The organism is Herpetosiphon llansteffanensis (assembly GCF_003205875.1).
GTDB lineage: Bacteria > Chloroflexota > Chloroflexia > Chloroflexales > Herpetosiphonaceae > Herpetosiphon > Herpetosiphon llansteffanensis.
Map to the genome: position 1 here is coordinate 114,115 of NZ_PUBZ01000136.1, position 56,488 is coordinate 170,602.

Below are 56,488 nucleotides of genomic sequence, written 5' to 3' on the forward strand. Positions count from 1 at the left end.
CTTGGCTACCGCCAACATTGCTAACGCTCAAGGTGTTCATCGTTCCCGTTGGGCCTGCGGTGGTATAGCCATTGACTCCACTTGAACGAGCTGGTGGATAGCCAGTGCCGCTATTGGCTGGTTGGTTTGAGGCTGCTACCGTATGATTGTGGGCTGGCAACTCGGCAATTGAAAGTGTATGGGCTTGCTCACCACCACGTTGGCCTAAAGTGAAATTGCCACCCACATGCATTGGCACCCGTCCGCGTAGGTCGGGTAAGGCAAATGTTGTTTGGCCATTGCCACCGTAGGTCGTGCCTAATAACGAAAAGAGTGCTTGATTTTGATTAATTGGCAAAAGTTGGCCATTGCACAAGGCCCAGCCTTTGGGGGCAAATTGAAACGAAAATAGGCGAATCTCAGATAAAAATGGTTCTGCCATAACAATGTCATCCTTATAGCTAGATACTGCAACCGACCAAAGTTATGGGTGTGCTGGGAAAACCCCTTGCAAGGCAATAATAAAATTCAGCGTCAAATAGGGTTGTAGATTATTGTGCGGTTGGTTGCTGCCAGTGATCGACAGTTCTTGCGGCGCTAAGGTAGTATCGTTGGTCTTGCGGAAGGCATCGGTCGATTCGGGAGCGCCTAAAACGTTGCCAACAGGATTGGCATTGTTGCCATTGATACCGACATAATTGAGCATGTGGCTATGGCTTGGAATTTCACTTTGCAAAAGGGTTACGGTTTCGGAGCCACCAATTTCGCCGAGGTCGTGCATGCTTAAGCCAGGCCCTTGACCTGGATGCATGGGCGACAAACCTTGTAAATTGGGTAGGGCAAAGTTACTTTTGCCATTGCCACCATAGGTTGTGCCTAATAACGAAAATAAGGCAGTATTTTGCGAAAGCGGCAACAGTTGACCATCGCAAAAAGCCCAGCCACGCGGAGCAAAGTTAAACGGCACGATGCGAATTTCAGCGACAAATGGATCGGCCATACAAGCACCTCAACAACTACAACTACTTAACGATTCAAGGCCCACTTTTTTCGCCTAGGTTGGCGAGGGGAAGATGCCAAACAGAGAGATAATAAAATTGATACACAAGTAGGGCGACAGATTGCTATGCGGTTGTGAGCCACCAATTGGGCTAATGGTATTGGCGGCAAATGGTGTGAGATCGCCTTGAGTTGCGCCTGCTACATAGAGCTTGGTTGCGCCAGCTTTGGCCCAAATGCCACTTTGAGGAATGTTGGTTGTGCCGTTGTTGGCGCTGGCCATTGGCAGGTGGGTATGGGCTGGAAGTTGCGAAACAGTCAGGGTGATTGCTTCAGCACCCCCTGTTTCGGCCAAAATAAAGCCATTGCCCTGATGAATTGGCAAGCGTCCACGTAAATCGGGCAAGCCAAAGGTCGATTGGCCATCGCCGCCATAGGTTGTGCCAATTAATTGAAACAAGGTCTCGTTTTCTGAGATTGGCAAGATTGCGCCATCGCAAAATGCCCAGCCTACTGGGGCAAACGTGCTAGCAAACATGCGAATCTCACCGACGTAGGGTTGCGACATGTGCGATCCTCCAAAAACTAAGGCCGCCATTCCATTTCGGTGTACATACTCAAGCCACCGACAGCTTGAAATCCTAGGCGTTTGTACCAAGCACTAACGCGCAGGTTTTCGTTATAGACATACAAGCGAACTGGGCGTTGGCTGGCTTTGGATTGGGCCAAAAACAATTCAAGCAATTTGCTACCGATGCCACGCCCACGAAACGCTGGTAGAAGCGTTATATCTAAAACGCGCATCAGGCTTGAACTCTGAAATGTGTACCAGTCGCCAATTGCTTGGTGTTTATGTTGAATTATTTGAAAGCTAGCATTGGGGTAGTGTTGTCGATAGTGGGTGTGCTGAGCATGATATTGCATGCTGATAAACTCAGCCTTGCGCAGATCATCCCAATCGACGCGAGCCATTTCGGCGGCTCGCGTCGAGGCATACAAATTAAGCAGCAGTGGCTCATCTTTCGGAGTTACTGCACGCAGACTCAGCGGGGCTGCTAATCCAATCATCGGTGATCTCCTTCAGCACACCAGACCTTTGCGTATTAAGCGAACCGCAGCTTTAGCCGTGATTAAACATAGGGTTGGGTTATGCCGCTGCGGATGGCAGCAAGCTGTTGTTGAACTTTGGCTTGATCGAGCGCCGCAAAACTGATTGGCGCTGCTTGGCGTTTTTGGCTGACTAAGAAGTGCAGATAGGTTGGCGCATTGGTCGTTTGGAAACGATCGATGCTGGTTGGGCCACGCAAGCCAGCGTAGCTCGCAGTTTTCGTGCTTGTCGTGGTGCTGGCAATTAACAACGCCGTATCGTAGCCTAAGGCGTGATGCTGGGTTGGCTCCGTGCCATAGGCCTTGCTAAATGCTTCGCGAAATGCTTGCTGGGTAGCTGGATTCCAGCCGCCTGCATAGGCCAATTCGAGGCCTTGTTGGCGCAAGCGTTGAGCGAGGTTTGGCTCAAGCGTTGGGTTGGGGGTAATCCATAGCGCTGTGCTGCGCTGATTAAAGCTATTCCACCATTGCTGCGATTCGGCGACGTTTAATGCCAAATACACCAGATCGGGGTTGAGGCTGGCAACTTTCGCAGCTAGCTCAGCAAGGTTGGCTTGGGAATTGAAACTGAAATCGGCGATTAATTGCCTGCCACCAGCCAACAAGCCTTGTTCAAAAGCCCACGTACAATCGTAACCGCTTAAGGCTGGCGAACGCAGAATGATGGCGCGTTTGGCGCGTTGTTGGCTGTCCCAAACGGCGCTTTGCCAGGCAGCATCGGCCATGCCAAAACTATTGATTAGCAGATTAGGGCTGGGGTTGGCAACGGCAAAATGTTCGCCCAGCGAGGCAGCAATAATCGTTTGTTGGGGCAAACTTTCGCTGAGCATTTGTAAGCCCAAGGGTGTGCCAAGGCTCAGCCAACGGGTTGCTGTTGGTTTGGTGCTAAGAATTTGATCGATCGTTTGCGGGGCTTGAAGCTTAAACGTGAAGGGCACCACTGCTTGTGCGCTGGCGAACTGCAAACCGAGCAATAATTCCTGAACTGCATGCTGGCTATGCAGTTGGCTGGGCAGACACAGGCCAACCTGCATTACCTCTGGCTCTCGTTGCCGAATAAGGCTTCTCTCGTTGGCAGCAGCTAATTCGGGCATGCTGGCAAGCAACCCTGACATAGCGCCCAACTTGAGAAACTGCCGCCGATTGATGGCTTGATTGTGATCTTGATCGGGCATGGTGGCATCCTCAATTGTATTAAGTTTTTAGTGTGGATCGGGCAATGCGCCAAAAGCATACCATAGCCGTTTAAAACCCTTATAGTTCAAAGGTCATGGTAGGGTATAGTACCTAGGCTGATAGATAAAAAATTAAAAACCACCGCATGGGGTGCGGTGGTGAAATGAGCCTTGGATAAAGCAAACCTTACACTTGGCTCAGGGCAAATTTGAGGCTTGAATAGGCAGTTTGGCCAAAACGATTGGGCCTAGCAGCACTAGGCCCAATCGTAACGATGCCAACACCACAAGTCCTAGACTTCCATGACCTCGGCTTCTTTGGTAGCGCCGATAGTTTCGACCTCTTTTTGGAAGCGGTCGGTCAATTTTTGCAAATCTTCTTGGCCACGGCGCTCGTCATCTTCCGAGATGGCCTTATCTTGCTGCAATTTGCGGATGGCATCTTGGGCTTCGCGGCGCACGTTGCGAATTGCGACCTTGCCATCTTCGATTTTGGCTTTGACCTGTTTGACCAACTCCTTGCGGCGTTCTTGGGTCAACTGTGGAATTGCCAAGCGAATCACGCGGCCATCATTGCTGGGGTTGATGCCCAGCTCTGAGTTTTGAATCGCCTTTTCGATTGCCTTGATCGCGCCTTGGTCGTAGGGTTGAATCGTCAGCATGCGTGATTCTGGGGTGGCGATATTGGCCAATTGGTTGAGTGGCATTTCAGCGCCATAATATTCAACCTTCAAATCTTCGACCAACGCGGGAGAAGCGCGGCCAGTGCGCACAGCGCCAAGGGTATGGCGCAACGAATCGATGCTCTTTTTCATTTTGGCTTCGGCATCGCGTAAGACATCTTTAACTGTCATACAAAAAACTCCTTGTAGTTGGCTAGCGCTACGCAGAGGTAGCGGGGGCTTCCGTACTGGCATTGCTAATCAAGGTTCCAACCTGCTCACCTAGCACAATTCGTTCCAAATTGCCTGGGGTATCGAGGCTAAACACAATGATAGGCAAGTTATTATCCATGCAAAAGGTCAGCGCCGTACTGTCCATAATCGTTAAGCCACGGGTCAGGGCATCAAAATAGGTGATATGGTCAAATTTGGTTGCGGTGGGGTTGGTGCGTGGGTCAGCGCTATATACCCCATCAACCCGATTTTTGGCCATCAGAATCACATCGGCATCGAGTTCGGCGGCGCGTAAAGCAGCGCCCGAATCGGTGGTGAAATAGGGATTACCAGTGCCAGCGGCCAAAATGACCACGCGACCTTTTTCCATATGTCGCACCGCTCGGCGGCGAATGTACGATTCTGCGACTTCATCCATTTTAATCGCTGTCATGGCCCGCGTTTGCATGCCGTTGCGCTCGAGCGCATCTTGCAAGGCCAAGGCATTGATAATGGTTGCAAGCATGCCCATATAGTGGGCTTGGGGTGGTTCCATGCCAGCTTTGATTGCTGGGCCACCACGCCAGATATTGCCGCCGCCAAGCACAATTGCCACTTGCACCCCCTGCGCCAACAATGACTTAATCTCGGCTGACATATAGTTTAACACGTCAGGCGAAATATTGGTTTTGCCATCGCCAGCTAAAGCTTCGCCGCTGAGCTTGAGCAAAACCCGTTTATAGCGTGGTTGCATACCAGAACCCTCCAAGTGAAAGTCAAAAGGTCAAAAGCAAAGAAGAAATAGACACCTGCGTGATTTCAGAAAAAAACCGCCGCCTGCGGATTGAGTACAATCCACAAACGACGGTTTCAAAGCACATAGATTGGGTTGCGCCAATCGTCGCACTGTTTAGTTGCTGCCAACTTCAAAGCGGGTGAAGCGGCGCACAATGATGTTTTCGCCCAATTTGGCAATCGCTTCTTGCACCAAATCTTTGATCTTGACGCTTGGATCTTTGACGAATCCTTGTTCGAGCAAGACGATTTCGCCATAGAATTTCTCGATGCGACCTTCAACAATTTTTTCAACAATGTTGGCAGGCTTGCCGCTGTCGACATTTTGTTGGCGCAAGATTTCACGTTCGCGTTCGACTTCTGCTTCAGGCACTTCTTCGCGATTGACATACAATGGGTTGGTTCCCGCAATGTGCAGGGCCAAATCGTAGGCCAATTTTTTGAAATCGTCGGTTTTGGCCACGAAGTCGGTTTCGCAGTTTACTTCCACGATGGCAACAACTTTATTGCCTGGATGCACGTAAACTTCAATCCGGCCATCGCTGGCATCCCGTGATGATTTCTTGGCGGCGGCGGCCAAGCCTTTTTCGCGCAAGACTTTGATTGCAGCGTCAACGTCGCCACTGGTATCCGTCAATGCTTTTTTGCAGTCGAGGATGCCAGCACCGGTACGTTCGCGAAGTTCCTTGACTTGATCCATCGAGATGCTCACAGGGTATTCTCCTTGTTGTAAAAACGGACGAGCATTGTTGCTCGTCCGGGGTTCGGGTGTCTATCGATACTAGGACGGCATTCGCGAGCGCAGGCCGGAATGACCTCGGCCTAGAATGCGTCTTCTTCGTACTTGGTTTGTTCGGCCAAAGCACGTTCTTCGACATGTTGTGATTGACGGCGGTTTTGGCCTTCCAACGCTGCGTCGGCAATTTTGCCAGCCATCAGGCGGATAGCACGAATCGCATCGTCGTTTGATGGGATTGGGTAATCGATTGGATCGGGATCGCAGTTGGTATCAACCATTGCCACTACCGGAATTCCCAGCTTCTTAGCTTCGCTAATGGCCAAGGTTTCCTTGTGTGGGTCGATCACGAACATGGCTGCTGGCAAGCGTTCCATCGTTTTGATCCCGCCGAATACGCGGTTCAATTTAACGATTTCGTCTTCCAACTTCAATGCTTCAGCCTTGGTAACCAAGTTGAATTCACCACGGTCGCGGCGCGCTTCCAAATCATGTAAGAATTTCAAGCGGCTTTTGATCGTTGAGAAGTTGGTCAACAAACCACCCATCCAGCGTTGGGTTACATACAATTGATTTGAGCGGGTGGCTTCGTCACGCACAGCTTCTTGAGCTTGCTTCTTGGTGCCTACGAAAAGCACCTTGCCGCCGCCAGCAACTGCATCGGCTACAAAGCGATAGGCGCTTTGCAACGTGGTAACAGTTTGTTGCAAATCAATAATGTGAATCCCGTTGCGATCCGTGAAAATAAACGGACGCATTTTGGGGTTCCAGCGCTTGGTTTGGTGGCCGAAGTGAACACCTGCTTCAAGCAGGGCCTTCAGCGACACTACACGGTTGGTAGTTGTGTCGGTCAAGGGATGACTCCTTACAAAATAATGTTTTCCTCCGCCGCCGCAGTTATTCCAGCACTGAACCAATCACCCATAGGATCGGCAGGAGCGGTGCCATGCAGACGACGTGCGTCACTAGCGACCAGCCCAAGGCTGGCACACCGTCGATTAGTATAGCATGAGTAGTAGTAAAAATCAAAAGGCAAAAGGCAGAGGCTAGAACAAAGAACATAGAGCATAGAACATAAAATCAGAAGGCTAAAGTCAGAAGGATGAATTATGAGAGATGCAAAGATGTGGCTATGGACTATGGGCTTTTGGCTATCGGAACAATTGTTGGATTTCAAACCACTTTCCGATAGCCCATAGCCTTCAGCCTATAGCCTGTCTCTGGCCTTACAACAGGCGAATTTTTTCGCGGTGAGTTTTGACCGCGCTGGTTGCATTGCGGGTATCAACCACAACCTTGCTTTGGGCAACGATGTTGGCATAATCAAAGGCGCTGTGGTCGGTGATAATCACGCTACAATGGGCTTGTTGCAGCAGTTCATCGGTCAAGGGCACGGTTTGGTATTCATGATTATGGTGATCATAAAATACGGTGACATGCGGATCGCAGCAATAGACATTTGCGCCATCAGCTGCCAGCAAATCCATCACTTTGAAGATTGGCGATTCGCGGTAGTCGTCGATGTCTTTTTTGTAGGCCACGCCCAGTAGTACAATCGTCGAGCCTTTGATGCTGCGCTCTTGATCGTTCAAGGCATGGCTAATGCGGTCGCGGACAAAGCGTGGCATGGTCAGGTTGATTTCGCCTGCTAGCTCAATAAAGCGCGCCGAAATATCGTAGTGCCGTGCCTTCCATGCCAAGTAGAAGGGATCAAGCGGAATACAATGGCCGCCCAAGCCCGGGCCTGGCGTGAAGCGCATAAAACCAAAGGGCTTGGTCGCCGCTGCATCAATAATTTCCCAAACGTTCAAACCCATACGGTCACAAATCAAGGTCAATTCGTTGACCAAGGCAATATTGACGTTGCGGAAAATATTCTCGAACAGCTTGGTCATTTCGGCGGCTGCTGGCGACGAAACTTCGGTCACCGCCGAAACGATATGCCCATAGAACAGCGAGGTCAGTTCGTTGCACTTGGGCGTAACGCCACCAACGACCTTGGGAATGTTGTGCACCTTGAAATTGACCGAGCCGGGATCGATCCGTTCTGGCGAGAAGGCCAAGAAGTACTCTTCGCCAACGGTTAAATTGCAAGCATCGAAGGCTGGCTTCAGCACTTCAACTGTCGTGCCCGGGTAGGTTGTGCTTTCGAGAATAATTAATTGGCCGGGGCGCAGGCGTTCGGCAATCTCGTTGGTGGCCGCCTCGATATAGCTCATATCGGGGTCGCGGGCTTCGTTGAGCGGGGTGGGCATACAAATAATAATAATGTCGCAATCGCGCAAGCGCTCAAACTGGGCGGTTGCCTCGATCAAATTATTATTGCGCAGCGCGGCCAAATCGCTACTTGGCACATCGCCGATGTAGCTCACGCCATTGTTGATACTGGCGATGCGTTCGACGCTAATATCGAAGCCAAGCACATTAAACCCAACATTGCCAGCGCGGGCCAACATTGGCAAGCCAACATAGCCCATGCCGATAACCCCAACTTGAGCACGCCGTGTTTCGATCGCGCTGCGTAAATCTGCAAAGGTACTCACGCTAAATCCTTTATTGTTTCATAGATTTGCATCTATGCGAAACTGAAAACCATGCGCCAAGCAGGCTCAGCGCTACAATGATGTTAAGCCGTTGGTTTGAGCGCTGCTGCATAGAGCCGTTCAAGCCGCTCTGCATAGCGATTCCATGTTAGTTCATGTTCAACCCGCAAGCGCGCCGCTGCGCCGAGCATCGCCGCCCGTTGTGGTTGATTGAGTAAATCGATGATTGCTGCACTGAGTGCTTGCGGCTGGGCTGGTGGCACAAGCACGCCATGTTCGCCCGATGTGATGACCGCTGGCACACCGGCAATTTTGCTAGCAACAATTGGCCTCCCAGCGCCCATGGCTTCAAGCAAGGTGTTAGGCAAGCCATCAACGTTGCCGCTACGATCGCGCACCGACGGCAGCACGAAGATTGTTGCTGCATTCAAAGCATTGTTGATTGCATCGTGGCCAATTGCACCCGGAAACAGCACATTCGCGCCCAGCCCTAATTCGCCAACTTGGGCCTGCAATTGCTCCAAGCCTGGGCCATAACCACCAATCATCAATTTGGCAGTTGGATGCTGGGCCAAGACGCTGGCAAAGGCCTGCACTAAATAGTTAAAGCCTTTTTTCTCGACCATGCGCCCAACCGTAAATAACAGTGGCGTGGCGGAATCCAGCCCATGCTGTTGGCGAAAGGCCGCGCCAGCAACAGCATCGGGCTGAAAATCGTGGGCATCGACACAATACGGCAGCACATGCAATTTGCTTGGTTCAGCGCCCAACGCCGCCGCACGGGTGGTCAAATCACTCGATGGCGCGGTGACTGCCGAGGCATAGCGCATAATCGCCGTGTTGATCCAGCCAGTTGGCGCGCTGCGTTCAGCCACCGAAACATCAGAGCCATGGGTGCTGATAATCAACGGCAATTTGCGCTGCCGAGCCAATAGCCAGGCAGGAAAGCCATTTGGAATCGCCCAGTGGCCATGAATCAGATCAAATGGTTGGTGTTTGGTGAGTTGCGCCATGCTACGCCACGCTGAAGCAACCGCCAAGGGAGCAACTAAAAATGCTGCATTGCGCATCTGCACATCATTATGCAAGGCCCCAGCATAGCCCCAAACACTCAAGCTCGGATGCGGCGCATAGCGATAGCGATGCAGCTTGATGCCCCGCACCACATCGCCGCGCTTTAATTCGGGATGCTCAGGCAACAGCATGTGCACCTCGTGGCCACGCTCGACCACGGCGGCGGCAATTTCTTCGATAAAGGGCGCAGTCATCTCACCGGGATATTTGGGAAACGACGACGCAATCATGAGTATGCGCATACAATCACTATTCGCTCATAAGCTAGGAGCCAACGCTCTAGCTTCGTATGATGGTGAAATCAAGCTTGGAGTCTTTGGAACCTTGGCGCGCCAGTTTTGGCTCCAGCAAACTGGCGTTATTGAATTTCGTAGATGTAGACGGTGCGATTTTTTGGCCCCGCAAAACTTGCCCGTAGTTTAAAGCCCGCTAGTTCCTCGCCTCGCAGCAAGCGCCCTAAGCCAATTTGGGCTTGATCTTTGTTGTTTTGCACAGCATTAACCACGATAAACGAGGCGTTGTAATACGTTGCAACCTGCTTGATTACATTCAAATCGGCCACATTTGGGTTCATCACCGCCGCCCGTTCGGCATGGAAATTCAGCTGCCATGGCACGCGGGTCATCACCACTGCCTCTGCTGGTGTGTTTTGGCGCAACCATTCAAAGGCCTGCAAATCGGGCTGCCATTCGGCATATTCGCTGCCAACCACGGTCGCGCTTTTATTGGCGGCCTCGACCCAGCCAGGCGTGAGCGCCAAAACCAGCAAATAACCAGCCACCAACAGAGCCAAAGGCCGACCGCGCTGGTTCCAGCAACGAGCGATGGCATCGTGAATCGCCACCAGTGCGCCTGCCGCCAGCAACGCCAAAAACGGCACTAACGGCACAAAATAGCGTTCTTCGTCGGCGTGCCAATAGAACGCCAAGAAAATCACATACGGCACGAAACTGGCTGCAACCAAGGCCATCAGGCTCGCTTGTTGGCGGCGAGCGGCGAGCAAGCCAATTAAGCTTAGCCATGCGCCCAACATCAACCAAACGTAGGGCTTGCCATTCACCCCCTGATCGTTGTTGCCCATCAAATTGCCGCGCCCGCTTAATCCTCCCAAGGCCGGACTGGCTGGCAATAGGTAGTTGCGGGTGGCCTCAAATTGATTGCCAATTTTATCAAAGGTTTTTTGATAGCCCCAACGCAAAATCCAGCTTGGCTCAGGCAGGCCATTGCTGCCCGGCAAGCCTTGCTCGTTGGTGTAGATATTGTAGATCGAATCGAAATTTGTGTAGCCGATAATCCAGGCATCGTAGCTTTCGGTCGAAAAGGCGGGCTTGCCAAACTCGTGCAGATTGCGCGCGATATAGGGCGCAAAGACCAAAACTGCTGGCAAAACCCACCACAACGCTGCTGTGCGATAGGCCTTCCAGCGATCGTCGACCTGCCACAAACGCCAAATCAGCCACAATCCCATGCCAATTGCCACAATCACCGCGCTGGTTTTTTGCCAACACATCAAGCCAATGATCAAGCCTGAGCCAAGCAAGCGCTCCTTGCTGTGGGTCACAAGGCTGCGCCAGAGCAACCAAATTGCTGCAGCGTAAAACAGCACAAACGCCAAATCCGAGGTGCTATAGATCATCAAGCGGAACATATGCCGATTGATCAACACCAGCAGCACCGCGATCAAGCCAACCCGCGCATCCCATAAGGTGCGGGCAATCCGGTAGACCAACATCGAAAGCAGGCTAAAAAAGATCAGGTTGGGGATTTTCGCGGCCCAAGGTTCTGGCCCAAACAAGGCAAAAAATGGCGCAATCCAGATTGGCTGCAACATTGGCCACGTTTCTTGTACTCGCGTGACACTGCCATTGGGATAGAGCTTGAAAAACTGGGTGACATAATCAACAACCCAGCCTCGGCCAGCGACCAAATTGCGGGCAACCACGCCATTATCCGAGTAATCGGCATTGCCAAGGTAGTTGATTTGGCGAATTACGCTCCAACTATAGAGCAGCCAAACGCCAACCAGCACGCCAAGCACAGCCCAACCCAAGCCTTGACGCGTGCGCAAGCGCCGATTGGCTCGATCAAGCATTCGATTGAAATCGCCCCAGTAGAAGGCGGCGATAAACAGGCTTGCCACCGCCAACGACACCACGATAATCGCCCCGGGATCGTACATTCTGGCTTTGGGCAGCCATGTACTCGCTGCCTGTTTCAGTGGTGGCCAGCTGAGTGTCAGCAAGCCGATAATCGCGGCGAAGCCAAGCCCATAATCGAAATGTTGGCTCAGCCGCTCGCGGAAGTGCAACCAGCCATCAATCAGCAGTTGGCGTGTATTCCAGATCGCTTGCAAACCTACGCTGAGCAATACAAGCTCAAATGAGGGTTGCAGCCAGTGACGGGCAAAATAGGCGAGATTGAGCCAAAAAGCCACCAAAACCAAACTGAGCAAAAATAATGGCCAGCGCGATCGAACGCTCTGCCAACCAGCCAAAACCACTAAACCCAAGGCCACAGCCATGCGCCAAATCAGGCTCCAAGCAGGCAAATTTAGGCCAACGGCGTTGCTCGTGGCACTTATGCCATACAAACGCAAGCCATGCGGGCGGCGGTCGCCAGGATAGAGCGTTGTGCCAGTAAAGGTGGCGGTAGTATCTAAGGTTGGGAGTTGTTGAAGGCTATCACTGAGGCGCAATTCAAGCTCTAGGTTGCTTTGGCTGAGCGCTGGAGTGCTTAATTGATAGATTGTGCGTTCGCTGCGGGCCTCAAACACCCCGATAACTTGTTGATTGACCAGCACATGGACGAAGGGTTGGCGCAGGTCGCTGCGCAACACATCGTCGGGCCAGCCAACCACATCAAGCGCCAAGCTATAGCTGCTGTTCGCGCCAAGCGCTGGAATTTGAATTTGGGTGCTGCCCCGCGTCCAGCGAAAACGATTGCCGCTGGCATCGAGTTCATCGGGGAAAACGGTACCAAGATCGGTTGCTGCTTGGCCAAGCGCCTCGCTAGAAACCAAAAAAGGCTGATCGCCCAGACCATCGCTGGCAATCCGCACCTGAGTTGGCAACTGATAGAGTGCCGTTAAAAGCCCAAGCGCTATCAGCAACACACTTGCAATTGTAATGATCCATTGACGCAGCGACCATGCAGCGCGGCGTTGCCACCAGTGTTGTATCAAGCCAGCCTCAATATCGTTTCATCGATCACAACGTGGCATTATACCAGAGCATTGCGACGCTGCTTTTCAGCCATTTTTCATTGTATTTGGGCTTGGTTTTATGCCATGATGGCGCGTATTTGGAGGCAATGATGATCAAAGCAATTGTTTTTGATATTGGCGGCGTGTTGGAAATTACGCCACCCACCAATTGGGTCGAGCGTTGGGAGCAAAGGTTGGGATTGGCTGCTGGCCGCATCAACCAACAACTGCACGATCTTTGGCTGGGCGGCAGCATCGGCACAGTGAGCGAGCAAGCGGTCGAAGCTGGCATCGCCGAACGTTTAGGCTTAGATGAACGTCAATTAGCAGCATTTTTGGCCGATTTGTGGGCTGAATATTTAGGCACGCTTAATCATGAATTGCTTGAATTTTTTGCCAGCCTACGCCCACGTTATACCACCGCGATTTTGAGCAATAGTTTTGTGGGCGCACGCCAGCGCGAGCAAGCCGCCTATGGCTTTGAAGATTGCTGCGATCTGATCATCTATTCGCACGAAGAAGGCCTGAAAAAGCCCGACCCAGCCTTTTATCGTTTGGCCTGCGAGCGGCTTAACGTCCAGCCCCACGAGATGATTTTTCTCGACGATATTGATGTAGTGGTCGCAGCCGCCCGCAATGTTGGCATTAACGCCATTCTGTACCGCTCAAATCAACAGGCGATTGCTGAGATTCAGGCTTTGTTGGCGGCTGATTGATCGGCCTGCGCCAAAATTTCATACAACAGCACGCCCGTAGCCACCGCCAAATTCAGCGAATCTGCCTTGCCGTGCATTGGCAGGCTGACCAAGGCTTGGCATTGGGCTTGTTGCTCTGCATCCAAGCCTTCGCGCTCGCTACCCATCAGCAAGATTAATGGCTGGGGGTAGCGATAGCTGCGATAATGGCTGCTGGCCGAATCTGCCGCCCCAACCAGATTAAAGCCGCTTTGGCCGAGCCATTGGCGAAATTCAGCCCACGATGCTTTGACCAAGCGCTGGCTGAACAAGGTTCCCATGCTGGCGCGTCCAGTTGCTGGATCATAGGGATCGGTGCAATCGCCAAGCAAAATGACTCCCGTTGCGCCGACCGCATCGCCTGTGCGCAAAATCGTGCCCAAATTGCCTGGATCGCTGATGGCGTTGAGCGCGATCCAACATAGGCCTTGGTCGGGTGTAACATCATTGAGGCTAGCCCATTGTTGCCGAATAACTGCCGCCAAGCCTTGCGGGCCATCTTTGCTCGAAAGGCTAGCAAAAACCTCGCTACTCACATCGAGAATCGGCGTGCCTTGTTGGCGTTGCTGCTCAACTAATTCTTGGGCAAATTGGCTGCGCAATAAATCTGGTGCGACGATTAATTGCTCGATTGGCGCTTTGGCTTGGGTGGCCTCGGTGACATTGCGAATGCCTTCGATAAAAAAGAGACCGGTGGCTTCACGCTCACGGCGCTGACGCAAGGCCCGAATCTGTTTAATTGTTGGGTTGTTTCTGCTGGTTAACATGGCTCAAACTTTCTAGTTGCAATTGGTGCTAGCTGCTATTGTAACAACCAATGAGCAAACTTGATCCACGAAGCGCACGAAGAAACGCAACCACGAAGAGCGCGAAGAGCACGAAGATGGGGCTATTGGCTGGTGGCTATGGGCTATCGGCATTTGATGGTGGTCAATAGTTTATTTTTTAACGCAGCGGCGCAGAGAATAGAAGGCTATTCTATTGGCCGTAAGTTTTTGACTTTTGACTTCTGCCTTTTGCGTTCATCCTTCAGCATTTATTTTTAGCCACAGATTGCACAGATTGGTTGGATTATTTTTCGATAGCCCATAGCCTGTAGCCAAAAGCCATCACTTCTCTGCGCCGCTGCGTTAAAGATTGATCCACGAAGAACACGAAGGGCACGAAGCTATTTTCAGCCACGAACAATCTTCCGATAACCCATAGCCTAGAGCCTGATCCCCAGCCCCCAACAACCGACCCCCAATCTTTCAATCAACAATATTTTTGGCGGCTGCGAGAATGATCATCACTGGAATCAAGGCCTTTAGTTCTAAGCTATAGTCGCTGCGCCCGCGTTGAATAATAATGCCAGCGTTGCGTAATTCTTTGAGATGATGATACAACTGACCTGCCGATTGCATATGTAATTGCTCCAACAGGCTTTGGCTACTGGCTGGTTTTTCAAGCAAAGTTTGAACAATCTGCAAACGAATTGGGCTAGCCAAGGCACTGAGAACCGTAATTAATGGCTCGGCAGGGTGGCGCAGCAATTCGCCCAAACCATACTCACCCTGCCAAACATAATTGCCAAGCACCGAACTGATTGAGCCAGCAAAGAGAAACGCGCCATGACCAAGCTCATGCTCATAATCGCTGCCAGTGCGTTGTTGGAGTTGGCGTACCAAACCCAACTCTTCGTTGATTGCTGCTGCGCTTGCAGGAGTTTGGGTTTCTAAGGCGCTCACGCGAGCTTCTAAGGCAGCGATCCGATCAAGCAATGATTGAGCTGAATCCATGGCATTGGCTCCTCTGGCTGAAATTGGCTTATTTTAGCTGGCTAGCCACCGATTGAGCAAATGCTGGATCAAGCGCAAGTTGGACGGCAAATTGCTGTTGCATAAACGATTGCATCAAGCCCAGCCATGGTTGCTCAGGCAATTGGTTGAAAAACAACACGACAACTTTGGTGCGATCAGCCCATTCGCCCTGCGCAGGCTGAATAAACATGGCTTCGGTCAGGATGCCGGGCAAACTGCCGCCTTTGGTGCCAAAATGGGTGAACATCGTGTCGTTGCCAGGAATCGTCATTGGCCACTCTAAAAATTCGCGCATGGTTTGCGAAACTGCTGGGCTAATTAATTGATTATTGCCAACCAACGCCATCACGTTGGCATAATCGCTGGCGCTGCCTTTGGGCATAATGTGGGCAAAAACTTGGCTTTGTTGCACCAGATCAAGCTGCAATTGGGTTTGATTTTGGGCTGCTTTGCGCCATTCTGGCTCTGCTTGATAGCGCTCGGCCAGCGCCACTGCTTGTTGCTCGATGCTCACTTGATCAAGCTCCAATAGCGTTTGCATGCTGGCTGCATCAATTGCAGCATCTGGGTTCATCACCAACAGAAAGAGGCCAACGATTGGCACAATTTTGGTTTGCTGTTGCATGCCAAGCTCAACGATCGTTTGATCAAGCGCTGGAATGCCTAAACGATCAATTAAATAATCGGTGGCTGCATTATCGCTCTCGAAAATCATGGCTTGGGCCAAGCTTTTCAGCGGCACAGTTTGAGCAGGATCATTGGCAAAGCCACGTTGATCGGCGGGGATGCCAAGCCGTTTCAAGGCAGCCGGATGTGCGCCACCATCGGTATTTGGCCAATACCAAGCATCCCAATCGGCCAAGCTAATTGGCTGCTCCGGGTCAAGCGTGCCAGCCTCAACTGCTTGGGCATAGCTGGCCAAAATGACAATTTTCATTGTTGAGGCCAAGGGCAGCGCTTGCTGCGCATTGAATTCAATCAGCGGATCGGCGTTGTTAATGCTGCCATCGCTGTTGGTGCTATAGCTCACCAAGCTAACATTGCTCGGATTTTGGCGAATAAACGCCAGCACCTCTTCAGTCGATTGGGGATTGCTGATCGTTGCCGTCGTTGGAGTTGTCGCCTCCAGCGTTGGCGTGAGCGCAGCGCTCGTTGGCTGGTTGGGAACCGTCGTCGGATCAACAATGGTGGCAGGAACTGTAGTCGCGCTGGTTGAACTGGTAGTTGGTTGATTGGCCGACGTGCCACATCCAACCAACATCAGGGCCAAAAGCAACATCAAACCTCGGTTAAGCATATGATTGACCTCGTGTAATATTCTAATTTTCTAGATTATATGTATTTATATCAATAAAACTAGAATATTACAAGAGCCAATTTGCGTTTAGCCAAGTGTGCCGAGCACGACGATCCAGCGGCTCCAAACCAGTTTTGGGGGCAACTCTTTAATCTCGCTCAGCACAAACTCGTTATCAATACACTCGATAAGGTAGGTTTCTGGCCTAATTGCATCCCAATGTTGCAGCTGCACCGTCACAACATAGCGCGGGTTTTCGGGCTGGCTGGTTGGCTCAAGTGCCCAGCGATATTCCAAATCGCTTGAGCCTTGGATAATACGCTGGCCGCGAGTGGTCCGATCTGCATTCGTCAGACGAAAGTGGGCAAGCGCCATTTGGCTAAATTCTTCAGGTAGCACTGGTTGTTTGGTTACCATCATTGACTCCTTTATTTGGGCCTTGAGCAGCGCCAGCAGCGCATGGAGGCCAATTAAATACGCTTTAATTAGTTTGTATGAACTAATATGACATCTGGATAGTTGGGGCTAGCAGAACTGACCATAAGCCAAACGCTTATGGTATACTTGACGGCAGAAATGCGGCAAACCACCTGTTGGGGGCGCTCATGGGCAATTTCATTAGCCAGTTCTTTCTCCTGTTAATCCCGATTCTCGAAATCGCAATCTTTGTGCGAATCATCATGTCGTGGTTTGATCCTCAGGGTCAATCACGGTTTGCCTTGATTCTGCGCGAAATTACCGACCCAATCTTGCTACCGATTCGGCGCGTTATACCATCAGTTGGCATGTTTGACCTCTCGCCATTGATTGCGCTGCTGCTTCTGCAAGTTTTGCAAACGGTTTTTCAATCGGTTAGCTAAATTGCTACCCGATTTTTAGCTCATGCCGTGCCGTGGATGCAACGCCCAATGGGTGACTTCCACGGCTTTTTGTTGAAAGGATTCAAGCATTGGCACGTCGTTACCTTATGTTGTTGGTCTTTGGTGCGGGGATCTGTACGCTCGGCATTGAAATGACTGCTTCGCGACTTTTGGCTCCCTATTTTGGCACATCGCAGTTGATCTGGGCCAACGTGATTGGCTTAACCTTGCTCTACCTGACCTTGGGTTATACGATTGGTGGGCGTTGGGCCGACCGCCGGCCCGAGTTGGGCCTCTTGTGTAGCATCATTTTGGTCGGCGCAATCACTGCCGCCGTGATTCCATGGATCTCGCGACCAATTCTGAAGTGGTCGATCAGCGCCTTTGCAACACGCTCGGCTGGGCCATTTGTTGGCTCGTTGCTTGGCGTTTTGGCCTTATTCTCGGTGCCAATCACCTTGTTGGGCATGGTTAGCCCGTTCGCAGTGCGCTTGGCAATTCGCGATGCAGCCGATGCAGGCAAGGCAGCTGGTAATCTCTCGGCCATCTCGACCCTTGGCTCGATTCTCGGTACCTTCTTGCCAGTGCTGTTTCTGATTCCCACGGTTGGCACGAATATGACGATTTATATTTTTGCCATGGGTTTGTTGGTACTGGTGTTGCCTGGCTTCTGGATGGAACGGCGCAAACTGTTGCCAGTCGCCGTGGTTGCGTTAGTTGTGGTTATTGCGTTGGCATTTTGGCCACGTAGCGAGCCAATTAAAGTTGCCGATTGCCGTGGCTGTAACCTGATTACCGAAGACGATTCGGCCTACAACTATATTCAGATTGTCGAACGTGGCAGCGATGACAACAAAATGATCGGCTTGGTGCTCAACGAGGGCCAAGCCATCCACTCAATCTACTACCCAAAATTTGAGCAAACCAATAATGCTAGCGATTTGCTGACCAACGGGCCATGGGATTTCTACAACATTGCGCCCTATTTTTACCCCAATCGCAGTGTTGAAAGTGTCAACAGCATGGCGATGGTTGGCTCGGCTGCTGGCTCAGTGCCAAAGCAATTTCTCTCAATTTATGGCAACGAGTCGGTGATTGACGGGATTGAAATTGATCCCCGGATTGTTGAATTGGGTCGTGAATACTTCGCCATGCACGATGTTGAATATTACAAAGAACGGGGCGAAACGCCACAATTTCCTAATTTCAACACCCACGTTGCCGATGGCCGAATTTTCTTCGCTGGCAACGACAACAAGTATGATATTATCGGCATGGATGCCTACAAACAGCCCTATATTCCGTTTCACCTAACCACGCGCGAATTTTTCGAAACCGTGCGTGATCACTTGGCTCCTAACGGCGTGGCGGTAGTCAATGCAGGCAAGCCCAACACTGCTGCTGGCGGCGATTATCGCTTGGTCAATGTGTTGGCCAACACCATGAGCAGCGTTTTTGCCCATGTCTATATGATCGACGTGCCAAATAATTTCAATACGATGTTGATTGGCATTCCCGCTGATGTTGGCGATGGCGTTGCCAACTTCGAAGCCAATTTGGCAACCATCCAAGACCCAACCTTGCGCTATGTGATGGAGCAAGCGCTTGCCAGCAATAGCAACAAAAAGCCAATTCGCCGCTGGGATGGCGTGGGCGAAAATCGCATCTTTACCGATGACCTTGCGCCCGTTGAATCAGTGATCGACCGGATCATTTTGGGCCAGGTTGATGAAGGCCAATAGTATGACAACACCGGATCAAGAAGCGATTAAATTGCGCCGCGCCAAACGCCCCAAAGGCATTGTGCTGATGGTTGTGGCGTTGTATGGAGCCGCCGCGTTGGTGGTTATTTCGGCCTTGGCAACCGGCGGTAGCGATGTTATGCCCAGCGATGTGGCTAGCGTCGTAACGATTTACCTGATTGCCTTGGCCTTTGGCTTGTGGCGTTTATGGCGCTGGTCGTGGTTTGCCACCGTGATTATGTTTATTTTGAGCACGTTTTATGTGCTGAGCAATGCCCAACTGCTTGGTAATTCGATTGTCAGCGTTGAAGTTATTTCACCGTTGCTGTTGATTGTACTAGCCTTGGGCTATTTGCTCTCGAAAGATATTCGCACAGTCTACTTGCGCAATGGCTGGGAGCCAGTCGAGGAAGAAGAGCATAGAACATAGAACATAGAGCATAGGAGAAGGTAAAAAGGCAGAAGGCAAAAGTCAAAAGTCAAAAAGAAGGATCGGGGGTCAGGGGCTGGGGATCGGGTGCTTCTGCTATGCCCATAGCCAAGTTTATTATGTTCTATGCTCTATGTTCTATGTTCTTCGTGGATCAATAAAAAGTTATCCAACTATCGGGCTTGGAGTGGAGGCAATTGAGATGATCGAAATAACCGATCCCCAATCCCCAACTCCCAGCCCCCAACTACTATTATGAAAACACTTTCACTGCTCACATCCGATAATTGGCACGATTACGCCCTGCTCGACAGTGGCAATGGCCGCAAACTTGAGCGCTTTGGCCCGGTCACGGTGATTCGCCCTGAAAGCGAGGCCTTGTGGCAGCCCAAACTCGCTGCCAAGGAATGGGAAGCGGCCCACGCAATCTACGAATATCAAGGCAAAGGCGAAAATTGGCGCAAACTCAAGCCGCATCCTGAAACATGGATGATGAGCTACCAAGGCTTGCGTTTCAAAGCCCAACTTACGCCATTTCGCCATGTTGGGGTCTTCCCAGAGCATGGCGCGCAATGGGATTGGGTGGCCGAACAAATTAAGCGCGCCGACGAACAACCACGGGTGCTCAACTTGTTTGCCTATACTGGCGTGGCTTCGTTGGTTGCAGCCCAAGCAGGAGCAAAAGTCACCCACCTCGATGCCTCGAAGGCTTCGGTCGATTGGGCCAAAGAAAATCAAACTGCCTCGCAGCTAGCGCCCGATTCGATTCGCTGGATTATTGACGATGCGTTGAAATTTGTGCGCCGTGAGGCACGCCGCGGTGCGCATTACGAAGGCATTATTATGGACCCACCAGCATTTGGCCGTGGTAGCCAAGGCCAAGTTTGGCAGTTTGCCGAATCGTTTCCAGTGCTGTTGCAAGAATGTCGAGCGATTCTCGCGCCCAAACCATTGTTCTGCTTGGTAACAACCTACGATACCCGCGCCTCGGCCTTGATGCTAGCCAACACGCTGAGCGATAGCCTTGCTGGCTTGGATGGCACGCTTGATGCAGGCGAACAAACCTTACGCGAACAATCGGCAGGTCGGTTGCTATCAACCTCGATTTACGCCCGCTGGAGTGCCAAATGAGCCATGAATGCTGGCTGATTCGCCATGGTGAGAGTGCTGCCAACGCTGGTGAACGAACCGCCGACCCAGCCAGCATTCCGTTAACTGAGCTTGGCTGGCAACAAGCCCGCAGCTTAGTTGAACGGCTGCCCCAGCCAGATCGCGTGATCGTTTCGCAATATCTGCGCACCCAACAAACCGCAGCGCCATTGCTCGAACGCTACCCACAGTTGCAAGCAGAAATCTGGCCAATCCACGAATTTACCTATCTTTCGCCAGCGCTTTGCAGCAATACTAACCAAGCTGATCGTCAGCCAATGGTTACGGAATATTGGCAGCGCTGCGACCCAGAGTATCGCCATGGAGCCGATGCCGAAAGCTTTCGCATGCTCATCGAACGGGTGCAAACAGCATTGCACCAGTTGCAAGCCTTGGATGGCATAAGCTGCGTTTTTGCCCATGGTCAAGTTATTCGCACCATGCTTTGGCTGCAAACTCAAACCATTACCACCATCGATCAAGCCTTGATGCAACGCTGGCATGCCCATGGCAATCAACAAGTCGTTGGCAATGCTGAATGCATTCGTTTAACATGGCCAGTCTAGCAAATCAGGTTTTTGGTTAGTAAGATAAGCAAAAGCAGCGTTCCCTCACCCCCAGCCCCCTCTCCCACGAAAACGCGGGCGAGGGGAAGCACTCGTGTTTCGCCACGATTAAAACAAAAAGCCCCTCGCCATGCCAACTGGTGAAGGGCTTTTTGATAGAATCAAACGTTCTATAAGGGTAATGCTGGCTTGGGCAAGCCCTCTAATTCTGCATATTCATAGACAATTGAGAGCAAGTGATCGAGGCTATTGAGGATAAAATAGTGCTCGTGATAGCCATATGGAGCCGAGGCAGTGTCGGCAACGCGCTCAATATCAAACTCATAGCGTGGCGTTTCTGGGTTGAGCGAATGCAATAATTCGCCTGGCGATGAGAGCAACCCAGCGCCGAGCACCTTCAACTCGCCGTTTTCGCGCAGCAAGCCAAACTCAGTGCTAAACCACCAGATCCGCGCAATGCCTAATTGCTGGCGCTCGTCCTTGGCCGAGAGATACAATGGCCCGAACAATTGGGCAATATCGGCAAACTCTTTGTTGGTAAACGCTGGCAAGTGGCCAAAATATTCGTGAAACAAATCAGGCAACGGCGTAAATTCCAATTCATGCGGGCGGCGAATGTAGTTCGTCACCGGAAAACGCCGATCAGCGATGTGCTCGAACCATTCGGTTGGCCCGAGATAGGCGTTTTGCGCATCGCCCAAAGCCCAACCAGTTATGGTATTCAGTTGATCGCTCACGGCCAACGGATCGGGCAAATGGGTACGGTCAAGGTTCAATATATCGATGCCATCGAGAAAAAGCTGGCAGGCATGTTCTTGGGCGAGGGGCAATTGACGCTGCCAGAGCGCTGCCCATGTATCGTGATCTTCTTGTGGATATTCCAAGCGGCTAAGGGTTGGCGATGCGGTGGCCATTGATCACTCCTTTGTGTAAGCCATAGGCTGCCAACCAAGCCCAAATATGGGAGTGGAGATGGCAGCAGTGCCAAAATACTTGCCTTGCTATTGTACCAAATCTCAACAGCTTCCCCAACAGCGCAATACTAGAATTAACTGCGGTTATGTGGTTTTAAGCATGAGCGGGCCTTGAATTATTTTAAAATTACTTCCAACAGTGCATCATCAAATGGCTGACGATTGCGCAAATTATGCAGTTGTTGCTCATCGTCACGGGCGCGCGCTATCCCTCGTACGGACTCTTGTTCAACAACGAGCTGAATCCACGGTTCGGCAGCCAAAAAATCGCCAAGTTTCCAATAGAGAAGTCCGATATTCCAGGCAATTCCCAAAGAACTTGAAATCGAATGAAGTTGCATACTGGTATAGGTTTGATTAAACATGGTGAGTGCAAGCTCATACTGACCTTGCAAAACTGCCAATTTTGCTTGCCCCCAAACGATAAACGTTCGGCCCTCATCAAAATCTAAGCGATTAACAATTGCAAGTGCCTGATCAAATACAGATTGGGCTTGTTGCGGCTGTTTCAGATTGAGATAGCTTATGCCAAGGTTGTACAATGCCCGACACTCATCAGCTTGATTTTCGAATTTTTGAGCAAGCTCAACTGCTTCTTGCAGATACAGAATGGCTTGATCATAATGACCAAGCACAAGTAGGTTTGTGGCCAAATTGTTCACGCGTAAACTTTCGATTGAACCCCCATCACCGCTTGAGCGAAAGAGTCGGAGCGCTTCACGTTCAGTTTCAACGGCTTTTTCTAAAAATTCTCGGCTACCAATTTCGGCATAGCATACAGCCATATCACCTAAAATAATCGATTGCAGGTAAAAATCTTGAATATTGAGTGCAATTAAATAGGCTCGCTCGTGCCAAATAAGTGCCGTTGGGTAATCCGCCAAGATTCGATAGCGATTGGAAAGCATCCCACCAATCAGCACAGCTTTAGCAGGCTCTTGAATGCGTAAAGCCGCATCAAATGCTAGTTCGAATTGGTCAAGCTCGATAAACCGTCGTCCTGCTCGAATTCGGCTGACCTTATTGCCAAAAAATACCAAATCAACCAGAATCTGGTCATGAATCGGGTTGAATGGTTGCAGTTGAACCCACTGCCACACCGCCACGATATGCGCATGCTCCCGATCAAATCTATTAACACTCTCCGTTTGCACTGTACCGCCAGCCTGAAAATCTTGATGGATCGCTTTCACAATTTCGACGCTGGCTTGAGCATAGTTCAATCGGGTTTGCGCCGCTTCCGCTTCATTCAAATAGCGTCGCAAGACGCTGCGCACCAAGTCGTGCATGCGCCAGCGCTCTTGGCGATGCTCAAACTGAATCAAATTGTGCGACGCGAGTTTATACAGCTGGTTTTCGTTCGCCATATTCAGCGTCAGCCCCGCCGTCGCCAACCCTAACTCGCTGCCGAAATCGGCCACCACCACGCTTAGCTGACGCGCCAAGGCTTGTAATTCGCTCGGCAAGCGTGCATAACTCAAAGCCAACGACGCGGCTACACTCGCCTGTGGATCGTCCGGGTGTTCCAGTGCCCCGAGTTGGTGCTGCTGATCCTGCAATTGTGCCAGATAGTCAGCAACCGCCAGTTCGGGGTTGGCTGCCAAAATACTGGCGCTGATCCGCAACGCCAACGGCAAATAGCCACAGGCTGCCGCAAGCTGCTGCGCGGTTGACGCATCTAGGCGCGGGCAAATCTGCTCCAGCAAGGCGATGGCATCGGGTTCTTGCAATTCGGTTAGATGGAGTTGGGCCATCATGGGCATCGCAAAGCGCAAGCGACTGGTCACCAACAAGCAATTGCCCGTCGGCGGAGTTAAATCCTGCACATGCGCCAGATCACGCGCATCGTCGGCCAAAATCAACACCCGCTTGCCCGTCAATAGCTCCTGATATTTGGCCAGCAATTGCTCACGTTGCTCCGGCAATTTGGCATTCGGCTGAAACTGGCTGATCACGCTGCCCAATGCTTGCTCAACGGTCAGCGGTTGCTCACGCGAGCCATACAAATTCAGTACCAGCTGCGCATCGGGAAAATGCGGAATCAACTGATGCGCCAAATAGATCGCCAACTCGGTTTTGCCGACCCCGCCCATACCTTGAATACCGCTGATCACCGCGCCACGGGCAGCAGTGCGCGCCACATCCAGCGCATAGCTGACTTGGCTGAGTTCTGCGGTGCGTCCCACAAAATCGGCCAAGCTGGGCCGCAGTTGGTGCAAAGCTGGCGCGCTGGTTGGGGCGGCGGCCAGCGGCTGCGAGCCATTGAGCACGGTCGTCAAATGCTGAATCAGAGCTTTTTGGTGGCGATGATAGGTGGCTTTATGCACGTTGAGCAGCGAGCAATAGGTTTCGACCGGCGCGCCAGGATAGGTGGTCAGCACCTGAAGCACAGCCTGCTGATTGGCTTCGAGGGGCAGTTGTTGCAGCTGTTGATAAAACGCACTGAGGCCACCGTGCTGCTGAATCGTGTGCCGCCAGTTGGTGTGGCTCAGCAAGCGTTCTGGACGGTGCAACACATCCTGTACCGCCCGTTCGTTCCAAACCGTGGTTGTCATTGTGCCGCCTTTCTCCGAGGGTTATGCTTCCAGCCTTCTGGAATGGTGCGCATGCAAACGAAGCTTATTCATCGATAATCGCATCCAACAGTGCATCATCAAAGGGCTGCTGATTGCGCAAATTATGCAGTTGTTGCTCATGCCCGTGCACCCTATCCATGCCTAAAGGTCGTTCTTGCTCCAAAACGGCCTGCATGCGTGATTCCGCTTCCGCCACATCGCCAAGCTTCCAATAGAGGATGGCTAGTTTCCACAGAATATCTAAAGCATTCAAGCGGCTATAATGCTGCATAATGGCATGGGCTTGCGTAAGTTTCTCGATTGCTTGGGCATAATCTGCTTTCAAAATAAGTAATTTCGCCTGACCTTGGAGCATATATGCCCGACCTTCATCAAAATTAAGTCGCTCAACAATCATAATTGCTTGCTCCAAGGCTGTTTGCGCTTGGTCAAGCTGATTTAATTTAAGGTGGGTTTGGCCAAGGTTATATAAGGCGCGACATTCATCTGCTTGATCTTCAAATTTTTGCGCCAATGCGATTGCTTCGATAAAATAACTGACCGCTTCTTCATTTCGATCGAGCGCTTTAAGTTTTACTGCAAGATTGTTAACTAACAGGCTTTCTGTTGAATCGTTAATTCCACTCAATCGGAAAACACGTAGGGCTTCAAGTTCCAATTCAAGTGCTTTTTCCAAATGGACTCTGCCACCCATTGCCTTGTAGCAGGAAGACATATCCGACAAAACAAGTGTTTGCAAGTTAAGATCTTGGATTTCAATCGCAATGTGTTTAACCCGTTCATACCAACTGAGTGCTAGCTCATAATTACCCTCATGAGCATAATTATTTGCCTGCTTCACACCAAGTATCCCTGCCTTATAGAATTCTTGAATGCGTAGCGCGGACTCAAATGCTATTTTGTAATCTTCAAGTTTAACAAATCGTCGTCCAAGCCGAATGGTATCAGTTTTTCCACTATACAAGGCCAACTCAACTAGAATCTGGTCGCTTGTTGGAGCATTGGGTTGTTCTTTTACCCAGTTCCATGTGGCCAAAAGATGGGCATGCTCCCGATCAAACCTATTAACACTTTCCGTTTGCACTAGACCGCCTGCCTTAAAATCCTGAGAGATCTGTTTGACAATTTCGACGCTGGCTTGAGCATAATTCAATTGCGTTTGTGACGCTTCCGCTTCATTCAGATAGCGTCGCAAGACGCTACGCACCAAGTCGTGCATGCGCCAGCGCTCTTGGCGATGCTCAAATTGGATCAAATTATGCGATGCCAGTTTATACAGTTGGTTTTCGTGCGCCATATTCAGCGTCAGCCCCGCCGTCGCCAACCCTAATTCGCTGCCGAAATCGGCCACCACCACGCTCAACTGGCGCGCCAACGCTTTTAATTCGCTCGGCAAGCGTGCATAACTCAAGGCCAACGATGCCGCCACGCTGGACTGTGGATCGTCGGGATGCTCCAAGGCTCCCAGTTGTTGCTGCTGATCCTGCAACTGGTGCAGATATTCAGCAACTGCCAACTCGGGGTTTGCCGCTAAAATGCTGGCGCTGATCCGCAACGCCAACGGCAAATAGCCACAGGCTGCCGCAAGCTGCTGGGCGGTTGACGCATCTAGGCGCGGGCAAATCTGCTCCAGCAAGGCGATTGCGTCTGGCTCCTGCAATTCCGTCAGATGCAGTTGGGCCATCATGGGCATCGCAAAGCGCAAGCGGCTGGTCACCAACAAACAATTGCCCGTCGGCGGGGTCAAATCCTGCACATGCGCCAGATCACGCGCATCGTCGGCCAAAATCAACACCCGCTTGCCCGTCAACAGCTCGTGATATGTAGCCAGCAATTGCTCGCGCTGTTCTGGCAGTTTCGCATTCGGCTGAAACTGACTGATCACGCTGCCCAATGCTTGCTCAACGGTCAGCGGTTGCTCACGCGAGCCATACAAATTCAGCACCAGCTGCGCATCGGGAAAATGCGGAATCAGCTGATGCGCCAGATAGATCGCCAACTCCGTTTTGCCCACCCCGCCCATGCCTTGAATGCCGCTGATCACCGCGCCACGGGCAGCAGTGCGCGCCACATCCAGCGCATAGCTGACTTGTTTGATTTCTGCGGTGCGGCCCACAAAATCGGCCAAGCTGGGCCGCAACTGGTGCAAGGCTGGTGCGCTGGTTGGTGCGATGGCAAGCGGCTGATCGCCATTGAGCACAGTGGTTAAGTGTTGAATCAGGGCTTTTTGGTGGCGATGATAGGTGGCTTTATGCACATTGAGCAGCGAGCAATAGGTCTCGACCGGTGCGCCAGGATAGGTGGTCAGCACCTGCAGCACGGCCTGCTGATTGGCTTCGAGGGGCAGTTGTTGCAGCTGCTGATAAAACGCGCTGAGACCACCGTGCTGCTGAATCGTGTGCCGCCAGCTCGTGTGGCTCAGCAAGCGTTCTGGGCGGTGCAACACATCCTGCACCGCCCGTTCGTTCCAAACCGTGGTTGTCATTGTGCCGCCTTTCGCTTAACTCGAATCCAATTCACCAGCAGGCTCAGCAAGCTGAGGCCCAAACTGAGGCCACTCACCCAGCTGCCAACGATCAAGCTCTGTGGCTGATAGCGAAATTCGACCGTGTGCTGGCCCGCTGCTAACCATACGCCGCGCAAGGCATAATTGGTGCGATAGAGTTTGGTTGGCTGGCCATCAACCGTCACCTGCCAATCACTCGTATAAGCATCAGCCAGCACCAACAAGCCTGCTGCTGGCGTATCAACCTGAACGGTGGCTTGATTTGGCCCATAGCGCAAACTTGGCGTAAGCGTTTGAGTCGGAGCCGGCCCAAGCGCTGGCACTGGCTCGGCCACAATTGCTTGGGTCGCAGGATCGAAATCGCTGGCTGCGAGCCGATCAAGCTGGGCCAAATCAGCGTCAATAACCTCGGTTTGATAGACCATCCAAGCCCGTGGCAGCACCTCAGGGTTACGATAAATTGTACCTTCATCGTTACGTTGCACCAACTCCAACGGTTGATACAGCTCAGGGTTAGGGCTGTTGGGAGTAAAGATTAGGTATTCCACATTCAGCATATTTAACAAGCGGCGCTGGTTGTAGGCCATGGTGAAATATGCGTGCAAGCTGTTGCCACCCTCGCCCAGTTTATGATAATCCTTGCCATCCATTAGCCTGGTTAGTCGATTGTATTGAGCCAAATAGAGCGATTGATAGCCGCGAATATCCTCAAGGCCAAAGGCGCTAAATACGTTGGTTGGCATGGCCTGATAGTCGGCCCCGAATACACGAAAAACGCCTGGCTGGTGCAACAGAAAGTTAATTTGGCGCGTTGGCGGATATAGAATCGCTGCATCTTGCAGAGCTGGCTCTGTTGCCAAACTGGCTTGCATATCAGCCGTGGCATGAAACAGATTTGGATCAACGCTGGTGTTATAGCTCCTGCCATACCAGAGCAAATCGCCAACTAAAACAATTAAAACCACAATATTGGCCCAGCGGCGGGGAATGCGGCTGATTAGCAAGCAAGCCAAGGCCACCATGCTTAGCCCAAAAATGCCAAGGCTGATTGGGTTGAGCGCCAAACGCAGCAGCGTGCTGTATTGGGCATAGCGCGAGTTGGCAGTGAATAATGCAATGTGTTGTAGCATCCAACCAGCGAGGCCAAGCATACCAAGCACTAAAACGCCACGTTGAAGCCAGAGCGCGCGGGTTGGCTTAGCCAGCGGCTGCTGTAAACTTTGCAGGCCATAGCCAGCCAACATCGCCATGGCAAACCCCCACAAGCCAAACCAACGCTGATGGTCGGCAAATTGACGATAGGGCGCAAGCAGCCACAGCAACAGTTGCAGCAACGGTGTGCCAACCGCAATCGCAAACGAGCCAAGCGCCACCAGTGCAAAGAGCTTCACGCCCCGTTGTTGGCTGCGCCAGATTGCTAGCAAAGCTAGGCCCAAGGTTAACAAACCAGCATATGGTTGCACGCCTTGCAACAAATGTGGTTGCCAAGCGCTCGGATTTTCGCGCGCAGCCCCATCGACAATCGGCAAGCCCAAGCGCAATAGCCAAAGCATAATCGAGCTAGCCGAACCAAGCCCTGAGCCAATATCGAGCCGTTGGCCTTGGGCCGATAGCGCAATTTGCGGCAACAATTGCACTGCGCTTAATCCCAATGCCAGCCCAATTGCACTACTAAATTGAGCAATTTGCTTGAAGCGCAAACGCCAACTTGGCAACTCACTTAGTTGATACAACAGCAAACAGCCAATCCCAAGATAGCAATAAAACGCCAGCTGAATTTGGCTGACCAACGGCAAGGCCAACACCAAACTTGCTTGCAGCCAATCGCGCCAACGCTGGCTTTGCGAGGCTCGTAGCACTGCCCAAAAACACCACGGCAGCATGGCACAGGCAGCGCTAAATTCAGGAAAATGCAGCCAATTGAGCAAAAAGCCACTCAGCATATAGCCAACTGCCGCCAAGCTGGCTGGCATTGGCGCAAGCTGCATGCGACGAGCAAATTTGTAGCTGCCAACACCCGCCAACCAAACATTGATCAGCGTGTAGATGCCAAAGGCATAGCGCAAGGGCAACAGCACAAACAGCCAACTCAGTGGGTAAAAAAAGGCCAATTGGCCATCGGCCAGCAACGGCGTGCCGGTTAAAATCGTCGGATTCCAGAGGGGCAACGCGCCTTGTTCAAGCAGTTGGTTGGTCACTAAGCGGCGCGGATAAATTTGGGTAACCAGATCGCTATTAATCGGATTGTTGACCGCAACCCGCTCATATGAGAAACGCCATGGATGCAGGTGGGCCACAATATCGAGCGGCAAAAACGTGTTGCCCAGCACAACCCGCCACATCAGGAGCAGAGCGACCAAGGTGATACAAAGATAGGGCCACCAGCGTTGCCACTGGCCTGAGAATGAGCGTTGTTCCATGGCGATAATTCCATTTAAAAGCCCATGGGCTGATGCTCAACCCATGGGCAACGATCCGACGCTCAATTATACGGTATTAGCTGGCCAAACGTGCTGGTCGGCGTTTGAACCACCACCACAAGCCAACAATCGCCACCAGCGGAAGCACAATCCAAAGGCCAAATTGCCAGCGTTGGCTTTGGGCCAAGGCTTGCTCAAATTGCGCAATTGGCTGACCATTGCTGGCACAAAAACCCGTGCCATCAGGCCGACAACGCTCAATCGGATCAAATCGTGATAAGTTGCTGAAGCACCAATAACACCCAACAAGGCTTGCAACGCTAAGCCCGCTTGCAAGGAGCATTGGCAAGAGTTTGGCTCTTGAATTTGGGCTGGTCAACTGACCAATAAGATAGCCCAAACCCAAGCTACTGAATAAAAAAAAGACCAATAAACCGCTGATCATCAACAGATCACTCAACCCTGCCATGTGCCAACTCCAAGCCAACTAGCGTTGATTCTTGCCTGAGGTAGTTTTATCGAGCTTAACCAAGTTCTCGCGATTGGCCAAAATTTCAGCATGCAGCTGATCTTGGGTCATCGAGGTGCCGTATTTGTTCCAGAGGTCGATGCCCATTTGCACGGTCAGCACATCGCCTGCATCGTTGGTTCCGGTCAGCGCATCGCCAAGGTTGGCTCCGTCTTGCAGGGTTTTGGTGTCGAAACCAGCAGCTGCGCCAACATAGCCATAGTGAATGTTCGACCAAATATCGTAGTAGTATTCGTTGGTTTGGTCGCCACGAATTGGGAAGTAGTAGTCCTTATCGTTTTTGAGGCCAAGCATATCGCCCAAAATCGGCTTGTGATCCCAATCGCTGCCAGCATGAACTTTGGCAGTCCACATGGTTAAAGCAGCAATGATTTTATCGCCAGAATTGCTGCCACTGAGCATATCGTACCACTTTGGATTCATGGCCGAATCGAGCAGCGATTTCATCTGTTTGACCACATCGCTTTGCGCATTGGTGACCATTTCTTGGTGCATATATTCGATGGCTTTATCGAAACGGTCGTAGTTATTGGGGTCAGCAGGTGCGGCTGGGGTTGGCGTTTCTTCAGCAGAAAATTGGGCGGCATTGGCGAACATGGACGTGCCGCCACCTCGGAAAGCTGAAACGCCTTCGGTCGGCGAGCCTTGGAACAAGCGCGCTGCTTCTTCTTCAGCTTGGCGCATGACCGTTTTGATTTGGATGGTCAGCGCTTGACTGGCCCGCAGCGCGGCGATCAAACGGCTAAATGCTGGAAAAACATTGGCTTGCATTTCGTTGGCAAACGCTCTCGCTGCATCGCCCTGCCATTGGCCACCAACCAGCGTATCGTGCATTTGACGAATGCTTTGGACGATTGCTTCGCTTTGGTCGGCTTGACGATTGAAACGATTGGCGACTTGCTCAAGCTGCTCATACTGAGCTTGAACGATTTCTGCGGTCATTCGTTCGTTCCTCCTACACAAATGGTGTTGAATTGGGGAATACGGAGGTGGGCTGAGGCTGGAATGAGTTGTATTCTCACCAACCAAAAGTATAACACGTTCAGCTCCGCCAACAGCAAAGGGGCAAATAGAAGTCAAAAATCAAAAAGGATCAGGCTATTGGCTATTGGCTATCGGAACATCATTCGTGCTGTTCGTGTGCTGCGTGGATCAAGGCTTTAACGCAGAGAAACGATGGTGCTTGGCTGAAGGCTTTGGGCTATAGGCTTTCGGACATTGCTTGAAACCCACAGCCAATAGCCAATAGCCTATAGCCATTCTTCGTGTCCTTTGTGTCCTTCGTGGATTAAATCAAACAAATCTGGCCAATCACTACTGGCAAATTGCCCAGCCAATTTCTGGGCTAAGCGCTTTGGTCGTAGCATCACTATACGTACCGATTAAACCTGCGACACAAGCCAATTCGTGCACTGAGCCATCAGGCAATTTGATGGTGATTGGCACGCTGGCCAAGCCACTGGGAAAGCTGCTGTTGCGAATGCCTTCGCCAACCACAATTGTTTTAGTTGGCGCAGAATCATTGTTTGGTGACTCACCAGATAGATACTCAACCAACATCGATTGATAAACAGCGCGATTGTGGGCAAAATCCAGTTCATGATCAAGCGCTCCATTTAACAGCGCCGATCGCGGCTGCTCAAATAATGGATTGCGCAAGGTTGGCCGCTGTTTGTCATCATTGATATAGGGAAACAGATCGGCAACCCAACCAGTCACGACTTCGCCGCCATATTGATCATACGGTTTGTAGAGCTGTTGCCAAAAGCTGTGTGGCGGTTGGCCTTCGCTGGTCAGAATCAAGCCCTCGCAAATTGGCGCAAGCCGCTCCGTCCACCAGGCCAAATCATATTCAGCGAGGCGTTGCACCCGCTCGGCAATTGAGCGCCAATCGGCAGGCGTGCCCAAAAGCGTGATGCTTGGAATACCGCAAATACAGACCGCACCATAATCGAAATAATGCTCAAAACCATGCATTAGCACAATCTGGCTGGCCGTGCGGCTAATCGCCGTGGTGGTTGAGAAATCGCATTGCAGCGTTTGGGCCAAATTGGCTGGTAATGTTTGGTTGAGCAACTGCGCCCAAAGCCCAATCGCATGCGCCCATGCCGCTTGGCTACTCAAATCATCAACTTCAATGTTAAGTTTTTGTTTCTTAGCATGATCGACAAAATGCTGGCGTAAATCCTCAGCATGGCAATTAACATGGTTGGCAAAGCCTTGCGCAATCGTCAGCCAAAGACAATCGGGCGTGAGCAGCAACGGGTAATGTTGGCTAAATGCAAGATGAATCGTGTGAATTAATGAATTATCGTTGTTGGTTTTGACCAACGGCTGCGCAGGATCATGGCTCATTTGGATGAACGGACGTTTGAGGCGTTGGGCAAAGTGAGTTTGGGCATCAACTAAGCTCAATTGGCTTTGATATGGCTCGACTGCATCGACCACAAATTGAATCGCGCCATGACGTTGAGCCAAAATTGGGGCAATTGCAGTCATTCTAGACCTCTCTCTAAAGTAATTGATCGATAGTTATATGCTCTCAGGTGCGCGAAAATGCTCCTGATCAAAATAATAATCGCTGCTCCCTAAGATCCGCTGAAAAAATTCGGCGATACTGGTGGCAATAACGACTGGTGCCTGATCACGGTTGGGATTGACCAAAATCACCCAACAAATACGACTCGAAACAGCGTGATAAACGATTTCGCGGCCATCACCGAGTTTGGCAAAACAAACCCAATCAGCATGATCAACTGCTGTTTGATAGGCATGTTGTGGCAGCAGATAGCAGGGATTTGTACTCGCAGCAAAGAGTGTCATGCTGGGAAAATATTTGAACATATCAGCCAACATAGCGGGCAATTGCTGATTCGTGCTCGATTTTTGGGCCAATGTAACCTGATGTTCAAGCCTGATGCGCCGCCAAAATTCAGTGTGATCGCGTTGCTGATACACAGCCCAGCCAATTTCTGGGCGAAGCTGGTTGGTTGCAGGATCATAGCTTGTGCCCAGCAAGCCCGCCATAAGCTTAACCAATTGCGATTGACCATGCTCGCGTTGGATTGTGGTTACTTTAGCTAAGCCAGTAGGGAAAACACTCGCATCTAGCTCGCTAACTGGAGTCGATTCATAATCAAAATCTAAGGTTTCAAGCTCAAACGGCACCATTCCTGCCAAATCGTCAGCGTTAAAGGCAACCTCAGCAGGCTCAGGTTGCGCCTGATTTGAATTGAGCGACGCTGGCGCAACAGGATCACCAAAAAGCTGGCGCTCAAGTTTCAACATTGGGTTACGCCGAAACATCCCCTGCTGGTTTAAATTTTTGATATAAGGAAACAGATCAGTAATCCAGCCATTGATATGGGTGCCACAACAATCGATTTTGTGATAGATCTGTTGCCAAAAACCATGCGGTGGTTGGCCTTCGCTGGTTAAAATCAAGCCCTCGCAAATTGGCGCAAGCCGCTCCGTCCACCACGCCAAATCAAACACCGCTAAGCGTTGCACCCGCTCGGCAATTGAGCGCCAATCGGCAGGCGTGCCCAAAAGCGTAATATTGGGAATACCGCAAATTGGTGTCATTTCATATTCAAAATAGGCTTGAAAACTCTCCAGCAACACAATTTGGCTGGCAATCCGCGTTGTCGAGGTTGTCGTCGAAAAATCACATTGCAGGGTTTGAACCAAATTTTTGGGCAGCGCTTGAGTCAGTTGGTCAACCCAACGCTCAATCGCTTCAGGCCAAGTTCTGACATTATCGACACGCAAGCTTTTTTTGCCCGAATGCTGCACTAAGCGTTGGCGCAGTTGTTGGTAATTTTGGTTGAGGTGCAAGCTAAAGCCTTGAGTGATGGTAAGCCAAATACAATCGGGCGTGAGCACCAACGGGTAATGCTGGCCATAGGCTAGCTCCAAACAACTCAATAATGGATGATCACTGCCAGTTTTGGCAAAGAGCTGCGCGTCAGTTTGGATCGTTTCCAGCGTTGGCAGCCCTTTCCAAATGGGCAACGCACTCGCTTGCTGGCAGGCTGGGGCTTGTTGGCAAGGCTCAACTGCATCGACCACAAATTGAATTGCGCCATGGCGTTGAGCTAAAATCGGGGCAATGGCCGTCATTCTACACCTCTCTAACTTGCGCGATCTGCTTGATAGGCCGATTCGATAATATTGCCAGCCAAAAAGCGCGAGCGCAGCGATTGCAAGGCAGCTTGTTTGATCGTTTGGGGGGCATCTCGGCGCAACAACACGCGTTGGGCATAATCGCCAAGGTCTTGAATTACCCGTTCATAACGATAATAGGCCAAGGCTTTATAGTCAATCGTTGGTTGGCCGTATCCCTCAAAAAACCATTGTTCTTCGTGGCGCTGCACCGGCACGCCAATCACCGAGCCGACCACAAAGCGCAAATCGCGCTCTTTGGGGGCAAACAGTGGGTAATCCCAATCGACAATATTAATTTGCTGAATCTGATCGAGCACAATGTTGGCAGTATGAATATCGCCATGGCTCAGGCCAAAATCACGCGCATTGGCGCGCAGATAATGCCCCAACTCACTGATACGTTTGATCACATAGCTAATTTCACGCGCCTTGACTCGCCAAAAATCAATTAATTCAGCGCTATAGCTATCGCCAATTGGCCAAGTATTGATGCTCTTGTGAATGGCTTGAACGGTTGGCAACCATGGCGGGCGAAACTGCTCCCAGCGCAGCATCTGGCGCAATGGCGGGCGCACCTGCATCGTGTGAATACGGCGTAACTGTTGGCCAAAACTCTGCCATTGTTGCGCCGACATCCCATGATCCATGCCCGTTGCGCCTTCGATATAGGGGTAGAGCACACTATGAAACTGTTGGCAACGCCCCCACAGCTGCTGGGTGCGGGTATCGACTGGCGCAACCACCGCCGCCACCCCGCGATCCTTGAGATAGCGCGGCAACAAAACCCCAGCTTGGTAGATCGAGCCATATTTGAGCTTCAGAAAATACTGCTGGTCGCTTGTTTGCACCAGATACAGCGCCGCCCGCGGATCATTACCACGATCGATTTGCTCGATGCGACAGGCCTCAATTGCATAGGTTTGGGCCAGATGTTGGCGAATTGTCGCTTGGTCGGGGGCGTGAGCTTGCTGCATACCAGACTTCCTCGATTGGATTAACAGGTGTGCTTTACGCCCTTGGAAAGCACGCAAAACGAGCACCATTGCCAGCGGCGTGCGCAACGTTCTCGCCACGAAAAACATTCAAGCGTGAACCCAAACAACCGCAGCGCTTAATCTGGTGCGAAAATGAAAACAGCCTGAGGCAATTGGCACTTGTTTGATTTGGACTTGCCTGTGGGAGCAGCGGCAAGGCATCAGCGCATAGTTGGTTAAGTATCGACCTAGCTGTTTTGAATGTCAAGCATTTGGCGAAGGATGAAGGATGAGGGATGAGGGATGAAGTAAAATCAAAAGGCAGAAGTCGAAAATCAAAAGAGGGGTCAGGGTCCAGCGATCAGGGGGCAGGCTACCGGCTGTGGGCTTTTGGCTAGCGGAACATCATTGGTGCAATTCGTGGAATTCGTGGCTAAAAAACTTAACCTTCGCGGTTTCAAAACTTCGTGCGCTTCGTGGTTTCAAAACTTCGTGCGCTTCGTGGATCAATGCCAAATAACTCCGATAGCCCATAGCTGTACTGGTACATTGGATTGGCAATCGTGTTCCCTCACCCCCCAGCCCCCGCTCCCACTGAACGCGGGCGAGGGGGAGCACCGTTTTCACCGACGAATGACGAACCAGCGTGTTAAAGCCCCTCGCCCGCGCACGGGAGCGGGGTTGGGGTGAGGGGATCAGGCGGTGGTTAACGTGATGTACCAGTACACATAGCCCATAGCCGATAGCCTCACACCTACCCCCTCGGCTAATTGCTCGTATAATGCACTTAATTGTTGGCTTTGGAGGAGTATACAATGGCACAGGTGATTGATCTGACGATTTACCCAATTAAATCGACAACAGGAATTAAGCTCGATCAGGCCCGTTTGGAGCTGCGTGGTTTTGCGAATGATCGGCGTTGGGCAGTCGTTGCCAGCGAAAATCGGCGTATTATCACTGCGCGCGAACATGGCAAATTGTTGGCAATTCGCAGCGCAATTACTGGCGATGGCTTGCAGGTGCAATTACCCACCCAAACTGAGCCACTAGCCTTGCCCAAGCTGTTTAGCCCGATTGAGCGAGTCAATTTATGGGCCGAGGAACAGCACCCAGCCATGGTCTATAACGAGGCAATTAATCACGCCTTCAGCGAGTATCTTGGCCTTGATTGCGTGGTGATTTATATGGGCGAAGGCTGTGACCGCGCGTTGCCAACCGAGATGGCTTCGGGCTACACTGGGCGCAGCGACGACCGTGTGAGCTACGCCGACGATTATCCAATTTTGCTGGCTTCGCAGGCTTCATTGGATGACCTCAATCAGCGGCTCGAACAACCAGCCAGCATGACCCAGTTTCGCCCAAATATTGTGATCGATGGCGAACGAGCCTACCAAGAAGATACCTGGCAGTGGCTGCAAATTGGCGAATGTTTGTTTGAAGTCGCCCAAGCCTGCCCGCGCTGCGTGCTGATCACAGTCGATCCAGCAACAGGCGATAAACATACCCAGCAAGAGCCATTGCGCACCTTGGCGCGCTATCGCAAAACTGCTGGCGGTGGCGTACCATTTGGCATTCAGCTTGTACCACGCAAGTTTGGCACAATTCGCCATGGCGATCAGGTCGTTGTGCTCAAGCAGCCTGTATAATTCAGCGATAGCATTTTTTGAGGAGTAACCATGAACGGTCAACAACGCAGCGCAATCAAACCAGGCCTCCAAGTGGCGATTGTGCTCAAGCACGATCAGGCAACTGGCAAAACGACAACCGGCATTGTCAAAGATATTTTGACCAAATCGCCAAACCACCCGCATGGCATCAAAGTGCGCTTGGTCAGCGGCGAAGTTGGGCGGGTCAAGCAGATTTTGAGCACGCCGAATGCGTAGAATCGCCTTGGTAACCCACCCTGAATCGCAGCACCATGTTGAGCAAAAAGTTGGCGGTTGGTATGACACAGATTTGACGGAGCGTGGCCAGCAACAAGCCAAGGCAATTGCGATGGTGTTGGCCGCAGAATTGCCCCTAGCCAGCCCAATCTATAGCTCCGATTTGCAGCGCACAGCCCAAACAGCAGCCTTGATTGCGCACAGCTTGCATAGCCAAGTTGTGCTCGATCAGCGCTTGCGCGAGATGAGTTATGGTGCTGCCGAAGGTCGCGATCAGGCTTGGTTTGATCAGCAGATCGTTTATCCGCCACAGGCCGAAGGTCGGCTTGATCATCGGGTCTACCCAAGCAGCGAGAATCGGCGCGAAGTAGCATCCAGAATATACGCCGCCATGGACACGATTATTAACTCAGCAGCGCAACAGTTGGTGATTGTGACCCATGGCTTTGCTGCTAGCTTTGTGATTGCCGCGTGGCTTGGTATGCCAATTGAGGCGCTCGGCTCAGTCGCATTTCAGGTTAATTCGGGCAACATTTCGTGGCTAACGCAAAGCGCACCATTTCATAATCGCACGCTGTATCAACTTAACGATACCCGTCATTTGAGCAATCTTTATGGCGATTATGCATAATCTATCCTTTTAATAACCCAAAAGGCGGTTGCTAAACATGTCATTATGGCATAATAACCCCAAAGTAATTCTAGAATTGGATGAACCGCAATTAATAATCCTAAGCCTAATAAGACAAATACAGTAATAATCACCAATACTTGCGTTCTTATTGGCTTTTGAGGCCGAGTAATATTTGCAGCTACATCCTGCGACATTGACATGCCAGTGAAAAATAATGTTGCGCCAGTAATTGGAACAAATAGCAGCGATAGCCACATAATCGCACCATCGGTATTATTTTGGCGATTTGAATAAGCAGATTGGCTACGATTATCAGCAATGCCTTCAAAGCTGGACAGCGTAACAGTTCCTGCAGACATTTCGATTGAGCCACAAGCTACAAAGGGAGAGAAGAAGAGAAAAAATAAAAGGAATCCAGTAATCATCATCGCTCGCGTTGAAACCTCAATTGTTGAGAGGCTTTGAATGAGTTGGTAGCCATAATTTGGGGTTGTGCCGATTGATGCTGCAGGCGGTGATCCACTCAGCCATTCATTGCAAAAACGGCATTTCTTCGCATCAGCCAAAATTTGCTCAGCACAATATGGGCAGCTTTTGGTGGCGGAAGTGCTGATGCTAACAGCGGCTGCTTGATTGATTGGCGCACTGGTCATTATTGGAGTTGGGGAAACCGATAGCTGCATATGCAATGCTGGAATTGGGTCTGGCTGATTAACAATAGGCATAATTTTTGCCTCATATTTCTGAAAAGCCAACTTCCAGGCAGAACTACGGTTAATAACTGAGGCATGCGGTTCTTTTCGAAGCAGTTTAATTATTCTCGTATGCGCCTCGGTACCGACCGCTGGACTCTCAAGTAATTCTAAAAGTGTTACAACAATTCGTGAATGAGTTTCATTTAATGCTGATAGCGTTCTAATATGATCGATTAATGCCGAGCCTTCTGCTGTCTTTAAGTCATTAACAATTTGATTGACTTTTGAAAAAGATATATCACTCATAATACTCCAGCTCCTAGGTTATTGCATCTGGAAGAATGAATAGTACAGTTAACAGCATGTACCGCATTATACTGTTAACTGTGAGAAAATTTACTTTATTGATTGGTTTTGATTGATAGGATTATCATAGCAGATACAGTTTGGCATATCAAGCTTTTTTGCATTTGGTAGCATTTATTTGTTAGCCATTATAAAATCTCAATCCTGTTATCTGCTACTTGACAGTGATTCATGCGATTCTTTAAAATAGCAAGGCTGTGCTATTTGGATAGGAATGGAGCACCAGAATCATGGATATTGATGCGCTGTGGGAATATGCTGATCCTGCTGCGAGCGAGAGTCGATTTATTCAAGCCTTGGCTGAAACAACGGGCGATGATCAGCTCGAACTAATGAGCCAAATTGCGCGAACCTTTTCGTTGCGTGGGCGTTTTGCCGAAGCCCACGAACGGCTTGATCAACTTGAAGCTCAATTAAATGGGGCGAGTGAACGGCCTCAAGTGCGCTACTACCTCGAGCGAGGCCGCACCCATAATGCTGCTGGCGAACACGAAATGGCTCATTATTTCTTTAACCAAGCGTGGGAACTCGCCTCACAAGCAGGCTTGGTTGGCTTGGCGGTTGATGCGGCGCATATGCTGGCGATTAGCAATCCTGGCAGCGAACAAGCCTTAAGCTGGAACCAACACGGCTTAGCCTTGGCCCGCAACTCAGCTGACCCCAAAGCCCAAGCATTAATTCCCGCCATGCTGAATAATGCAGCCTGGGATCTCCACGAACGGGGCGAGTTTGGCGCAGCTTTGGCCTTATTCAAAGAGGCAGAGCAAGCGTGGATCACCCGTGAACGCCCGCGCCAAATTCAAATTGCCCGTTGGTCGGTGGCTCGCTGTTTACGCTCGTTGGGCGACTATCAGCAAGCACTCGCCTTGCAACAAACGCTTGCCGCCGAATTACAAGCAGCAGAGATTAGCGATGGCTTTGTGTTCGAAGAAATTGGCGAGAATTTAGCGGCCTTGGGCGAGCACGAAGCGGCCAAACCCTATTTTGAGCAAGCGCTCAATGCTTTAGCCCAAGATCCATGGTTTGTGCAACATGAAGCAGCGCGTTTACTCAACCTCAAAATTCGCGCTGGCAAAGCCTAATATGGCCCAAGAAAGCGTGAACCATTAAAGTGAATCAGATGATCTGGTGCTTCGGCAATCCAGACTTCAGATTCCCATGAAATATCAGCTACAAAGCGTGCCATCTCGCGGCGAGTTGCAAAGGCTGTCACAAAAATTAAGCCAAGGTTGGCACGCTGAAAAAGCTGATTTAATTCATGATACCGTTTACCATCAACAGGGCCATGTCTCGTCACTGCCTCAACCAAAAAAAGCCAGTTTTGGTCTGGAGCATACAAAATAACATCAGGCATTTTGCCATGCAGATCAAGCTCAATGCCTAAGCGTTCAAATTCAGCCTGATCAACATAACCCCACTTTTGGCCTGTATCGCCAACATATAATAACTTGCCATTTGGCACATAGCGCGAACCAAAATCCTCAATAATTGCTTTAATCAATTGACTATGTTCACCAGCACTTAGATCAATATTTAAGTTTTGGCTCAAAGTGACGGGTATTCGCTGCATTTCGCGTAATTGGGCATAGTTTTTTTGGAGGCTTTGGCGAATTTTCTGAAAATGTGCTAATTGATATACCCATTGTTCACTATTAAATGTTTGAAATAAACTTAAAGCTTCAGGGGCAATTTGATAACACCATTTTGGGCTATTAATCGCCCGATGTGGCTGATCGGGATTAGCAACCACAATCCCTGCTTCAATAAATTGATGCATGGTTTGGCGACGAAACGTTTCGCGGGTGTTAGGTGCGTATATTTTGGCATAATGTAATCGGCACCAATCCATTATGGGCGTAATTCCAATTAATGGTGCACTGGCTTCATGCCACGCTTGGATTGGATTAAGATCAAGTAATGCTAACAAGGTTAATGCTGATCGTTCATTTTCCTGGGCTAGGGGGAAATCTAATAAGCTTAGAATTTTTTGGGCTTCTTGACATTTTTGCTGCCTTAATTGCTCATTATTCATACAAGCGCAACCTCTTTAACCCATTTATCGATCGTTAATTGATCGGGATTGGGTTGAGAATCAAGCTTCTGGCCCAAATTAATGAGTTGCAATTGGCTTGGATAGCGTAATGCATACAAATCACGTACATTAACTTGAGTATGACCGCTAAATTGACGAAAGCAAGTATCGTAAAACGTAGAATTAAGATACAGTGCTAGGCCTTGCGCCAAGTGACGATTAAGGCCATTTTTGGCAGTATGAATCACATTCAAATGATTTTCAATCGCTAGATAGTTGGTAGCTTGAATTTCTGGATGATACACTGTGGCTTTAACTCGCCGCACTTCTTCTTTGCTTGAAAAGCGCCGAATCAACACATAGCTGCCATTATTTGGATACAACCACTTCATCACCGCTGTATCCTGTTTAATCGCATTCGGTTTATTGCTAGCTACAATCGGCCATTCAACGAAGTGTGAGCGACAATGGATTGGATAAAACAGCGGATAGGTATCAGTAGCAGGTTGATCGCGGAGATGTTGCGCAAGCCGAAAATCGACAACCGGCCCGGTTGATGCTTTTAATCCCAAATCGTCCAAAGTACATGGCAATTGTTGCATCAACTGTATTGTCTGATCGTTATGAATCTCAGTTGGCAGATGAATAAACTGCTGAGGATCGAGGGGCTGCACAAGCTGGGCAAAAGGAATTTCCCGCTGCTTAATTGAACTCAGTTGATTCAATGGAGTTTGTGAGATGATGACACTAGCTTGTTGTTCGTGCTTAATCGCATGCAGCACAACTAATTCTTGGAGGACAGCATTATCTTTAAATGGCTCAGTTCGACTATCGAAACTATGAATTTGCCTAATTGCCATCTGCTTAAGCAACATTGAACGAAACGGCTTGAAATAGACTCCATTACAAAAACTACGCGGAACGATTGCAACTAATTCACCCAATGGAGCCAATAAGTGGATGGTTAATGCTAAAAATGCACTATACAGATTAACCGTTTCAATCTCAACGCTACGCAATAATTTTCGTGTAAGTGAGCTATTTTGAATTTTTTTGTAGGGTGGATTGAGAATGGCATGGGTATAACCATTATTTGCTTGCCAGGCAGCTAATTGAATCTTTTGAGTCGCTGCCTGGATAAAATCGGTATTGAAAATAGTCGTTTGACATTGGATCGCGGCCTTCGCTGCAACCTGCTGGCAAGTCTCCAAGGTTGTTGCCAATTGCGGCATCAGCAAGTCATCAATTTCATAAGCATCGATTGTAAGTGCTTGAATTGAGGCTTGTTGGCTAAACCGCTGAACAAAGGCAGCGATTAATGAACCAATGCCAGCCCCAGCTTCAAGTAAGCGTACTCTTGGCTGATCTGACGGTTTAAACAGACTCGCCATATACTCGGCAATTGGGGCAGGGGTCAGAAATTGGCTATAGTTCGCACGCTGCTCAGGCTTGATCAATTGATCAACCACTAAGCGGCGTTGATCAACATGCTCCATGAGATCAAAATGGGTTGTTATCATCAGCCAATGCCTCACGCGTAAACACCAATGTGCTAAGTCTCTATCATAGTAGAATTTTGTTTTTTAGCCAATCTCGCTTTTTATGCCGAGCCTACCGATTAGCTAAAATTGCTGATTACAAGGCATTGATTTGCGTTCGACACTCCCATTAAACTGCGCTATAATCCAAACAAGTTTCTGGAGTTGCTGATTCGCGAGCCTCTGATCAGAAATTTCTGATCGGCAGGTGATATTTGTGTTTACAACCATGAGCACTGCACCGCGTGATTGGTTGGCAAGTCGGGCTGAGTTTCCGATTTTAAGCCGCAAAACCTATCTCAATACCTGTTCGCTTGGCGCATTGAGCACCCGCGTACGTTCGGCAGTTAATCAGCATTTGGATTTATGGGAAGAGTACGGGGCTTCTGCTTGGTATAAGATTTGGCTTGGCGAGTGCGCTGGATTGCGCGCCACCACCGAACGCTTATTCAACGCGCCTGCTGGCTCGGTGGCCTTGGCTCCTAGCGTTGGCGTGGCGCTCTCAGTGCTGGCCAGTGCCTTGGATTATCGCCAACGGCCCAAGGTTATTTCAACCGTCCTTGATTTCCCAACAATTCCCTATCAATGGTTGGCACATCCCGAGGTCGAGGTGGTGCTTTTGCCCTCGCCCGATGGTGTGCATGTGCCGCTCGAAGCCTACGAGGCCGCAATCGATGAGCGCACAGCCTTAGTGGCAACCTCGCATGTCTTTTTTGCAAGTGGCACGATTCAGCCAATTGCCGAAATTGCCAAACTGGCGCATTCCAAAGGTGCGTTATGTCTGATCGATGGCTATCAGGCGGCGGGCCAAGTGCCAATTGATGTCGTTGCCAGCGATTTGGATTTCTACATGACTGGTGGCTTGAAGTGGCTGCTTGGTGGCACGGGCATTGTCGAATGCTATGTGCGGCCCAGTTTGATTCCACAGCTTAAGCCTACGGTTGCTGGCTGGTTTGGTCATGCCAAACAATTTGCCTTCGACCCGAATAACTTTGAGTTTGCTCCCGATGCGCGGCGCTTTGAGGTTGGCACGCCAGCCTTGGCGGCGGTGTATGCTGGCCATGCTGGCATGCAAATTATCCTTGAGCATGGGGTTGAGGCAATTCAACAACGCACCAGCGAGCTAGTGGCCTATTTGGTGGCCAAGCTGCGCGATGCAGGCTATCAATTAACGATTGCTGGCGACCCACAGCAGCATGCAGGGATCGTGATGATCCAAAGTGCCGAGCATGCCAAGCTGGTCGCCGCCTTGGCTGAGCAGGGGATTATTGTTGATCACCGGCCTGGCCATGTGCGGGTATCGCCATTTTTCTATACCGTAGAACCAGAGCTTGATCTTTTTGTGGAACGCTTACAGGCTCTCAGCCAGTAATTTGGAATTCAGCATCAATAAGGAGGTTACGTGTCCACTCGCACGATTTTGGACCGTTATCAAACGAGTGCCTCGTATCTAGCGCGCATTTTACTCCGTTTTTCGGGCTTGTTGCTCACGGTGTATATGCTGACGTACATTTGGGAATTGAGCACGGTTATTCGCACCAGCGACGAACCTGCTGGCACCGCTGCGGCGGCCTTCAACACGGCGATGGCAGCGTATAACACAACCTTTTGGCATATTACCCATGCGGTGGTTGTGGCGATGGTAGTGTTGCATGCCCTGACTGGCTTGCGGGTTTTGACCCTTGAGGCTGGCATTGGCGCGCGCTTCCAACGCGCCTCATTCTGGCTTTCGTTGGTCTTGACGGTGGCGCTGTTTGTGCTGCTCTTTATTAAGATTATTGCCAATATCGCGGCATAACGGCTGGAAAGGAATCGCTTCAATGGTGCACCGAGACGTTATCAGCGTTACAAGCCGCGCGCAAAAGGTTAAAGTAGAACCTGGTGCGGGCACGCTGTTGTGGATTCTGCAACGCCTTTCTTCATATGGCTTGTTGCTGTTTTTGCCAATCCACCTGTATTTTACCTATTTCACCAAGCTAGATACACCAGTGCTGACCTATGAAGGCGCTCGTGAAACCTTCCGCGCATTTCCACTGTGGTATGTGCTCAACGAAGGGTTGTTGTTACTGTGTGCGCTGTTTCATGGCTTAAACGGCTTTCGCAATGTCATCTACGACTGGACAACCAATAGCGCTGTGCGTCATACGGTCAACTTTGTGTTGATTGTCTTGGGTATCGCTGGGGCAATTTTGGGGTTCTGGACGTTGTGGGCTTTGGCATAAGGAGTGTCGTCTGTGATTCAGCATGATGTAATTGTGGTTGGCAGTGGCATCGCTGGGATGCGCTGCGCCCTTGAAATTAAACGCAGTGCGCCGCAAGCCAATGTGGCAATTGTGACCAAACAATATCCGGTGCGCGCCGCTTCGGTGGTCGAACGCACTGGCATTGCTGCCGCCTTAGGCAATAGCAGCAGCGATAGCGTCGAAGCGCATATTAGCGATACACTGGCCTATGGCAAAAGCAATAATGCCGCCGCAGTTAAGGCGCTGTGTGAGCTAGCTCCCGCTGCTGTGTACGAATTAGAGCACATGGGCTTGCCATTTAGCCGCTTGAAGAGTGGCCGCATTGCCCAACAACCAGCCTATGGCCATAGCCAGCCACGCTTGGCCAACGCTGGCGATCAAACTGGCCATGCGATTGTCACGACCTTGTATGGCGAAATCGTGCGCTTTGGCATCCAAGTCTATCCTGAGCAGTTTATGCTGGGCTTGGTGGTCGATGGCAAAAACGTGCGTGGCGTGAGCGTGCTCGATATTCGCAGCAGCGAAATTAACATTATCAATGCCAAAGTAACCGTGCTGGCAACCGGCAGCTATGGCCAACTGTATGCTAATTCAGCTGATTCGTATGCCTCAACTGGCGATGGCCATGCCGCCGCTTTGCGCGCTGGCATCAACCTGACGGGCATGGATCTGGTTACTTTCCATCCGTTGGGCGTGGCCAACACTGGCTTGATTATCAACGAACGCGTGCTGGCCGATGGTGCACATCTGCTTAACGCTGCCGAAAAGCGCTTTACCAACGAGCTAGCCAGCTTTGATGTGGTGGCTGCCGCAATCAATGCAGAAATTGCTGCTGGCAATGGGGTTGATGGTCATGTTTGGCTTGATGTTCGGCATCTGCCAACCAGCCAAATCCGTGAGCGCTATCCCCATGTCTTGGATTACGCCGAAGATTTCGCTGGCGTAAATCCCAAGCACGATTTGATTCCCGTCAAGCCAACCCAACAAGCGACGCTTGGCGGCTTGTCAACCGACCTCAACGGCAGCGTAGCAGGCTTCGAAGGCTTGTACGCGGTTGGGGCTTGTGCCAATAACGGCGTGCATGGCGAGCAAGCATTGCCTGGCAACGAATTGGCTGCTGCTGTGGTATTTGCCAAATTGGCAGGCGCAGCAATTGTTGCCAAATTGGGCAGCGCGGTGCATGGCAATGTGCCAAGCTACGCCACCAGCAACGCCAGCGATGAAGTCGAAGGCTTGTTTGGACAAAAAGGCGCACATAAACTTGGCTTGGTACGCAAAAACCTGCGCCACGCCTTTAGCAGCCAAAGCACCAGCAATGAGCAACAGGTTGGCTTTGTGCATAGCCTGCGCGACCAGTTTGGCCAAATTGGCTTGCACGATAAAAATCGCCGCTTTAATACTGAATTGCTCGAAGCCCTAGAGCTTGATCGGCTGCTTGATGTGGCCGACGCTGTGGCAAAAGCAAGCGTGGCTGCGCTCTAAGCGCTAGAAACCTAGTGGAGTAGTTTCAATGAAAGTAACATTTCGTGTGCCACGCTTCGATGCTGCCACCGATTTTACCGCAAAATATCAGATCTACCACGTCGAGGTAACGCCTTATACCACGATTCTTGACGCTTTGAACATTATCAAAGAAGAGCAAGATAGTACGTTGGCGTTTCGCCGCGGCTCGCAATCGGGCATCGACGGCACGTGTGGCATGATGGTCAACGGGCGCAATCGTTTGGCCTCGACCACGCGCGTGATGGGCTTGAACGCAACCGAAATTGCCTTGGGGCCATTGCCCGGCTTTCCCGTCATTCGCGATTTGGTCGTGGATTTCGATTCGTTCTTTGCCAAAGATGCAGTGATGTTGCCCTATTTGGTGACCGACATCGCCAAGCCAGAAGATGGCAAAGAGCGCTTGCAAAGCCCCAAAGATGCTAACCGCATCGCCTTGGCTGCAACCTGCAACCAATGTGGCTGCTGTACCTCTGCCTGCCCAGTTCACTGGAGCAACGGCGAATACTACGGCCCATCGGCCTTGACCCGCGCCTATCGCTTTGTCGAAGATTCACGCGATACCGCCATCAAGGCACGCTTGGATATTGTTGGCTCGGAAACTGGCGTTTGGCGCTGTCACACCATTTTCAACTGTTCGGAATGCCCCAAAGCCATTCCCAACGGCGAGAATATTCAAGCCCTCAAGCGCAAAATTATGCTCAATAAGATTGGGCTTGGGCGGATTGAAGTTAAAGTTGCTCGCACCGAAGCAACTGTCTAAATTGCATGAGCGGGCAATCACCACGACAAACTATGCTGCGCCGTTGGCTCAAGCTGTTTGCCGTGGTGATTGCCCGTTTGGTTCAACACTTCGGCAAATCACCAAACCATTTAGCAATGAATGTAGATCAAGAACCACCTATGCTTAGCACCGCAACCGATCAGCCTGAGCTTGCAGCCGATGTTGTCGTCGATCAACCGCTTGCTGCTCCAGCAGCATTGATCGAGCAAATCGATCAGCCAAGCCCCGAGCCAACCCTAAGCCCTGAGCATTTGCACCCCGATTTATTGCTGCGTGCCGAAGCAGTGCTATTTGTGGCAGGCGATGCGGTTGAGTATGCAACCTTGGCCAAAGCGCTCGAATTGCGCGAGCACGATCTGCCATTGCTGATTGCCGATTTACGCCAACGCTTCACTGGGCGCGGCATTCGCTTGCAAGATCAAGCTGGAACGTTACAGTTGGTCAGCGCACCAGAAGCCACTAGCGCACTCGAACGCTTTTTAGGCGTGAGCCAACCACAAAAACTCTCGCCAGCAGCGCTCGAAGTGCTGGCAATTATCGCCTATCGCCAACCAGTCACACGGGCTGGGCTTGAAGCAATTCGCGGCGTGGATTCAAGTGGTGTGGTGCGTTCGCTCTTGGCACGCGAGCTGATCTACGAAGTTGGTCGAGCAGAAACGCTTGGCCGCCCAATGCTCTATGGCACAACCAGCCAATTTTTGCATATTTTTGGCATCACCAGCCTTGCTGAATTGCCAGCCTTCAATTTTGAGCGCCAAGCCCCAGCCGACCCCGACGCAGCCCAAGAACGGTTGTTTTAAGTCGTCCAGAGGCAGCGGGGGCGGTATTAAGATCCCCTCACCCCAACCCCTCTCCCGTGCGCGGGCGAGGGGCTTTAATGCTGTGGCTCTTGCGTAATTTGTTGGTGAAATGGTCGAGAGGGCGGTGTTAAGATGCCCTCACCCCAACCCCTCTCCTGTGCGCGGGCGAGGGGCTTTTTCATCCAGATCGCTGGGAAATCATCGTTGACTCCCCCTCGCCCGCGTAGAGTAAGAGCAGGCGAGGGGCTTTAAGCCCGTGGTTCTGCGCAATTCCTTGGTGAACACCATCGTTGACTCCCCCTCGCCCGCGTTCAGTGGGAGAGGGGGCTGGGGGGTGAGGGAACATACCCTACACCAACGGTGCTGCTTCTGCTGGCTCGCTAACAATCGGCTCTGGTTTGGCCGCATGGGGCAAGGCCTTGAACAATTTCAGGCCCCATTGCACCGCTGGGCCGATGCTCACTGCAAACAGCAAGGTTCCCCAGCCAACATCGCCGCCCATGATCCAGCCCAAAAAAAGCACCGAAAGCTCGATGCCAGTTCGGACATGGCGCACTGGCCAGTTGAAACGTTGCACCAAAAACAGCATAAAACTATCGCGTGGGCCAGCACCCATATTAGCCCCAATATAGGCTCCGATGCCAATGCCACACAGCAGCAACGCCAACAGATAGTAGCCCAATTGCCATGGCCAGCTTGATACCATGGGAATCAAGGGCATGGTTAAATCGGTGACTAGCCCAATTAAAATAATATTGCTAATTGTGCCCCAGCCAAAGCGAATATCAACCAGCAGCAACATTGCCATCAGCGCAAAGCCAACCAATTCGCTGACCAAGCCAACTTTCAAACCAGTTAGTTTGTTAATCCCTTGGTGAAAGAGATCCCACGGCCCCAACCCAAACTGGCTCTGCATCATAAAGCTAATTGCCAGGCCATACATGCTCAAGCCAAAGATTAATTGAACCCATTGGCGAGCAGCAACTGGCCGAAAATCGAAATGGCGGGCGATAAATGAACCAAACATAGAGCCATCCTTGTGGAGCAATAAACCAATAGCATGTGTTTTAACAGATTGTCCTAGCGACAACGAGTGACAATTGGTAAACATGGATCAGGACAATTATACGCAACTTTGCTTGTAGGAGGATGGCGCTGCTTTTGCTATACTCGGCATAGGTTGCAAATTGGACTAGCTTTTTGGAGGTTGTATGCAGCTTCGTGACCGCTTAGGCTGGATGTTAAGTGGAATTTTGCTGGGAATGTTGTTAATGGTCAGTTGCGATGTGGTTACTCAATCGCCAACTGCACGGCCAAGCGTCGCCGATGCGGCAATTGTGCCGTCGAATGTGCCACAGTCTACGACCGCCGCGCAACTTCCGGTCAATCAAGCGTCGGTCGATGCCTATAGTAATGTGATTCGGGCGGTTTACAATCGCGGCAATCCCTCAGTCGTGCGCATCGATGTGCAAAGTAGCCAAGGCGAATCGCTTGGTACAGGCTTTGTGATCGATAAAGAAGGCCATATTGTGACCAATAATCACGTTGTGGGCAGCAGTAGCAGTGTTTTGGTCAATTTTATTGATGGCGAGGCAGCGATTGCCGATTTGGTTGGGATTGATAGCGATTCGGACTTGGCAGTGATTAAAGTGCGCAATCCAAATCCCAATATCTTAGTGCCAGTTGAATTTGGCGATTCGTCAGCGATTCAAGTTGGTGATGTGGTGGTGGCAATTGGCAATCCCTATGGCGAAAATCGCACCGCCACAGCAGGCATTATCAGCGCAATTCGCGGGGCCAAGAATGAAGGCGGCGGCAGCACGTTCTCAATCCCCGGCGTGCTGCAAACCGACGCAGCGATTAACCCGGGCAATTCGGGCGGGCCGTTGTTCAATAGCCAAGGCCAAGTGATTGGGGTCAATACCTTTATTCTCGACCCATCAGGCCGTGGCGCGAACATCGGCTTGGGTTTTGCAGTGCCAGCCAATTTGGTCAAACTGGTTGCGCCAGCAATTATTCGTGATGGCAGCTATACCCACCCATTCCTTGGTGCAGCCTTGGCCAGCGCCGATAGCTACTTCGCCGAAGCTAATAACTTGCCAAGCAAAGGCGTTGTCATTACCCAACTCTACGAAGGGCCTGCGGCTCAATCAGGGTTGCAAGTTGGCGATGTGATTGTGGCTGTCAATGGCCAAGCAGTGCTCGAATCTGGCGACGTGATTGCAATCTTGGAGCTAACCACCAAACCAGGCGATCGGATTACGATTTCGGTGGCCGAGGGTGGTGGCCGGACGCGCGATGTGCAAGTGCAAGTTGGCGCTCGCCCAGGCCGCTAAATCAGGTGTTTCCTCACCCCCCGACCCCCTCCTTTCAAGGGTAGGTTTTTAACAATTGATGGTGGCATGGTGCATTCCCTCACCCCCCAGCCCCCGCTCCCACGAAAACGCGGGCGAGGGGGAGCCGCCATTTTTACCACGAATTCCGCAAAAAACCATGGAATTAAAGCCCCTCGCCCGCGCACGGGAGAGGGGTTGGGGTGAGGGGATCTTAATACCGACCCTTGTAAGCCGACCCCCTCTCCCACGAAAACGCGGGCGAGGGGAGCATCGGTTTTCAGCATGAATCATAGCAAAACCACGAAATGAAAGTCCCTCGATCGCACCGTGGCTGAGGGGTTTGGAGTGAGAGGATCATTGCATTTACCTCTTTAGCCCTAGCGCCACGCGTTAGGGCTTTTGTTACAATACAAGTTAGGTCTAGCGAAAGGGGTTCTGTGTGTCGATTCGTACAACATTGGTTGATCTGACCATGCGTTTGGTGGCAATTCCAAGTGTTTCAGCAGAAAAGCGCGATTTACAGCCAGTGATTGATTTAGTGGTGGCAGAATTAGCCAATTATCCAGCGGCGCAGTTGCATCATCGCGATGCGAGTGGCTACCCGATGTTGGTGGTCAATTTCAGCCAAGAGCTGACCAGCGATATTATTTTGAACGCCCACCTTGATGTTGTGCCAGCCCGGCCTGAGCAATGGCAAGCCTTCGAGCGCGATGGCAAATTGTATGGGCGTGGCACGCAAGACATGAAGGGTTCTGCGGCGGTCTACATTGAAATTATCAAAGAAATTGCCCAATTGCCTGCCGAGCAACGCCCTAGCGTAAGCTTCCAATTTGTCACCGATGAGGAAATTGGCGGGGCCAATGGCACAGCTTTGTTGCGCGATGAAGGCTGGCATGCCAATTTATTTATTGCTGGCGAGCCGACCAACCTCAATATTTGCCACGGAGCCAAGGGTATTTTGTGGTTGGCGGTTGAGCAACCAGGTGTGCCTGCTCACGGTTCGCGGCCTTGGGAGGGCGTGAATCCAATTGAGCGCTTGGCTAGTGGGCTTGGCCGCTTGTACGACTATTATCCAACGCCTGAGCAAGAAATTTGGCGCACCACGGTTACGCCGTCGATCATCAAAGGTGGCGATGCTGGCAATCGGATTCCGGCCAACGCCCAGCTGAATCTCGATATTCGCTGGACTCCAGAAGAAGGTGCAGATGCAGTGATTGATAATGTGAAGCAAGCCTTTGCCACGCCCAGCGAGCCGAATGCCAATGTGCAAATTTTGCATCGCGGCACGGCGCTGAATACTGCTGCCGAGGAGCCAAATTTACAGCGCATCGTTGAGGCGCAGCAAACCAGCCTTGGCCGCGAAGCCCAACTATTTCGCGAGCATTTTGGCTCCGATGCCCGTTTCTACAGCGATGCGGGAATTCCAGCAGTTTGTTGGGGGCCAGAAGGTGCAGGCCTGCACACCGACGACGAGTGGGTCAGCATCGATGGCTTAGTCGATTACTATCACGCGGTCAAAGCCTTGCTTGTAATGGAATAAGCATAATGTAAGGCGGAACCGCGAAGAGCGCGAAGAACACGAAGATCAGGCTTTGGGCTATTGGCTATTGCAATACCAAAAAACGTTCCGATAGCCCATGGCCCATCGCCTATAGCCATGGAATCTCTGCGCCTCTGCGTTAAGAATTGATCCACGAAGGGCTGAAACCGCGAAGGACGCGAAGAGCGCGAAGATAAGTTTTTGATGCACGAAGGCTTATTTTTGGCCACAGATTGGCACAGATTGTTTTGATTATTGTTCTATGCGCTCTGTTCTTCATCCTTCATGTTTCATCCTTCGGTTGCTCTGCGCCGCTGCGTTAAATTCAACAACTCGGTTCGTTATTACCAGCCCCCAGCCCCCAACTGCCGATCCCCAGCATTATGGTACAAACGCCCCAGTACGATACTCGATGATAAAGTCAGTCCAGAGCACCAGCGAAGCGGCGATAATGAACAGGCTGGCGGCAATCGCGCTGGCGCGACCAAAGCGCCCACGTTGGGCCAACGTTGCAAGGCCAACCCCGCCGCTCAAGGCCAAGGCAGGCAAGATAAACAGCCACCAACGCACGGTTTGCTCCGACCAAATCAACGAGCTAAGCGAAAGCACAAAGGTTGCTAGCCAAGCCCAAATTGGCGTTGCCAAGCATGCTAAACCATGGCGCAAGCTGAATGCTCCACCCAAACCGACCAACCAAAACCAAGCAGGAACCCGCCCGTCCAGCGCAATCAGATCGTTCCAAACTACGCCCCACAATTTTTGGCCGAGCGGTCGCGGCGCTGGGCAAATTACGCCATTGTTGGCAAGGGTTGGGTCGCCCAAGAAATTGCTGTAATACAAGCCAACCGCCAACACCACCGCACTCGTGCCAATCACCACCAAGCGCCCAAGCACCGACCATTGACGTTGCCAAGCCAAAAATCCAGCCAACGCCACGCCCCACAAGCCAAGCGACAACATCGTGCCGCTATGCTGTAAGGCCGCTACCGTTAGGCCAGCGATGAGGGCTGGTTGCCAAGCTCGCGGCTGATTGCTAGCTAGCCACAGCCCAAGCCAAGCCACCACAGGCAAGGCAAGCGCCTGCCCAAGCACATTGCTCCATTCACCAATCACCATTGCCCGCAACATCGCCAATGGCGCAAGATAGAGGCTGGCCGCCCATAAAGCCGCTCGCGCCGGAGTTCGTGCATCGCGAGTGCGATCAACCAACCACCACAGCAACGGAATAACCATGGCATCGGCAAACGCTCCAACGACTTGAATCAAAATGCCACGATTGAAACTTGCTGGCAGCAAAACACTCAATGGTTGGGTGATGAGATAGGTGCCAGGCGGATAGGGCGAACGGCCAGCGCCCGCGGCACAGGGCAAGCCTTCGGTAAACAGCAAATCGCCAGAGCTGGTGCTGGCAAGATTATTGACGTTCAACAGCAGATCGCTAAAGTTGGTTTGCGGATGGCGAATGCCAATCAAGCGTAGGGCCAAGCCAAGCGCCGTCATACCAGCAACTAAGGCAATTTCAGGGTTTTGGCGACGTTCAGCCAACCAGCGCCCCAGCCCTACCACCAGCAAACAGCCCAGGCTAATTGTGCGCAATTGGCCTGTATCGAGCGTGATGATCGTGCGCACGGTTGCCAGCAACACACCTAAACCGCTACTCGTGACAAGCATCGCGCCAGCAGCAGTCAGCGGAGCCAAGCCTGCCAGCGCCGCGCCCAAGCCAACCACCACCACCAACATCAATAAATCGAGCCAACCAGCCCATGGCATAAACCAAGTATGGCTAAGCGGCTGAACTTGCATGCGATACAAAACTACGCCCAGTAAACGTGGGTCGGGGCTGGCATTATAGGTGGGAGCTTGCAATTCGAGCCTGAGGCCACCATCGGCGCTAGCTGGGGCAAACATGTGCAAGGTTCGTTGGCCTGGTGGCAAATCGGTGCGAACTTCAGCACCATTGGCTGTGAGCAAAAACGGGGTTTGGGGCACTGATGGCGGCGCTAAACTGAGGCGAACAAGCTGCGCACTGCCATTCAGATAGGGCACATCAATCGTTGCTGCTGGCTGCGTCCAGCGATAGGTTTCAGTGGTGCTGAGATCAACTGTGGCCGGTTCGGGGGCATGTACATTGGTGAGATATGGCTGATCGTACATCAAGGCAAATTGCTCGCCCGACTCACCAATAACTAAATCGCCGCCAATCGCCAGGTTGAAGGGAACCAAACGTTGCCAACCAAGCCACAGCAATAGCCCAGCAACGATGCTGCTCAGCAAAATTACACGGGCATATCGACCCAGCGCCATATGCACAAACGCCCCTTAAAATCCACTACCACGAATAATCAAAAGAATGCCGACTACAATGATAATCGCCCCAAACATCTTTTCGAGGGTCAGCGTTTCGCCGACAAACCACCATGCAAACACAATCGTAGCGACATAGCTCAAGCCAAGCAAGGTATAGCTCAGCTCCAAGCGCCACCAAACCACGCTGCTAATCCACGCTACTACGCCAATAAACAGCAGCAGCATGCCCAGCCAAACTTGCCAACGCCGAATGCCATAGCGCAAGACTTGCAAGGTGCTTAAACGATTCGTATGTGCCAGTTGCACCCCAACCATGCCCGCCCGAACGATTAAATTGCCAAGCATCATTGCCAGCACCGCACCAATAATCCACCACGTTTGCATCATGTGTTTGCTCGTTGTATGTAGGGGCTGGGGATCGGTTGTTGGGGATCGGGTTTAATCTAAGAAAGGAATGAGGCTTTTGCCTTCAGGTTTTCATCCTTCATCCCTCATCCTTCATCCTTTCTGATCCCCGACCCCTGACCCCTCGTCAAATACTATGCCCACCGCGAAACAATAGGCTGACCCCAACTAGCACTAAGCCAATGCCAGCAAGGGTTTGCCACGACATGCCGCCGCCAAACCACCACCAATTGATCAACACCACAATAATCGTGGCGATGCTCCAAAGTGGGTAGAAAAAGCTCAATTGGCGGCGCGCTAGCAGCGCAAGCCATGGAATGAGCGAAAGCAAAATCAGGCCAATGCCCAAAATGCCCCAAAAACTTTGGCTGACCTGCCACAAGCTGCTTAGGCTATGCTGCGATGCAGTTATCAGGGCTTTGCGATAACACAATTGCCCAGCGATCAGCAAGCCAATTGCACTGCTAAACAAACGAATAGCAGTGCCATGCTCGCCAATTCCACGTTTAATCGACGCGGCTAAAACGGTAAACTGCATAATCACAAATTCCACTGCGAATCGACCAGCGGCGTTGGATGGTAAAGTAGGGCGCAAATAAACGGCCATAATCTTCGTCTTGGCGAATCGCATCGCCACGATCCAGCCAATGCATCAAACGCCCGGGCAAATTCCACCAATCTTGGGCTGGAATATCCTCAAGCATCAAAATTTCGCCACCAGGAGCCAAAACGCGGTGTAGTTCGCGGGCCGTAACTTGCGCCAATGCATCATCAAGATGGTGAATCACGCCCACAATTAAGGCTGCATCGAAACTAGCATCGCCAAAGGCTAAGGCATTGCCATTCATCACGCCAAAACGATGCTCGCTCAGCGTGGCGGCATAGCGCACATAGCCTTGCGAAAGATCAACGCCCATATAGCTGTGCTGCGGAAACGATGCAGCAAATTCACCAGTGCCACAGCCGAAATCCAAAAAGCGCCGCGGCTTGGTTTGCAGCCATGGCGTGAGTTCGTCGGCAATTGCGGCGCGTTCGCCAACATAATTATTTTCAACAATTCGCCGCAACGTGGCCCACAAAGCTGGGCGTTGGGCAATATTGGTCAAAAAAGCTTGCATGCAATATTCTCAATCTATAAATCTATCGTGTGATTATACCGAATGATTGGGTTTTTGGGCGAGGGTCAAAATCGATAGCCCAAAGGGAAAGCTTGCACCCGATTCGAGCCAACGAGCCTCGAAGTTCATTGCCGCGCCAAACAGTTTGTTGGCCAAGCGGCTTGGCAATTGCATCGCCGAGTCGCTGGTTGGCGCACTTGGCCGAACTCGCTCGATCAAGCGCTGCACCAAAATCAACGGAAACAGCACACTATTAATGTATGAACTGCGTTCAATCGTAAAATCGGCGGCCCGCAATAAGTGCTGAACTTCCTTATTTGTGTAGCGGCGACGGGTATGCACCGAGCGATCGTGGGCCGAATAGAGCCAATGATAGGCTGGCATGCGCAGCAAAACCCAGCCACCAGGCTTGAGCACGCGATAAATTTCTTGCAAGGCCGCCACTTCATCGGGTACTGCGCGATGGTACAACACCTCAAACGAGGTCACCAGATCAAAGCTTGCATCGCGATAAGGCAAGGTCAGCACCGAGCCTTGGGTCAGCGGTGCATCGGTTTTTTTGCTGCCCAACTGCACCGCCGCTTGCATCAAATCCAAGCCATAAGCTGGGCCATAATCACCTAATAAATAGGCGACGTTGCCCGCCGTGCCACAACCAGCGTCAAGTGCTCGCCAAGCGCGATGCACTGGCAACTGATCAAGCCAAGCTTGGGCGATTTGGCGCATGCCTACATACCACCAGTGTTGCTCCTCAACCGCCGCCATCACGCTATATTCAATATCTTCCACAATGTTGCCTTTTAGCAAGAACTCCGCAGAGACTATACCATAAAAGCCCCAGATAAAGTCAAAAAGCAAAAAGAACAGAGAACATAAAGAAAAAGGCAGAAGTCAAAAGTCAAAAAGAACAGAGAGCATAGAGCATAGAGCATATGGATTTAAGTTTAACGCAGAGGCGCAGAGCAAGCATGGTTATTGGTTGTAGGCTCGCGGAGGTTGGTTTGAAGTCACAATACTTCTTCCCATAGCCTAGAGCCTAGAGCCTATATGTAATGGTTCATCACGTTAACCACCGCCTGATCCCCTCACCCCCCAGCCC

General features: G+C 51.2%; 52 protein-coding genes (1 of these 52 cut by a window edge). 18 read left to right on the forward strand and 34 right to left on the reverse strand.

The genetic code is table 11. The features are described from left to right. The 12 genes from C5S61_RS22285 to C5S61_RS22340 all read right to left on the reverse strand — a co-directional run. Window positions 1-421: the 5' portion of a phage tail protein gene (locus C5S61_RS22285; protein WP_110519010.1), read on the reverse strand. 77 nt of this gene lie to the left of the window's left edge; the window shows 421 of its 498 coding nt (coding positions 1-421); it begins with the start codon at window positions 419-421; the stop codon falls past the left edge of the window. 42 nt (window positions 422-463) lie between these two features. Further along, a complete protein-coding gene (locus tag C5S61_RS22290; RefSeq protein ID WP_110519012.1) occupies window positions 464-979 on the reverse strand; it encodes a phage tail protein in 516 nt (171 codons plus the stop codon). Between the two features lie 54 nt (window positions 980-1,033). Beyond that, window positions 1,034-1,546, reverse strand: a complete 513-nt coding sequence (locus C5S61_RS22295) for a phage tail protein (protein ID WP_110519015.1) — start codon at window positions 1,544-1,546, stop codon at window positions 1,034-1,036. Between the two features lie 17 nt (window positions 1,547-1,563). Then, window positions 1,564-2,046 (reverse strand): GNAT family N-acetyltransferase, encoded by a 483-nt coding sequence (locus tag C5S61_RS22300; protein WP_110519017.1) that lies wholly within the window; start codon window positions 2,044-2,046, stop codon window positions 1,564-1,566. Between the two features lie 62 nt (window positions 2,047-2,108). Further along, the gene (locus C5S61_RS22305) at window positions 2,109-3,260 is read right to left on the reverse strand and encodes an ABC transporter substrate-binding protein (protein ID WP_110519019.1); all 1,152 of its coding nucleotides are present in this window, start codon (window positions 3,258-3,260) and stop codon (window positions 2,109-2,111) included. Between the two features lie 293 nt (window positions 3,261-3,553). After that, window positions 3,554-4,114, reverse strand: a complete 561-nt coding sequence (frr, locus tag C5S61_RS22310; protein ID WP_110519021.1) for a ribosome recycling factor — start codon at window positions 4,112-4,114, stop codon at window positions 3,554-3,556. Between the two features lie 28 nt (window positions 4,115-4,142). Next, entirely contained in the window at window positions 4,143-4,889 is a 747-nt protein-coding gene (pyrH, locus tag C5S61_RS22315) for a UMP kinase (RefSeq protein ID WP_110519023.1), read from the reverse strand. Window positions 4,890-5,045: 156 nt separating this feature from the next. After that, window positions 5,046-5,630 carry a translation elongation factor Ts gene (gene tsf / locus C5S61_RS22320; RefSeq protein ID WP_164689728.1) on the reverse strand — a complete coding sequence of 195 codons (585 nt, stop codon included), beginning with the start codon at window positions 5,628-5,630 and terminating at the stop codon, window positions 5,046-5,048. A gap of 122 nt (window positions 5,631-5,752) precedes the next feature. Further along, window positions 5,753-6,520: a 30S ribosomal protein S2 gene (gene rpsB, locus C5S61_RS22325; RefSeq protein WP_110519027.1), complete on the reverse strand. Its 768-nt coding sequence runs from the start codon at window positions 6,518-6,520 to the stop codon at window positions 5,753-5,755. 372 nt (window positions 6,521-6,892) lie between these two features. After that, a complete protein-coding gene (locus tag C5S61_RS22330; protein ID WP_110519029.1) occupies window positions 6,893-8,209 on the reverse strand; it encodes a nucleotide sugar dehydrogenase in 1,317 nt (438 codons plus the stop codon). Between the two features lie 83 nt (window positions 8,210-8,292). Beyond that, window positions 8,293-9,525, reverse strand: coding sequence for a glycosyltransferase (locus C5S61_RS22335; RefSeq protein WP_110519031.1), 1,233 nt, complete (start codon window positions 9,523-9,525; stop codon window positions 8,293-8,295). Between the two features lie 116 nt (window positions 9,526-9,641). Next, entirely contained in the window at window positions 9,642-12,464 is a 2,823-nt protein-coding gene (locus C5S61_RS22340) for a glycosyltransferase family 39 protein (protein WP_124033490.1), read from the reverse strand. A gap of 131 nt (window positions 12,465-12,595) precedes the next feature. Here C5S61_RS22340 and C5S61_RS22345 point away from each other — a divergent pair, with 131 nt between their 5' ends. Continuing rightward, complete coding sequence (locus tag C5S61_RS22345; protein ID WP_205701462.1) at window positions 12,596-13,201, forward strand: HAD family hydrolase; 606 nt, start codon at window positions 12,596-12,598, stop codon at window positions 13,199-13,201. On the opposite strand, the gene C5S61_RS22350 is transcribed toward C5S61_RS22345, so the two are convergent. The 4 genes from C5S61_RS22350 to C5S61_RS22365 all read right to left on the reverse strand — a co-directional run bounded on the left by C5S61_RS22350 (window position 13,177) and on the right by C5S61_RS22365 (window position 16,735). Then, window positions 13,177-13,986: a TrmH family RNA methyltransferase gene (locus C5S61_RS22350; protein WP_110519035.1), complete on the reverse strand. Its 810-nt coding sequence runs from the start codon at window positions 13,984-13,986 to the stop codon at window positions 13,177-13,179. The genes C5S61_RS22345 and C5S61_RS22350 overlap by 25 nt on opposite strands. Before the next feature lie 483 nt (window positions 13,987-14,469). Continuing rightward, window positions 14,470-14,997: a helix-turn-helix domain-containing protein gene (locus C5S61_RS22355; RefSeq protein ID WP_110519038.1), complete on the reverse strand. Its 528-nt coding sequence runs from the start codon at window positions 14,995-14,997 to the stop codon at window positions 14,470-14,472. A 28-nt stretch (window positions 14,998-15,025) separates the two neighbouring features. Further along, on the reverse strand, window positions 15,026-16,315 hold the full coding sequence (locus C5S61_RS22360; protein ID WP_110519040.1) for a serine hydrolase: 1,290 nt from the start codon (window positions 16,313-16,315) through the stop codon (window positions 15,026-15,028). Between the two features lie 87 nt (window positions 16,316-16,402). Next, window positions 16,403-16,735: a hypothetical protein gene (locus C5S61_RS22365; protein WP_164689726.1), complete on the reverse strand. Its 333-nt coding sequence runs from the start codon at window positions 16,733-16,735 to the stop codon at window positions 16,403-16,405. A gap of 185 nt (window positions 16,736-16,920) precedes the next feature. Between C5S61_RS22365 and C5S61_RS22370 the strand changes: the two genes are divergently transcribed. The 5 genes from C5S61_RS22370 to C5S61_RS22390 all read left to right on the forward strand — a co-directional run bounded on the left by C5S61_RS22370 (window position 16,921) and on the right by C5S61_RS22390 (window position 21,062). Next, a complete protein-coding gene (locus C5S61_RS22370) occupies window positions 16,921-17,175 on the forward strand; it encodes a YggT family protein (protein WP_054536537.1) in 255 nt (84 codons plus the stop codon). An 89-nt stretch (window positions 17,176-17,264) separates the two neighbouring features. Next, window positions 17,265-18,917 carry a spermidine synthase gene (locus C5S61_RS22375; protein WP_205701463.1) on the forward strand — a complete coding sequence of 551 codons (1,653 nt, stop codon included), beginning with the start codon at window positions 17,265-17,267 and terminating at the stop codon, window positions 18,915-18,917. Between the two features lies 1 nt (window position 18,918). Then, window positions 18,919-19,347, forward strand: coding sequence for a hypothetical protein (locus tag C5S61_RS22380; protein WP_110519046.1), 429 nt, complete (start codon window positions 18,919-18,921; stop codon window positions 19,345-19,347). 255 nt (window positions 19,348-19,602) lie between these two features. Further along, complete coding sequence (locus tag C5S61_RS22385) at window positions 19,603-20,478, forward strand: class I SAM-dependent methyltransferase (protein WP_110519048.1); 876 nt, start codon at window positions 19,603-19,605, stop codon at window positions 20,476-20,478. Next, window positions 20,475-21,062, forward strand: coding sequence for a histidine phosphatase family protein (locus tag C5S61_RS22390; protein WP_110519050.1), 588 nt, complete (start codon window positions 20,475-20,477; stop codon window positions 21,060-21,062). The genes C5S61_RS22385 and C5S61_RS22390 overlap by 4 nt, the downstream gene beginning before the upstream one ends. 170 nt (window positions 21,063-21,232) lie before the next feature. Here C5S61_RS22390 and C5S61_RS22395 read toward each other — a convergent pair whose 3' ends face one another. From C5S61_RS22395 to C5S61_RS22435, 9 genes are all read right to left on the reverse strand, one after another. After that, on the reverse strand, window positions 21,233-21,976 hold the full coding sequence (locus tag C5S61_RS22395; protein ID WP_110519053.1) for an amino acid hydroxylase: 744 nt from the start codon (window positions 21,974-21,976) through the stop codon (window positions 21,233-21,235). Between the two features lie 176 nt (window positions 21,977-22,152). After that, window positions 22,153-24,591: a tetratricopeptide repeat protein gene (locus tag C5S61_RS22400; protein WP_110519054.1), complete on the reverse strand. Its 2,439-nt coding sequence runs from the start codon at window positions 24,589-24,591 to the stop codon at window positions 22,153-22,155. A gap of 64 nt (window positions 24,592-24,655) precedes the next feature. Further along, on the reverse strand, window positions 24,656-27,097 hold the full coding sequence (locus C5S61_RS27710) for a tetratricopeptide repeat protein (protein ID WP_110519056.1): 2,442 nt from the start codon (window positions 27,095-27,097) through the stop codon (window positions 24,656-24,658). Continuing rightward, the gene (locus C5S61_RS22410) at window positions 27,094-29,538 is read right to left on the reverse strand and encodes a YfhO family protein (RefSeq protein WP_110519058.1); all 2,445 of its coding nucleotides are present in this window, start codon (window positions 29,536-29,538) and stop codon (window positions 27,094-27,096) included. The genes C5S61_RS27710 and C5S61_RS22410 overlap by 4 nt, the downstream gene beginning before the upstream one ends. 76 nt (window positions 29,539-29,614) lie before the next feature. Further along, a complete protein-coding gene (locus C5S61_RS22415; protein ID WP_110519061.1) occupies window positions 29,615-30,007 on the reverse strand; it encodes a hypothetical protein in 393 nt (130 codons plus the stop codon). A gap of 18 nt (window positions 30,008-30,025) precedes the next feature. Beyond that, window positions 30,026-31,009, reverse strand: a complete 984-nt coding sequence (locus tag C5S61_RS22420) for a WXG100 family type VII secretion target (protein ID WP_110519063.1) — start codon at window positions 31,007-31,009, stop codon at window positions 30,026-30,028. Between the two features lie 372 nt (window positions 31,010-31,381). Beyond that, window positions 31,382-32,566, reverse strand: coding sequence for a DUF4419 domain-containing protein (locus C5S61_RS22425; protein WP_110519065.1), 1,185 nt, complete (start codon window positions 32,564-32,566; stop codon window positions 31,382-31,384). 33 nt (window positions 32,567-32,599) lie between these two features. Then, the gene (locus C5S61_RS22430; RefSeq protein ID WP_110519067.1) at window positions 32,600-34,189 is read right to left on the reverse strand and encodes a DUF4419 domain-containing protein; all 1,590 of its coding nucleotides are present in this window, start codon (window positions 34,187-34,189) and stop codon (window positions 32,600-32,602) included. 11 nt (window positions 34,190-34,200) lie between these two features. Continuing rightward, complete coding sequence (locus C5S61_RS22435; protein ID WP_164689727.1) at window positions 34,201-35,208, reverse strand: aminoglycoside phosphotransferase family protein; 1,008 nt, start codon at window positions 35,206-35,208, stop codon at window positions 34,201-34,203. Window positions 35,209-36,023: 815 nt separating this feature from the next. Between C5S61_RS22435 and C5S61_RS22440 the strand changes: the two genes are divergently transcribed. Genes C5S61_RS22440 through C5S61_RS22450 form a run of 3 tightly spaced genes read left to right on the forward strand, consistent with a single transcriptional unit; the run spans window position 36,024 to window position 37,722 of the window. Then, on the forward strand, window positions 36,024-36,854 hold the full coding sequence (locus C5S61_RS22440) for an MOSC domain-containing protein (RefSeq protein WP_110519070.1): 831 nt from the start codon (window positions 36,024-36,026) through the stop codon (window positions 36,852-36,854). 30 nt (window positions 36,855-36,884) lie between these two features. Further along, window positions 36,885-37,091 carry a YwbE family protein gene (locus C5S61_RS22445; protein ID WP_110519072.1) on the forward strand — a complete coding sequence of 69 codons (207 nt, stop codon included), beginning with the start codon at window positions 36,885-36,887 and terminating at the stop codon, window positions 37,089-37,091. Beyond that, a complete protein-coding gene (locus C5S61_RS22450) occupies window positions 37,084-37,722 on the forward strand; it encodes a histidine phosphatase family protein (RefSeq protein WP_110519074.1) in 639 nt (212 codons plus the stop codon). The genes C5S61_RS22445 and C5S61_RS22450 overlap by 8 nt, the downstream gene beginning before the upstream one ends. On the opposite strand, the gene C5S61_RS22455 is transcribed toward C5S61_RS22450, so the two are convergent. Beyond that, window positions 37,713-38,726 (reverse strand): hypothetical protein, encoded by a 1,014-nt coding sequence (locus tag C5S61_RS22455; protein WP_124033491.1) that lies wholly within the window; start codon window positions 38,724-38,726, stop codon window positions 37,713-37,715. The two genes, C5S61_RS22450 and C5S61_RS22455, sit on opposite strands and share 10 nt — an antisense overlap. 290 nt (window positions 38,727-39,016) lie before the next feature. Between C5S61_RS22455 and C5S61_RS22460 the strand changes: the two genes are divergently transcribed. After that, window positions 39,017-39,868, forward strand: a complete 852-nt coding sequence (locus C5S61_RS22460; protein ID WP_110519078.1) for a tetratricopeptide repeat-containing protein — start codon at window positions 39,017-39,019, stop codon at window positions 39,866-39,868. On the opposite strand, the gene C5S61_RS22465 is transcribed toward C5S61_RS22460, so the two are convergent. Together C5S61_RS22465 and C5S61_RS22470 are read right to left on the reverse strand one after the other, a co-directional pair. Further along, window positions 39,865-40,818, reverse strand: a complete 954-nt coding sequence (locus C5S61_RS22465; RefSeq protein ID WP_110519080.1) for a BsuBI/PstI family type II restriction endonuclease — start codon at window positions 40,816-40,818, stop codon at window positions 39,865-39,867. The genes C5S61_RS22460 and C5S61_RS22465 overlap by 4 nt on opposite strands. Further along, on the reverse strand, window positions 40,815-42,338 hold the full coding sequence (locus C5S61_RS22470; protein ID WP_110519082.1) for an Eco57I restriction-modification methylase domain-containing protein: 1,524 nt from the start codon (window positions 42,336-42,338) through the stop codon (window positions 40,815-40,817). The genes C5S61_RS22465 and C5S61_RS22470 overlap by 4 nt, the downstream gene beginning before the upstream one ends. 235 nt (window positions 42,339-42,573) lie before the next feature. Between C5S61_RS22470 and C5S61_RS22475 the strand changes: the two genes are divergently transcribed. Genes C5S61_RS22475 through scpB form a run of 6 tightly spaced genes read left to right on the forward strand, consistent with a single transcriptional unit; the run spans window position 42,574 to window position 47,683 of the window. After that, complete coding sequence (locus tag C5S61_RS22475) at window positions 42,574-43,728, forward strand: aminotransferase class V-fold PLP-dependent enzyme (RefSeq protein ID WP_110519084.1); 1,155 nt, start codon at window positions 42,574-42,576, stop codon at window positions 43,726-43,728. Window positions 43,729-43,758: 30 nt separating this feature from the next. Continuing rightward, on the forward strand, window positions 43,759-44,154 hold the full coding sequence (locus C5S61_RS22480; protein WP_054536518.1) for a succinate dehydrogenase/fumarate reductase transmembrane subunit: 396 nt from the start codon (window positions 43,759-43,761) through the stop codon (window positions 44,152-44,154). A gap of 22 nt (window positions 44,155-44,176) precedes the next feature. Beyond that, window positions 44,177-44,578, forward strand: a complete 402-nt coding sequence (locus tag C5S61_RS22485; RefSeq protein ID WP_054536517.1) for a succinate dehydrogenase, hydrophobic membrane anchor protein — start codon at window positions 44,177-44,179, stop codon at window positions 44,576-44,578. A 12-nt stretch (window positions 44,579-44,590) separates the two neighbouring features. After that, window positions 44,591-46,081, forward strand: a complete 1,491-nt coding sequence (locus C5S61_RS22490; protein ID WP_110519086.1) for an FAD-binding protein — start codon at window positions 44,591-44,593, stop codon at window positions 46,079-46,081. Between the two features lie 28 nt (window positions 46,082-46,109). After that, the gene (locus C5S61_RS22495; protein WP_110519088.1) at window positions 46,110-46,862 is read left to right on the forward strand and encodes a succinate dehydrogenase/fumarate reductase iron-sulfur subunit; all 753 of its coding nucleotides are present in this window, start codon (window positions 46,110-46,112) and stop codon (window positions 46,860-46,862) included. Between the two features lie 32 nt (window positions 46,863-46,894). Further along, a complete protein-coding gene (gene scpB / locus C5S61_RS22500) occupies window positions 46,895-47,683 on the forward strand; it encodes an SMC-Scp complex subunit ScpB (protein ID WP_205701464.1) in 789 nt (262 codons plus the stop codon). 349 nt (window positions 47,684-48,032) lie between these two features. On the opposite strand, the gene C5S61_RS22505 is transcribed toward scpB, so the two are convergent. After that, window positions 48,033-48,710: a YczE/YyaS/YitT family protein gene (locus C5S61_RS22505; RefSeq protein ID WP_110519090.1), complete on the reverse strand. Its 678-nt coding sequence runs from the start codon at window positions 48,708-48,710 to the stop codon at window positions 48,033-48,035. Window positions 48,711-48,894: 184 nt separating this feature from the next. On the opposite strand from C5S61_RS22505, the gene C5S61_RS22510 reads away from it, so the two are divergent. Further along, window positions 48,895-50,019, forward strand: a complete 1,125-nt coding sequence (locus tag C5S61_RS22510) for a S1C family serine protease (RefSeq protein ID WP_110519097.1) — start codon at window positions 48,895-48,897, stop codon at window positions 50,017-50,019. A 439-nt stretch (window positions 50,020-50,458) separates the two neighbouring features. Further along, complete coding sequence (locus tag C5S61_RS22515; protein ID WP_110519099.1) at window positions 50,459-51,559, forward strand: M20 family metallopeptidase; 1,101 nt, start codon at window positions 50,459-50,461, stop codon at window positions 51,557-51,559. Window positions 51,560-51,940: 381 nt separating this feature from the next. Here the strand turns inward: C5S61_RS22515 and C5S61_RS22520 are convergent, their stop codons facing one another. The 5 genes from C5S61_RS22520 to C5S61_RS22540 form a co-directional block, all read right to left on the reverse strand. Further along, window positions 51,941-53,863 (reverse strand): putative glycosyltransferase family protein, encoded by a 1,923-nt coding sequence (locus C5S61_RS22520; protein ID WP_110519100.1) that lies wholly within the window; start codon window positions 53,861-53,863, stop codon window positions 51,941-51,943. Between the two features lie 15 nt (window positions 53,864-53,878). Then, a complete protein-coding gene (locus C5S61_RS22525; RefSeq protein ID WP_110519102.1) occupies window positions 53,879-54,253 on the reverse strand; it encodes a hypothetical protein in 375 nt (124 codons plus the stop codon). Between the two features lie 145 nt (window positions 54,254-54,398). After that, a complete protein-coding gene (locus C5S61_RS22530) occupies window positions 54,399-54,809 on the reverse strand; it encodes a hypothetical protein (protein WP_110519104.1) in 411 nt (136 codons plus the stop codon). Beyond that, the gene (locus C5S61_RS22535) at window positions 54,778-55,389 is read right to left on the reverse strand and encodes a class I SAM-dependent methyltransferase (protein WP_110519106.1); all 612 of its coding nucleotides are present in this window, start codon (window positions 55,387-55,389) and stop codon (window positions 54,778-54,780) included. Before C5S61_RS22535 ends, C5S61_RS22530 begins: the two co-directional genes overlap by 32 nt. A 33-nt stretch (window positions 55,390-55,422) precedes the next feature. Beyond that, window positions 55,423-56,178: a class I SAM-dependent methyltransferase gene (locus C5S61_RS22540; RefSeq protein ID WP_110519108.1), complete on the reverse strand. Its 756-nt coding sequence runs from the start codon at window positions 56,176-56,178 to the stop codon at window positions 55,423-55,425. Window positions 56,179-56,488 lie beyond the last annotated feature (310 nt).

What these genes read in the sequence shown, in the direction of transcription:
- C5S61_RS22290 (WP_110519012.1), bottom strand. Translation starts at nt 979, where the DNA reads ATGGCCGATCCATTTGTCGCTGAAATTCGCATCGTGCCGTTTAACTTT.
- C5S61_RS22295 (WP_110519015.1), bottom strand. Translation starts at nt 1,546, where the DNA reads ATGTCGCAACCCTACGTCGGTGAGATTCGCATGTTTGCTAGCACGTTT.
- C5S61_RS22300 (WP_110519017.1), bottom strand. Translation starts at nt 2,046, where the DNA reads ATGATTGGATTAGCAGCCCCGCTGAGTCTGCGTGCAGTAACTCCGAAA.
- C5S61_RS22305 (WP_110519019.1), bottom strand. Translation starts at nt 3,260, where the DNA reads ATGCCCGATCAAGATCACAATCAAGCCATCAATCGGCGGCAGTTTCTC.
- frr (WP_110519021.1), bottom strand. Translation starts at nt 4,114, where the DNA reads ATGACAGTTAAAGATGTCTTACGCGATGCCGAAGCCAAAATGAAAAAG.
- pyrH (WP_110519023.1), bottom strand. Translation starts at nt 4,889, where the DNA reads ATGCAACCACGCTATAAACGGGTTTTGCTCAAGCTCAGCGGCGAAGCT.
- tsf (WP_164689728.1), bottom strand. Translation starts at nt 5,630, where the DNA reads ATGGATCAAGTCAAGGAACTTCGCGAACGTACCGGTGCTGGCATCCTC.
- C5S61_RS22335 (WP_110519031.1), bottom strand. Translation starts at nt 9,525, where the DNA reads ATGCGCATACTCATGATTGCGTCGTCGTTTCCCAAATATCCCGGTGAG.
- C5S61_RS22345 (WP_205701462.1), top strand. Translation starts at nt 12,596, where the DNA reads ATGATCAAAGCAATTGTTTTTGATATTGGCGGCGTGTTGGAAATTACG.
- C5S61_RS22350 (WP_110519035.1), bottom strand. Translation starts at nt 13,986, where the DNA reads ATGTTAACCAGCAGAAACAACCCAACAATTAAACAGATTCGGGCCTTG.
- C5S61_RS22355 (WP_110519038.1), bottom strand. Translation starts at nt 14,997, where the DNA reads ATGGATTCAGCTCAATCATTGCTTGATCGGATCGCTGCCTTAGAAGCT.
- C5S61_RS22360 (WP_110519040.1), bottom strand. Translation starts at nt 16,315, where the DNA reads ATGCTTAACCGAGGTTTGATGTTGCTTTTGGCCCTGATGTTGGTTGGA.
- C5S61_RS22365 (WP_164689726.1), bottom strand. Translation starts at nt 16,735, where the DNA reads ATGATGGTAACCAAACAACCAGTGCTACCTGAAGAATTTAGCCAAATG.
- C5S61_RS22370 (WP_054536537.1), top strand. Translation starts at nt 16,921, where the DNA reads ATGGGCAATTTCATTAGCCAGTTCTTTCTCCTGTTAATCCCGATTCTC.
- C5S61_RS22380 (WP_110519046.1), top strand. Translation starts at nt 18,919, where the DNA reads ATGACAACACCGGATCAAGAAGCGATTAAATTGCGCCGCGCCAAACGC.
- C5S61_RS22385 (WP_110519048.1), top strand. Translation starts at nt 19,603, where the DNA reads ATGAAAACACTTTCACTGCTCACATCCGATAATTGGCACGATTACGCC.
- C5S61_RS22390 (WP_110519050.1), top strand. Translation starts at nt 20,475, where the DNA reads ATGAGCCATGAATGCTGGCTGATTCGCCATGGTGAGAGTGCTGCCAAC.
- C5S61_RS22395 (WP_110519053.1), bottom strand. Translation starts at nt 21,976, where the DNA reads ATGGCCACCGCATCGCCAACCCTTAGCCGCTTGGAATATCCACAAGAA.
- C5S61_RS22400 (WP_110519054.1), bottom strand. Translation starts at nt 24,591, where the DNA reads ATGACAACCACGGTTTGGAACGAACGGGCGGTACAGGATGTGTTGCAC.
- C5S61_RS27710 (WP_110519056.1), bottom strand. Translation starts at nt 27,097, where the DNA reads ATGACAACCACGGTTTGGAACGAACGGGCGGTGCAGGATGTGTTGCAC.
- C5S61_RS22410 (WP_110519058.1), bottom strand. Translation starts at nt 29,538, where the DNA reads ATGGAACAACGCTCATTCTCAGGCCAGTGGCAACGCTGGTGGCCCTAT.
- C5S61_RS22415 (WP_110519061.1), bottom strand. Translation starts at nt 30,007, where the DNA reads ATGGCAGGGTTGAGTGATCTGTTGATGATCAGCGGTTTATTGGTCTTT.
- C5S61_RS22420 (WP_110519063.1), bottom strand. Translation starts at nt 31,009, where the DNA reads ATGACCGCAGAAATCGTTCAAGCTCAGTATGAGCAGCTTGAGCAAGTC.
- C5S61_RS22425 (WP_110519065.1), bottom strand. Translation starts at nt 32,566, where the DNA reads ATGACTGCAATTGCCCCAATTTTGGCTCAACGTCATGGCGCGATTCAA.
- C5S61_RS22430 (WP_110519067.1), bottom strand. Translation starts at nt 34,189, where the DNA reads ATGACGGCCATTGCCCCGATTTTAGCTCAACGCCATGGCGCAATTCAA.
- C5S61_RS22435 (WP_164689727.1), bottom strand. Translation starts at nt 35,208, where the DNA reads ATGCAGCAAGCTCACGCCCCCGACCAAGCGACAATTCGCCAACATCTG.
- C5S61_RS22440 (WP_110519070.1), top strand. Translation starts at nt 36,024, where the DNA reads ATGGCACAGGTGATTGATCTGACGATTTACCCAATTAAATCGACAACA.
- C5S61_RS22445 (WP_110519072.1), top strand. Translation starts at nt 36,885, where the DNA reads ATGAACGGTCAACAACGCAGCGCAATCAAACCAGGCCTCCAAGTGGCG.
- C5S61_RS22450 (WP_110519074.1), top strand. Translation starts at nt 37,084, where the DNA reads ATGCGTAGAATCGCCTTGGTAACCCACCCTGAATCGCAGCACCATGTT.
- C5S61_RS22455 (WP_124033491.1), bottom strand. Translation starts at nt 38,726, where the DNA reads ATGAGTGATATATCTTTTTCAAAAGTCAATCAAATTGTTAATGACTTA.
- C5S61_RS22460 (WP_110519078.1), top strand. Translation starts at nt 39,017, where the DNA reads ATGGATATTGATGCGCTGTGGGAATATGCTGATCCTGCTGCGAGCGAG.
- C5S61_RS22465 (WP_110519080.1), bottom strand. Translation starts at nt 40,818, where the DNA reads ATGAATAATGAGCAATTAAGGCAGCAAAAATGTCAAGAAGCCCAAAAA.
- C5S61_RS22470 (WP_110519082.1), bottom strand. Translation starts at nt 42,338, where the DNA reads ATGATAACAACCCATTTTGATCTCATGGAGCATGTTGATCAACGCCGC.
- C5S61_RS22485 (WP_054536517.1), top strand. Translation starts at nt 44,177, where the DNA reads ATGGTGCACCGAGACGTTATCAGCGTTACAAGCCGCGCGCAAAAGGTT.
- C5S61_RS22495 (WP_110519088.1), top strand. Translation starts at nt 46,110, where the DNA reads ATGAAAGTAACATTTCGTGTGCCACGCTTCGATGCTGCCACCGATTTT.
- scpB (WP_205701464.1), top strand. Translation starts at nt 46,895, where the DNA reads ATGCTGCGCCGTTGGCTCAAGCTGTTTGCCGTGGTGATTGCCCGTTTG.
- C5S61_RS22505 (WP_110519090.1), bottom strand. Translation starts at nt 48,710, where the DNA reads ATGTTTGGTTCATTTATCGCCCGCCATTTCGATTTTCGGCCAGTTGCT.
- C5S61_RS22510 (WP_110519097.1), top strand. Translation starts at nt 48,895, where the DNA reads ATGCAGCTTCGTGACCGCTTAGGCTGGATGTTAAGTGGAATTTTGCTG.
- C5S61_RS22520 (WP_110519100.1), bottom strand. Translation starts at nt 53,863, where the DNA reads ATGGCGCTGGGTCGATATGCCCGTGTAATTTTGCTGAGCAGCATCGTT.
- C5S61_RS22525 (WP_110519102.1), bottom strand. Translation starts at nt 54,253, where the DNA reads ATGATGCAAACGTGGTGGATTATTGGTGCGGTGCTGGCAATGATGCTT.
- C5S61_RS22530 (WP_110519104.1), bottom strand. Translation starts at nt 54,809, where the DNA reads ATGCAGTTTACCGTTTTAGCCGCGTCGATTAAACGTGGAATTGGCGAG.
- C5S61_RS22535 (WP_110519106.1), bottom strand. Translation starts at nt 55,389, where the DNA reads ATGCAAGCTTTTTTGACCAATATTGCCCAACGCCCAGCTTTGTGGGCC.